The sequence below is a fragment of the Verrucomicrobiia bacterium genome (assembly GCA_036405135.1).
In the GTDB taxonomy this organism is placed as follows: domain Bacteria; phylum Verrucomicrobiota; class Verrucomicrobiia; order Limisphaerales; family JAEYXS01; genus JAEYXS01.
Genome location: DASWYF010000011.1, coordinates 1 through 57,671, shown reverse-complemented (window position 1 = coordinate 57,671; position 57,671 = coordinate 1). Strand labels below are relative to the sequence as shown.

Here is a 57,671-nt window from a genome sequence, read left to right as displayed (position 1 = left end):
ACTCTCAGTGAAGGAGGCGGAGAAGGAGGCGATCTTGCGCGCGTTGAAGGAAGCGGATGGAAATCGCAGCGAGGCGGCGAAGAAATTGGGCATCAGCCGGAGGACGCTGCATCGGAAGCTGAACCAGTATCATTTGGAGGGATACTAAGATGAGGAGAAGATTTTGCGGCGTGAAATCGAGAATGAGGAATGGACACCCCTCATCCTCAATCCTTGTCCCCTCCGAGGGGAGAAGGAAGAGCAAGGCGGTATACCACGGGTTAAAACCCGTGGCTATGATTCTGAGCCTCGATAACGCGAGATATGAATGCAAAAAACTGGGTGAGGTATTTAAATTTTAACATCAGGACTTACTCATGGTCGTAAAATTACAAAACTGGATTCATAGCATGGAAGAAGGTGGTGGCGCGAAGGTGCTCAAGGCGGTGCTGGGTGTGCTGGCGTTCGTGGCGATGATGCTGCTCTACAATGTGCGTGAGTTCCAAAATCTCGGCACGCAAGAGGGCATGGAGCAGGCGCAGCTCGCACGGAATATCGCGCAGGGCAAAGGCTTCGTGACGGATGTAGTGCGACCGCTCGATCTCTTCGTGCTGCAAGAGCATCAGAAAAGCGAGAAGCTCGCGGTCACACTGCCACAACCCGATCTGGCCAATGCCCCGGCGTATCCGTGGCTGCTCGCGCAGTGGATGAAGGTGGGGCGATGGAATTACGAGATCAGCCAGGATGGGGAGTTCAATCGTTTCCAGCCGGACCAACAGATCGCGTATCTGAACCAGATATTGTTATTGGTGCTGTTACTCGTGCTCTTTCGTGTGGCGAAAAGATTGTTCGATGAGCAGGTTGCGTGGTTTTCTGTCTTGGTGCTGGGCGCTACGGATCTCTTGTGGAAGTTTTCACAATCGGGTTTGCCGAACATGCTGGCGGCGTTGCTGGTATTGATCGCGGTGTGGTTTATCACGAAGGCGGAACTGGGAACACGGGAAGGCCAATGGCCGTTGTGGAAAACATTTTTCCTGCTGCTCCTCGGCGGTGCCGTGCTGGGGCTGGCGGGGTTGACACTGTATGGTCTGGTGCTTCTGATATTACCCGCGATGGTGTATGTGTTCCATGCGTTTGAGCAGAGGCGGGCGGTGTTGATGATCGCGTTGTTGATCGGGTTCGCCGGTGTGCTGGCACCTTGGGTGCAGCGAAATATGGCTGTCTGCGGCAAGCCTTTTGGCACGGCGAGCTATGCGGTGTATGCGTCTTCATCATTTTTTCCGGGAGACGAGCTGGAACGCGCCTTGAAACCGGACGACGTGAGTGTGGCGGCTGACTTGGGCAAGTACGGTGTGGAAGCACACTGGGAAAAACTGACTGGTAACGTGGAGAAGGTGATCGTGACCGATCTGCCACGCTTGGGCGGCACCTGGTTGAGCGCGTTCTTCCTTGCAAGTTTGTTGCTGCCTTTCACGCGGCCGGCCTTGGTGAAACTGCGGTTATGGGTGGTTTTGAGTGTGGTCACATTGATTGCAGTGCAGGCCTTGGCTCGTACGAATGCGAGCAGTGTTTCTCCGGAGGTGAATGGAGAGAATTTGCTGATGGTGCTTGTGCCGCTCATCGTGATGTTTGGCGCGGGGATGTTCAATGTGCTGGCGGACCAGTTGAAGCCGGTCTTCGATCCCGGCCGCGGTGTCATCACGGGCGGGTTCATCTTCATCTTTAGTCTGCCGCTGCTGTTGAATCTGCTCACGCCGCGTTACAGCGCATGGGTGTACCCGCCGTTTCATCCGCCGGTGATCCAGCAGGCGTCGGCATGGTTGAAGCAGGATGAATGGATGGTGAGCGACATGCCGGCGGCCGTGGCTTGGTATGGGCAGCGGACGGGTTTGCTGATTCCGCGGGATTTCACTGAAGAGTTCACGGCGATCAATCAAGCTAAGCCCCTGAACGCGCTGTATCTCACGTCTATCTCCCTGGATCGCAAGTTGTTGACGGAGATGTCGGGTAAACAGGCGGAACCTTGGTCGGAGTTTGGCTTGAACACGGTGATAAAGGGGGAGCTGCCGGACGGCTTCCCGCTGAAGCATGCATATGCCGACTGGTTCCCGTATCAGCTTTATTTGTCGGACAAACAGAGGTGGTAATTTTTTTTGCGGGGTAAAAGGTCCGCTTATGCGGGGATTAACCGCTCTGAAATACCGCTGGCAGAATGCGTGGGGACAGGTTACGGTCCTGCCTGCCCAAATTTTTGCGCACACAAAATGGGGCGTTGTAACTAGCGTAAATGAAAAGTCGTAAAGGTTGGAGGCCGATAAACCGCCTCGTCACGTTGCTGTTCACCAGCAGTTTGCTGACCGTTGCCCAAGCAGCGGAGAACTGGCAATTCCGCGAGCCTCGCGAGACCCGTTATGTGAGCGACGCCACACCGATGGGACTGCAAGGGCCGGCCGCGGCTACTTTGGAAGTGTATCCGGAGGATAATCCCGCCTATCGCATTGAAGTGACCAAGGGTGTGGTCCTGCGCGTCCGTCAGGCTGGGAAGATCAACGAAGTCCTGACGAAGAGCTCCTTGGTACGGGTTCGCCAGATAGATGATCGCACTTTAGTGCTGGAAGCTGCGGATGCCTGGACCGCTGCCCGTGAAGCCGCCCGTCTGGCCACTCTGCCGGAGGTGGAGGTAGCAGCACCCGTCTTCCGTCGTCCGATGGCCTTGCATGGCCCTTACGCCGCCCGCTCGAACGATACCTTCATGCCGAATCAATGGCATCTGGAGAATCGCGATGCTGAAGGCGACTCCGGTGGAGCGGATATCAACATCCGTGCTGCCTGGCCACTGGCCAAAGGTGCCGGGGTAACGATATCTGTGGTGGATGAAGGCGTGGAGACGGCACATCCCGATCTGGCCGGGCGCACCTCCGGGGCACCACACCGGAACTTTCATGTGGATACGAATAACGGCGATCCCATGAATCTGAACTTAAATTTTCATGGCACAGCGGTCGCCGGTTTGATCTCAGCGGATACGGATAACAGCCTCGGTGTGGCAGGTGCCGCACCTTTGGCAAAGCTCGCGAGTTGGGTCATCTTCAATGGCAGCGGTGCCATCGCGGACGATGGCCAGCTAGCGGCGATGTTCAACTACGTCCCCGATCAGGTGTATGTCCAGAATCATAGCTGGGGCGGGTTGGCCAACTTGCTGATTGAACCGTCATTTGTTGAAGCCCTGGCCCTTAGTGATGCGACCACCGCCGGGCGTGATGGCAAGGGTGTGGTGATGGTGCGTGCGGCGGGAAATCATCGCCTTTCAAATGGCAACGTGAACGATGATGCCTACGCTTCCTCGCCGGATGCGATCGCCGTGGGAGCGGTCCGTCTTGATGGGCGGGCAGCCAGCTATGGCAGCCGTGGAGCGAGCATTCTGGTGAGTGCTCCCGGTGGAGATACGGACCTGAAGCTGATGACTACCGATCTCACCGGGACCAAAGGGTATAACCAGTTTTCATTCACTGCCGATCAGAACAATTATGCCTTCGGCAGTGCCGGTTTTTCCGGAACTTCTGCCGCCACTCCGCAAGTGAGCGGCATCGTGGCGTTGATGCTTTCCGCCAATCCAGAGCTTAAAGTTCGCGATGTTCAGCACATCCTGGTGCAGTCTGCGCGGCACATCAACTTCGCTGACCCCGCCATTCAGACGAATGGCGCAGGCTTCACCACGAGCGATAATGTAGGCTTTGGCATTGTGGATGCGGGTGTGGCGGTGAAACTTGCCCAATCATGGTCAAACCAGCCGCCACGCACCACCGTGACGCGTCCTCCCTACATCGGTGGAGTGGCCATTCCTGAGACGGCTACGCGGCTGAATATACTGGGGCCAAATGTGCCGGTTGAGATTGCCTCTATACAAGCATATCCCACTGATGATGGTCCCCGGGTGGATAAACCGATGACAGCCTTGCCGATAGTTTATGTCGGTTACGCAACTAATGTTGTCACTGAGGATGTTCAGGGAAAAATCGCATTGATTCAACGTGGTCCTGGCCGCGATTCTGCTAATCCGGCGTTGACCTTTAATAGTAAAATAAACCGTGCTGCTGCGGCTGGTGCGAAATTCGCCGTTATTTTCAGTGATTCAAATGTGGTGGAACAAGTTTACGCAGATGTGGAGTTTACTTCGCCGATACCGGCAGTTTATATCAATCGTGAGCCAGGTTTGGCTTTGACTAACTATCTTTTCAACAATCCGTCAGCGACGGCTTTGTTGCAGGTTGAGCAGGGAACGCTGACCTTCACTGTGCCTGATCAATTGGTCTGCGAACATGTGGCCATCAAACTCATGATGGATGACCTGAACCAAACTGTGCGGTTGCGCCGGTCTGATTTGCGCATCACGCTCACATCCCCTTCTGGCACCATCAGTGTTTTGCAGGCGGTGAACAATTCTTCCAGTATCGGGCCGGTGGAGTGGACATATCGGACAGTGCAGAACTTTTATGAGCCATCCAAGGGGAATTGGACGCTTCAGATCACGGATGAAATCAGTGAAGACACAGGCCTGCTGACCTATGCGGAACTCATCATCAACGGCATTCCCATCACTGACAGTGATGCTGATGGCCTGGATGATGGCTGGGAGATGACGCACTTCGGCAACCTGGCTCAAAGGGCCAAGGATGACACGGATGGCGATGGCTGGCAGAACGCCCGTGAACAGGTTCGCGGAACTGATCCTACCGTGAATGATGAGGCTTTTGCCATCAATGTTTCTCCGTGGAACGCGAACTTGCTGCGCCTGAGCTGGGAAGGTGCGGCCGGCACGACCTACACCGCCAGGAAGTTTACCGGCACGGCGTTCACCCCCACCGTGCTGACGAACATCACGGGAAAATTCCCCGTGACGGAATTGTTCCTGCCTTACGCAAATACGAACAGCGGATTTATCATGCTGGAACGGCCTGCTCCCTGATCAGGCGTTTTCTTAAGTGACCTCCCAGCAGGTTTGTGTCAATTTTTCGCCATGGCAAAACTCACGGCTGACCAGATCAAAGAAGCGCTGGTGAAGGTTCCTTCTTGGCAACGGGATGGTCCCGCCATCCGCAGGACTTTCGCGAACAAGGATTTCAAAGCGTCCATCAAGTTCGTGAATGCCGTGGCCAAGGTGGCTGACGCTGCCGATCACCATCCGGATATCGAAATCCAGTGGGACAAGGTCAGTCTTCGTCTCACCACGCATTCCAGCGGCGGATTGACGGCGAAAGATTTCGAGCTCGCCGCCCGGCTCGACAAGCTCGTCAAATAACGGTGTCGCCATGCGCCGCCCGTTCGATGTCAAAACGGTCTTCAAGCGCGCTTTCGGATACACTCCGCCGCGAGTCATCAATGTCCCTGGCCATGTAGAACTGCTGGGTAACGGAGATGTCTTCAATCGCGGCATGGTCCTTTCCCTTGCGGTGGACCAGTATTGCTCGATCGCCGCATCTCCTCGTACGGACGGCCGTGTAGAGGTTGTTTCCTCCGCTTGTCCAGAGAAGCGTGAGAAATTTTGGATCAGCGATTTCGCTCCTAATCCTGATACGCCTTGGGCTAATCCGTTAAAAGGCGTGCTGGCCCAACTGCGGAAACGCAACGTCCACTTCGGCGGTTTCACAGCGGCTTTTCATGCTGCGTTTCCTCCGGGACTCGACCTCGGTGTGAATGCGGGACTCGCGGTTTCCACTGCGTTGATGGTTCGTGCGCTCTATCCCTATCGTTTGACAGAAGGCGGCAGTGCACGCCCACCGCAACGCGATCGCGCCGGTGAACTCCCGCCGCTCGCTGCCAAAGAACGCCTTTACGCTGCACGCATGTGCCAGGCTGCCGTTGCTACATTTGCACCAGAAGCGGATGATGTGCTGATCGGTGCGTTGACTGCTCTGCAAGGCCGCGAATTTCACGCCATGCAGGTCGATCTCCTGCACGCGACCACCGAGGCATTGCCGTTGATCGGCGAATTCTGCGTTATCCTTTGTGATGCGGGTCCATCCGATGCTAAACGCGGCGATGTGAAGGAACTGCGCGAGTCATGCGAATCCGCTGCCAAGAAACTGCACGCGAAGTCACTTCGTTCCATCGAGCCGCGTTACCTCTCACGAAACAAAGCGCTGCTCACTGAGCGTGAACATGCCTGCGCCTATCATGTGGTGGGTGAGAACACGCGCGTGGCCTTTACCGATCGTGCCTTACGTGAGGATGACCTGGGCCAGCTTGGCTTCTATCTCAATCAGAGCCATGAGAGCGCGCGTGATTTCTACCAAACCACCACGCCCGATCAGAATCTGCTCATGGAACTCGCGCGAGACATTCCTACCTGCATGGGCGCACGTGCAACGGGTGGCCATTGGGGCACCATGACTGTGAACCTTGTCTCCTGGTCACACACAGATGAATTCATGAAAACCATGCGCGCGCGTTTTCAAGAAAAGACCGGCCGTGCCCTGAATGTGGTCCGCTGCAAAGTCGTAGACGGCGCTGAGATGCCCAAACGACGCACAGTGCTGTTCTAGGAGCGCGACTCGCCGAGTCGCAGCAATGCTCAATCAGTCTGAAGTGCTAATTTGATTGAGTGCTCAACCCAACAGCTTCACCAATCGCTCCAATTCCTCATCCGTATTATAAAAATGCGGCGAAACCCGCAGATACTGCTGCCCCTTACGATCCACACGCAGTGACGTCTGCACGCCGCTCTCCATCAGCTTTTGATGCAGTGCCGTTAGGTCGGTTCCAGCTTTTTGGAACGTGACGATGCCGCTGGAGTTCTGCGGAGCCGCGTCCGCATACATCACGGTGAAACCCTTCTCCTGCAACTTCGGCACCAGATACGCACGCTTGCGCAATAACTCGTGCCCGATGTTCTCCACGCCTGTTTCATTGATTAGTTGCAGCGCCGCGTGCAAACCGGCGATGCCCACCAGGTTATTCGTGCCCGCTTCATAACGTCGCGCATCATTACGGAACGCGATCTGTTCCTGTGCCACGAAATTCGGGTTCTTCACATTATGCCAACCGTAGATCGTCGGCATCACACGATCCTGCAATTCCCTCCGCACGTAGAGAATGCCGGCGGAGCAGGGGCCGAGCAGCCACTTATGTGCATCCGCCGCGAGGAAATCGATGTATTCAACAGTGGTTGGAAATGCCCCCAGCGTCTGGATGCCATCCACGCAGAAAAGAATATTCTTGGCGCGAAGCTGTTTGCCCAGCGTCTCCAATTCCACCCGCCAGCCCGTGATGAAATGGCACGAAGCGATCGCTACCATGCGCGTCTGCTCATCGATCTGCCCCATGATATCCGTCACGCGCAGGCGGCCCAATTCACGGATGTTCAAGAAACGAACCTCCACGCCACGATCCGCCAGCGTCATCCACGGATAAACATTCGAAGGATAATCATCGAAATAAACGACCACATTGTCGTGCTTGCGAAAATTCAACCCATTCGCGATGAGGCTTAAGCCTAATGAAGTCGGTCCTACCAGCGCGATCTCCTCCGGCTTGGCATGAAGCAATGTCGCTGCTGCCTCGCGCGTCTTCGTCATCAATCCTTCCGGTTGCGCCATCTCCTGATCGCCCTTGGTGCAGTTCGCCGTGTATTCCTGCATGGCCGTCGCCACGCGCTGAGGCAGCGGACACACCGCTGCATGAGCGAGAAACGCCTTGTCCTTCGTCACCGGAAACTCCCGCTGACGCAGGGCTTCATCATTCAAAACCGTCGTGATATCCATTATGGAAACAGCTTACTCCAGAATGCTTTTCGAAAACAGGGAATAGTAATAATAGTGAGGCAGGCGCCCCTGCCTACCGATGGGTTCATCTCCACTCATGACGCGGATACCGCCGCTGCAACTCTGACTTGATCCGTGGATAATGCTCCTTCCAGAAATTTGGCAAATCCTGCGTGACTTGGATCGGTTTCCGTCCCGGCGTGAGGATGTGGCATGAGAGTGTCACGCGCCCCATTGCGATCTTCGGCGTCTGCCCCACATCATACAGATCTTGGATACGCGCCTCGATATACGGCGGCCCATCCGCCACGTAAGTCACCTTCGGCTTGCGACCGTTCGCGAATTCCAACCGTTCCGGCGCATGCTTCTCCAACATGCTGTTCTGTAAATGGCTGAGCCAGCCCTTCACCTCGCCTTTGACTGCTACCGCCCGGACATCTTTGTAACCGAAACAACCGTAGCAAAGTTGCTCGATGAGATCTTTCCTGTCTGCCTCTGTGATGACCGGCAATTCAAATTCCGGACACCATTCGCTCAATCGCTTCAACCGCAAAATCCACTGATCCACGCTTTCATCCCACTCATCGAACTGCACCCGCCCCGCCATCACATCCGCTGCCAAAAGCCGCGCCGCTTCATCCGCTGGCGGAGGTTCTACGCGCCGTTTCTCCAAGGCGAGCCCACGGAATTGCAACTGCTCTTCCGCTGCGACACGCTTGGAATTGTTATCAAAGTAAACGTGTAGTTTGCCGGTGATATCCTGCGGGAAAAGCTCGCGTAACCACGCCGGATTCACCGCCGTGATCTGCGAAAGAATTGTGCTGATGTTTCCACCTTGGCTGCCCACTTCACTAACTTCGGCCGCCACGATGAGCGGACTGCCTTGCACCAAACTCTCTCGCGCCAGTTCACCCCGTCGACCATGGACCAATTCGCACCGCCGTGAACTGGTATCGAGACGACGCCCTACGCGATCCGAGAAAGCAACGAGCAAACACTTCTGCAACACTTCATCAGTCGCCGCCTTCGTCTGCGTGTTCAAACCTTCGCGTTCGGCGATGCGCAGGAAGTTATCGCGCAGTGGACCCACTTGCCGCCCCGTGGCCATGTGCAGCCCATACTTGCGACAGATCTCCGGCCTGAAATCCTGTTGCGAAGCCTGCTTCCACGCCCGCATCAGCAGGAAGAAATCACTCGCCGGATTATTACCCAATAAATCCTCACGCGCTTCCGCCACCGCTTGCTCTGGATTGCGCAACAACAGATCACGTCCTTGCGTGAGGGCCGCAATCAAAGCCGCTTCCGGCACGCAACCGAAGTCATCAGCCGCCAAGAGCAATCGCGCATAACGCGGATGCATCGGGAAAGCGAGCATGCGCCGCCCTAAGCTCGTGATGCGCGTGAGTATGTTTCCTTCCACTGCTTCCAAGGCGCCAAGGTCCAGTAACAATTCCTCCGCGTGCTCCAATGCCGCATTATCTGGCGGCTCCAGCCAACGGAAGGCGCGTAGGTCATCCACACCCGCTGCTTTCAAAGTCAAAATGACTTCGGCCAGATCGAGCCGTTTGATTTCCGGCAATTCTTGCGGCGCACGATGCTTGTGTTCGTCCTCCGTCCACAGGCGGACACATTCACCCGGTGCTGTGCGGCCCGCGCGACCAGCCCGTTGATCCGCCGCCGCGCGACTGATGCGCTCGATGAGCAGCGTGTTGATGCCCCGATGCGGATCATACTTCGGGATACGTGCCAGCCCGCTATCAATCACCAACCGGATGCCATCGATCGTGAGTGACGTCTCCGCCACATTGGTCGCCACCACCACCTTCGGCTGTCGATGCTTCGCTACCGCGGCGTCCTGTTCACGTGGCGGCAATTCTCCGTGCAAAGGCAAGAGCACCCGACCACGCGCTTCCGGCAATCGTCGTAAGGCCTCGATCGTCTGTGAAATCTCGAACCCACCCGGCATGAAGATGAGCGCATCACCTTCACCACCGCGCCCGGCGAAATCCGCGAACACCTCTGCCGCCTGCTCCCAGATCGGCTGACGATTCGTATAGCTCGGCTTGTCCGTATAGCGGATATCCACCGGATACGTGCGCCCCTCGGAAGTCAGAGCGCTGAAGGTCGGCCCAGTCGGCGCATTCTGCCGCCATTGGCTCAAATACTTTCCGAGCAATTCCACATTCAGTGTAGCAGACATCACCACCACCCGCAGATCAGGCCGCGTCGTCTCCTGTAGATCCAGCGCGCGTGCGAGCGTGATATCCCCATACAGATGCCGCTCATGAAATTCATCGAAGAGAATGACCGAGATGCCCTTGAGCTGCGGATCAGCGATCATCTGCCGCAGCAAAATACCTTCCGTGACAAAGCGGATGCGGGTGGCCGCACTCGTCTGATTCTCAAAACGGATTTGATAACCCACCTCGCGGCCCAGCGGAACATCCAGTTCCTCTGCTACTCGTGCTGCGAGCAATCGTGTTGCTAGCCGACGTGGCTGCAAAACGACTGCCTGCCCGTCCTTCAGCAGATCATGGCGCAAGAGCATCTGGGTCACCTGTGTGGATTTGCCGGAGCCAGTGGGTGCGGATAAAATGATGCGCCGCTGATCCTGCAATCGCGCGATCAGCTCGTGCTCGATGTCATAAATGGGCAGCGCACTCGCCATGAGGGCGCATACGTTAGCGGGTTATGAGATAGACGCCAGCCTGCTGTGCAGGAGCACGGCATTCATGCCGCTTAAATTCTCATAAGCAAAGATGGTAGGATGTTTACCACAGGGAAGAACTTATACATGGATGTCAACATGCAGAGCATCCTATGCCTGATGATATCTGAATATTTAGGCGGGCATGAATGCCGCGCTCCTATTGCCTCTGCAGCGGCTTGCCTGGCACCGGACGCTGGGGTGGTGGCGTAGTGGGCTGTGGCTGCGGACGGTTGCCGAAACTCTTATACTGCAAATGTATATTGATAGCACTGGCGAGAGACCGGCTTGAAGTATCGTGAATGGCCAAACCTTCGTAACGCTTGCCGATCTGCCACACGTTATCTGCATTGATGAACACAAGGCGATCACGCGCACCTTCATCGAAATAAAAAGTCTGCCCGTCTTCGCTTAAGCGCACTGGCACTAGAATCTTGGTGCTGGGACTGCCAAGTTGGACGAATTCGATATCCTTCCGCTGACCGCGCAGAATCTCAAAACGCACCGGCTCATACGCGCGATGCTTGCTGAAATTCACCAAGCCCCCTTCGATTGTCACGGTGACGATATCGCCATAGCGTGCGTGTGCATAAAGAGCTGCCAGCCGCATCTCTTCTACACGGGAGCGTTCGGCGGCTTCCAAGCGTTGCTTCTCTGCGAGTGCTGCCTGTTCTTTACGCCGCTGCTCATTGATGATCGCCTGTTCGCGTCGCCGCTCTTCATCGATCAAACTTTGCTGACGTCGGTATTCTGCCTGTTGTTCCGGCGGCAGTGCTTCCCATTCAACTTTTGAGAGGCCCATCGGATAGCTTTGGCAACCGACAAGGGTGACCAAGACGAGTGCGAGCATCGGGAGTTTCATATCCATGGCTGATTGATGACGTATTTATGGACGATGGAGCGGGGCCGTCCATTCAAAACTGGCAGGTTTGACTGCTAGAGCCATTTCCGAAATTGATTCTGCCAGTCCTTTGCGTATGCTCACGACCAGTTCAACCCAGCAAGATCGAGGCGTCGAAGGAAATCAAATGACGAGCACGATTGCATATATCTCGGATGGGCGCTTGCGTCTCAAGCAAAGTGACGGAGAGCCGCGCACAGTGGAGAGCCGCTACGGCGAGAAGATCAAGGAAGGCGTCTTGAAGGGGCGCGAACGTCACGCGTGGAAGATGAATGCGCAGAGCACGTCCTTCCTGTATGGCGAGGCGCTTTGGGGTGGAAATGCGAGGGATATCAATTCCGTGCCGTTGAACATCACCAGCATCTGCCGCGGACAGGAGCCGGGACAATTTCTCTACTCGCTCCAGAGCGAATCCCTTTGCGGCATCTTGAAAGTGGAGAACCACGGTGAGGAGGAAAAACGTCTTTGGAACAAACATGATCAACGCATCCGTTTCCTCGATGTAGGTGCGGATGGTCGCATCGCGTGCAGCCTGGAGAACAAGCTGGGCACGGCTGATGTTGGCATCATGTCCACAGAAGGTGGTTTGCGTCAGGTGACGGAGGGCGATTCTTTGGATACAGCTCCGCGCTGGGTAGGCGGTTCATCCAGTCGCATTGTTTTCCAATCTGCAGGTATCGGGCGTGATCGCGAGGGGCACATGGCTGGCGTGGGACCGTTCTGCGTGGAATTGCTCGATCTGGAAACGGGTGATATGACCACGCTCGTGCAGCATCAGGATACGGACTACCTCACGCCGCAGATGGATGCAAAACAAACACTTTATTGCATCCGCCGCCCTTACCGCACGGGGCCGGAAGTGAAGCCTCTGCAACTGGCAAAGGATGTCGTGCTATTTCCCGCACGGATGATCTACGCCGTCTTCCAGTTTTTCAACGTGTTCAGCCAGTTCTTCGCCGGGAAGAAACTGACCACGACAACTCCTGGTGGTGCGCGCCAGAAAGAAGTGCCGCGCTCTTACATGGTGGTCTGGGGAAATTACATTGATTCCCAGAAGGCTGATGGGAACAAGGAAGGCGACGATCTGGTGCCGGCTTCATGGGAACTCATCCGCATCAAGTATGGCCACAAACCCGAAGTGCTGGCGGATCATGTGCTGTCCTTCGATCTCAGCCCGGACGGAACTGTGGTTTATACGAATGGCTCCTCCATTTTCCAAATCTCGCCGGATGGTAAGAAGGAGACGCTGGTGAAAGATAAGATGATCGAGCAGGTAGTTTTTCTTACGAAGTTGGGTGCTTAAGTTGCTGGATGTCGATGCACACTAGTTTGCTGGATGGCAGCTGATTGGAGTTATATTACTCTACAGTCAATGGAAACCAATCCCTATTACCGATTGCGTAAATGGAGTGTTCGAGTAACGGCTGTTTTCATTGGGCTGATGCTTCTCGCCATCATCACGGGAACCGCGCTTCGATCAAGACAACCGGACTTGCCCTCTGATTGGCGACAGCTTTATGCAGGTATGTCCCGTGTGCAGATTGAGGCGACTATTCCTGATTCACTTCACGATTGGAGAGATATGAAAGGATTTGACGCAGCCAGCAGGACGATGTCCGGCAATTATGTCTGGAACATCAACATTTATTACGATTCTCAAGGGCGAGCATCTGGAGCAGATATCCGCCTTGTTCATCTGCAATATGGTTTTTTGGGCCGTGGAATAGAGAAGCTATTTTAAGGTGCTGATGATTCAATGTGCAAATGAAACACAGCTTGGTTCCAAAAGCTGTCGGAAGCGATGGGTTATAGCGTTTATCACTGTTGCTTTGATGATGCTGTTTATCTGGGCTCTGATTGCTCCAAAGAATTATAGCGTGACGGATGTCACCAAGCCGCAGACGATCATGTTACACGCCACACCGGGTGCTTCTAATATTCAAGCTATCACTATCAGACTGGTGGGGAAAATTGATGGAAATGCAATGATGACAGCGGGGTCTCTCCCGTTGGAGGTCGCAGGTGATTTTGATGTCCACCTTGGCTCGTTGGACTGCTACTCCACAAACTACTTCATAGAGTATTTGCCCGATGGAGTAACGAAAGGGAAAGTATTTATTCGTTACAAGTTCCTCGATACATCCATCTTGGGGGAAATAGAGCGCGAGATATCGAAAGAATACCGGACCCGCTGATTCGGTCACTTCACCTTAGCCACGCCCGGCTTGCAGCCCGGTGACGCGATGAAGCGTTGCAGGATTTTCTTATCCTCGAAGTTCCACAAGATCACTTCGCCATCATGGCCGCCACTGGCGAGGGTCTTACCATCCGGGCTGAGCGCGAGGGCTTGGACCCAGTCATTGTGCCCATTGAACGTGCGATCCCATTTGAACGGTTGCGCGATGTAGACGCGGATTTCTTTGCTCTTATCTGCTGTGATGAGATTGGTGCCGCTTCCGAGCAAGCGCCAGATCTCGCCACCGAACCCGCCGAGTGGGCGCGAATCTTTCACCACCTTGCCGTCCTCAGCTTTCCATAAATGCAACTTGCGATCGCGTCCTACGGAGGCGATGTGGTTGGTGCCATCTGCAAAAGTCACACCGAACACAGGTTCTTCATGGCTCATGTAGGCGGAGTGCATCTCGCCTGTAGTGGCATCGTATGCGCGCGTCGTCTTATCACGACTAGCGGAGGCAAGGCCCTTACCATCCGGGCTCCACGCGATGGCCATCACCCAATTCGCATGCTGCTCGATCTTCCGCACCTCTTTGCCGGTGGCGACATCGAAGATGCGGATGGCATTGTCTGAACCGCCAGAGGCAAGGAGCTTGCCGTCCGGGCTAAACTTCACGTCCAGCACTACATCCGGCAAGGTGACCAATACCTTCGGCTCCGGCTTATCGAGCGGGATCAATAGCACTTCGCCTAACTTACCGGATTGACCGGTGGCCGCCGCGAGCAAAGTGCCATCAGGTGAAAGCGAAAGTGCCGAAACTTCTGCCGCCACATTGCGGATGCGCTTCACTGGCTTCAGCGTGGCGATGTCCCACACGATGATCTCGTGGTAACCGCTGGTGATGAGCTGCTGCCCATTCGTGCTGAAGGCGAGCGCGGTCACTGGCAAAGGCTGCGGATAAATCTCAGGCGGAGCGGGATGCTGCTTGCGTGGCATGAGGCTCACGAGGTCCAGCTTTGGATCGGCTCCATCGAACTTCGCGCCATTCTTGATCCAGCGTTCCACGAGGGCGATCTGGGCAGCGGGCAGGGGGTCATCCTTCTGCGGCATGCGGCTGTCCGGATCTTTCTCCACTAACAGACTATAGAACGTGCTCTTCTTGGGATCGCCGGGCGTGATGGCCGCTTCTCCGCTAGAACCGGGCTTCACCAGCCATTCAAAGTTATGCAGTCGATACTTGCCCTTGGCTTTCTCCGCGCCGTGACACGTCTGGCACTTGGCCACTAGGATCGGCGCGATGTCGCGCGAGAAGCTGACCTCGCCCGACTTTTGCGCCTGAGCAGGCACCGAAGCCGCGAACCAAGCCAGCAAACTGGCCAAAACCGTTAAGCGAAAAGACCGCATGGATTGTCAGACGAACGGTAAGGAGGGTTTGTTCGGGAAACAAGGGTGTAAAAGCTCCAAATCACAAACACCAAGCTCCAGGGGAATTCCAAACTTCTATCAGCAGCCCGCGTTCACTTGGAGCTTGAGTCTTGGTGCTTCACTGGTGCTTGGAGCTTTGGATTTGAGATTTTCCCTTTGTCCCTTTTCCGGCTGGGCGTATATTGCTCCCTATCGTTATGCCATTGAACCGACAACAGGTGTTGGACCTCTATTTCATGGACGCGCGCGCGAAGCTCATCGACATCGCCGCCTTCCTTGACCGCGTGGACCGAGCGGAAGGTGAAGCTGATTTTCGTTTGGCGGCTTTTCGACAGGCTTTGAAAGAACTCGATAGTGGTAATGCTGAACGGGCCAAAAACGTGTTGCTTTCCTTGAGCGATCCTTCAATCGAGCCGCTTGAAAAGGCTTCGGTGAAAGGTGCCATAGGGGCATTCGCAGGCAACGTGAAGAGCTGATCATTTGTAACAATTTACCTGCCCACTTTATTCATGCGTTACATCGAACCACACGGCCACATGGTCAGCCGCACGACGGATGATTATCAGGCGATGGTCACCGCCGGTTGCGAAGCGGTTTGCGAGCCAGCTTTCTGGGCGGGGTATGATCGCAAATCCGCGGATGGTTTTTACGATTACTTCTGCCAGCTCACCGAGCATGAGCCGAAACGTGCTGCAAAGTTCGGCCTCGCCCACTTCTGCTGGCTCTGCATCAACCCCAAGGAATCGGAAGATGTCGGGTTGGCGAAGGATGTCATCGACCTCATCCCGCAGTTCATCGATAAGCCGGGTGTGCTGGGTATTGGCGAGATCGGGTTGAACAAGAATTCACGCAATGAACTGAAAGTGCTGGAGATGCACGTGGAAGTGGCGGCGAAGTATGACCAGCTCATCCTCGTCCACACGCCGCACTTGGAAGACAAGCTCAAGGGCACGAAGCTCATCCTCGATGTGTTGAAGAGTGACAAACGCATCAAGCCCGAGCGCGTCATCATCGATCATGTGGAAGAACACACAATCAAGCTCGTGAAAGATTCCGGCATGTGGGCTGGCATGACGCTCTACCCGGAGAGCAAATGCACGCCCGCCCGCGCCATCGATATGCTCGAGGTTTACGGCACAGACCGCATCTGGATGAATAGCGCGTGCGATTGGGGCATCAGCGTCCCTCTTGCCGTCCCGCGCACCATGCTGGAGATGAAGAAGCGCGGTCACACGATGGATGTCGTGGACAAAGTGGCGTATCAGAACCCCATCCAGTTCATGAGCCAATCACCGAAGTTTAAGCTGCCGAGCTGATGAGGTATGGCCGCAAAAAGGCACAAAAAGCACAAAACTGAGTCTGAATGCGGCCAGCAACAGAACGGCTGGGAGCAAGACAGCCCTGAATTGAGAGAGTTTTTATTGGAAGCCGTTGAGGGGAATCATACCCCTTTCAAATTCGGGGAATTGGAGAAGATGGGGATGCGTATCATGTCCGAACGTAAGAAGTAGTGGTCTCTAGGTTTGATTATCGAAACCATCTTCGCATGTAATGAGAATGCTCAAACCAGTCTTCGTCTAAATGACAATCAAAGCATAGTGTCACTAGGTTGGTTGAGAAATTTTTCCCGCGTTTCGAACGAGCTTTGACATGGTGGACTTCTAGTTCTTCTGCGGGAAAGACTTTGCCGCAGCACTGACATTGGTAGCCGTCGCGTTCTAGTATTTGAGTGCGGTATGCGCCAGTGATTTGTTTGCCTTTCGTGCCGCCACCAATGAGTTTTATCCGCTCACTAGCAAAATCACTTGCAGGGTACTCTGGGTATGCAGGTTGTGGGTTTTGGCGAACCCATTCGTCTTTCTTCCATTTGATATAGTATAGCTTGGCGATTTGGCCGATGACGAAGCCTAGAAATAACGCTGCTAGATAATCACTGTCTTTCTTGCAATTATCAGAAAAGAAAAAAAGAGTGCCTATCGTGACGCACAAGACCACTATGTTTTGAGATTCTTTGTCTGGTTTTGCTGCCTCAAAATTCTTATGCCACTCATCGTAACATGCACGTTTGGCTTCGTAAGCCCTTAGTTTTGGCTCAAGCTCAATCTTTTTACGAGCATCGATATTCCCGACTGTTTGTTTGGCGCATCTGTAGCAGAAAACATAACCGTCAAGCTCGATCTTTGGATGACGATCAAGCGGCTTTTGGCATGTGCGGCAAAAATATTTCGCCATTACCCTGTTGATTATGGTGGAATCGTATTGCTTGTCACCACTTAGATTATCGGACAGCAGAAAAAGCGGCTTACTAATGAGTAAGCCGCTTTGATTTTTGTAGTGATTAAGCCAGATCAAAGAGCAACAGGTGCCCTTTATCCGACGTGCTGAACGAGAGCTGTTGCTCATCGCTCACGGCGGCGCCATCGCCGGATTCCAGCGTCACACCGTTCAGCGTGACGGGGCCTTCCACCACTTGCACCCACGCATGGCGACCGGTGGCGAGCGTGTAGCTCAGGCTCTTATCCGGCGTGAGCTTGCCCGCGCTGAGCGTGACATCTTGATGGATCTTCAAGGTGCCTTCGCCCGGTTCTTTCGCCGCGACGGTGGACCAGGTGCCCGGTTGCACGCCGAGGATGGACTTCTGTTCGTAGCCAGGGCGCAGGCCCTTTTTCTCCGGCAGCAGCCAGATCTGCAGCAGATGCACGGGCTCGATGGGCGAGTAATTGAATTCGCTGTGTTGGATGCCCGCACCGGCGGTCATGCGCTGCACATCACCGGCCTTGATGACCTCGCTGTTACCGAGGCTGTCGCGATGTTGGAGTGCGCCGCTTAACACGTAAGTGACGATCTCCATATCGCGGTGCGGATGCGTATCGAATCCGCCGCCACCGGCCACGCGATCCTCATTGATCACGCGCAACGAGCGGAAGCTCATGTGCTGAGGATCATAATAGTTCGCAAAGGAGAACGTGTGATAAGAATCCAACCAGCCGAAGTTGGCATGTCCACGTTCATTGGATGGGCGTTTCACGATCATACGTTTAGCTTTCTCTTTATTTCAGGTTTCGCAACAAATCTGTTTTTTGGTTCAATTCTTTGATTCCAGTTTCTTCGCCACCAGCGCGTCCAGCGACCACTTGCCTGCGCCTTGGATCACGACGGCGAGTGCGAGCACGGCCATCAGGATGTGATACTCGTAACCTTCACCGGCCTGCTTGCCGCTCCAGTTCATGAAGAAGCCATTGGCCGTGTGCGCCATGAGCGCGGCGACGGTGATGGTCGCACCGATGCCGAATGCCGCGAGGCGCGAGCCGAGTCCTAGCACCAGTCCGATCGGCCCAAGGAACTCCGCGAGTATGGCCAACACAGCGACCGGCGCAGGGATGTTCATGTTCTCGGTGAAGAACTTCATCGTCCCTTCAAATCCGTAACCACCGAACCAGCCGAGCACCTTCTGCGCACCGTGCGGAAACATTACGACCGCGAGGCCGACACGCATGATCACGGGAGCGAAGTCTTCACGCGTTTGGAAAAAGAGTTTCAGGGCTTTCATAAATCAGTTCTTAGTTATGTGTTCTGGTTGAGTGTCAGAACTGGTGGGCCAAAGCCACGGCTTCGGTAGTTCCTGCGGTCACGGCTTTTTCTTTGCCGTCCGCACCGTTGAGCGTGCCGTTCACATACACGGACTTCACATCCGTGAAGCCGATGAAGCCGAGCACGAGTTCCAGATATTTGCTCTGGAGATCGTAGTTCTCCCACGGCGTGCCTTTCGGGTATTGGCCGCCTTGGGCGTAGATCACGAGCGCGGGCTTGCCTGTCACCAGGCCTTTGTAGCCTTCACTCGGCGTGAAGCTGAACGTGAGGCCGGGTTGCAGCAGCACGTCGATGTAGTGTTTCAGGATATATGGCACGCCGAAATTCCACATCGGGAGCGAGATCACATATTTGTCCGCCGACTTGAACTGCGCCGCGATTCGTTCCACCGCTTCCCAAGCCGCCTTCTGCTCCGCCGTGTGCGGCTGTCCATGCATGATGGCATACTTGGCATCGATGGTGGATTGATCGAACCGCGGCAACTCCGTGGCCCAGAGGTCAAGTGTTTCCACTGTATCTTGTGGGTTTGCCGCGCGGTAAGCGTTCAGGAAGTTCTGAGCCACCTCGATGGAGGCGGAACGTTCCTTGCGGGGCGAGGCTTCGATGTAAAGTACTTTGGCCATAGGTCAGTGTGTGTTCAGGTTTTCAGTTCAGTTTCGATTTCGTTTCAATCTGCTGAGACACCTATTGCTCGAAGCGTGCCAAGTAAGTTTGTTTTTAATTTTAAGTCTTAAGTTGTTAACTATAAGTTAATTATGATTTTTTAGTTGAGTGATTCGAGGGTGTTTGGCTGGAGTGAAATTTAAGTTAAAACACGAATATTCGTGTTTTAACTTAAAATTAATCAATTAAGCGGTGGAGGGAGGAATTACTGCAATTTGAACGGCAACCGTTGCAAAGGCGGTGCCTGTTCAGCACTAGAAGAATCAGGAGCAGGTTTGGTAGCAGGAGTTTTGTTTGTGGGAATACCCAGCCACGGCACCAAGGCTAAGACGGCACCCACGAGAATCAGAACAGCCGCCAAAATGATTGAGCCGAGAGACATAGGGCGAGGGGCGAGCAGCCAGACGGCTAGAGCGCCGACCAGCAAAACGCCGTCTGCCACCCAAAACGGCCAGCGAGGCATGGCGCCAAAACCATTGCCGACCGGCAGCGATTGTGCACGTTTACGGTAGATTGAAGGGCCTTTAGCTTCGGTAGTGCCAGCAGCGGTAGAGCGAGTCTCGGTTGTTCTGGGCGCTGATTGGCTCATAGTCGCTGACGTCACCGTTACTGCTTCAGTGCGCGAACCCGCTTTCTGATCAGCCGACAAATTGGGAATGCCGGTGACCACCTGTGCTTCTTCCATCAAGGGTTTAAGCCCGCGACCTAATACAGAACGTGCCACAACCCAAACTTGGTTCAGGGCTGCTCAGGGTGCAATGCGAAATTGTTCACAAATTTTTTGAACACTTGACATATAGACTTTGTATTACAAAGTATCAGTATGAACTCCGATTGGGCCAGCGAGAACCTGCAAGTGATACGAACGCTCATGGAGCGCTCGGTCATGTATCGCCGGGCGCTGGCGCCGATGACCATTCTGGCGGGGGCGTTGGGATTGGTGGCGGCGGCGGTCGGATGGTTTGCCAAAATAGACCAAGCCGCGATGTTCATCGCGCATTGGGTGTCAGCGGCAGTGATCATCAATGCGGGGGCTTTGATCTTGGTGCGGAAACAGGCAGTGAATGATAAGGAGGCATTCTGGTCTGCTCCCACGCGCCGGATCACGTTGGCTTCGATTCCTGGATTTGCGTCGGCTGCGATGCTGACACTCGCTATCGTGCTACGCTGGGCTACCTCTGCGGAAGTCATTCCGTGGCTAATTGTCATTTGGATGCTATTTTATGGGTGTGCCTTGTGCGCGGCGGGTTTTTTCATGCCACGTGGCATCAAACTCTTCGGGTGGCTTTATCTGCTGCTGGCAGTGGTGATGTTATTCGTGCTCTGGCCGCAGTGGCTCAAACTTTCCGTGCAGGAAAACCATCTGGTAATGGGAGCCGTATTCGGCGGCGTCCACCTGGCCTATGGGATATACCTGCACTTTACGGAAAAACGTGGAAATGCACCGTGAATCCAGAACCTTTTTTACAGCTGGACCGTGTCATCCACGAGAAGGGACGCATGGCGATCATGTCCCTGCTCGCGGCGCGGGACGAGCTGTCGTTCACGGAACTGCGCAATGCGCTCAATATGACGGATGGCAACATCACGACGCACATCCGTACGCTGCAACAGGCTGGATACATCGCCGTGACGAAGAGCGTTCACGAAAAACGTCCGCTAACGACCTGCTCGCTTACGCCAGCGGGACGCAAAGCATTCCAAGATTACATCGATTTGCTCGAGCGGATCGTAAAACAGACCAAAGGTTGACCCGATAACCCGTTATGAAACTCGTATCTTCATCAAGTCGCTGCTGCACAGTAACTTTGCGATACAAAGTAGTATTTTGCCCACCTATACAAAGAGCGAAAGCAGGCGCATCTGGGAGGTGGGAAAAGGTCGTAGCCCGCAATGCCCGCCATTGTCCCAAATGGCTGGGCTGCGGAGCTATTTCTTTTGCCGCTACGGGCGCAGGGCGTCCGCGAACGAAACACTTAAATCATCTGAACTTACAGGAACTCCTATGAAAATTCTCCGCGCAGAACATCTCGGCATGTGCTTCGGCGTTCGTGATGCCATTGCCCTTGCGAAAGCCCACGCCGCCCAGCAACCCGTGACCATCTTGGGTCAACTCGTCCACAACGAAACCGTCCTCAACGATCTCAAACAACACGGCGTGAGAATGGCTGAACAGGTCAATGATGTGACCACGCCGAGTGTACTCATCACCGCCCATGGCACGTCTCAGCGCCACCTCGCCCATATTCGCGATCAGGGATTGGAAGTGTTCGAGGCCACATGCCCTTTGGTTCACCACGCGCATAACTCCGTGTTAAAGCTCGTGCGTGCGGGTTATCACCCGATCATCATCGGCCAGCGCAATCATGTGGAGGTGCGCGGTTTGACGGGTGATTTGGATGCCTGTGATGTCGTGCTGACTGAGCAGGACATCGAGGCGCTATCCCCGCATGAAAGGTTTGGTGTCGTTTCACAAACCACCCAGCCGATTGCTCGCGTGCGTGAACTGGTCGCGCAATTGAAAGAGCGTTTCCCACACAGCGAGGTGAAGTTTGTCGATACAGTTTGCCAGCCCACGAAGCAACGTCAGCAAGCCGCAGAAGAACTCGCGCAGCAGAGTGATGTGGTCATCGTCATCGGTGGTGCGAACAGCAACAACACGAAGGAACTCGTGAACACCTGCTGGCGTCAATGCCCCTATGTGCATCACGTGCAATCGCCGGCAGATTTGAAGGCCGAGTGGTTCACGTATGCAGAAGTCGTCGGCCTCACGGCAGGCACTTCTACGCCGGATTCAATCATTGATGCCGTGGAAGCGCGGCTGAAGGAGATTGCTGCTCAATTTCAACCAAACACACCAATACCAAGGGAGGAGAAAACACATGAACTGGCGACGTTACTTTGAATGGAACCGTGATCGTTCGGAAGAGATGCTGTGGGATCGTGAGATACAAATCGAGCCGCATCTGCGGCAGCCGCTGATCGAATCGTTGCGGCATTTTCAACTGGGAGAGAGCGGGGAGGGGCATCATATCAAGCAGTCTGCGCTGAAGACGGGGGATGCCATGTACGCGGGGAATGTGGCGCTGTTCATTGCCGAGGAGCAGAGGCATTCACGCTGGATGGGGAAGATTCTGCAAAATCTCCAGGTGCCGTTGATGCAGCAGCATTGGAGCAACGACGTGTTCATCCAATTGCGGCGTTTGCTGGGGCTGAAGCATGAGTTGCTCATTCTGTTGGTCGCCGAGATGATCGCTAAACGGTATTTCCGCGCATTGCGAGATGGCACGCAAGACCCGACATTGCGATCAGTATTCAGCCGTATCTTGAGTGATGAAGAGGGGCATCTGGCATTTCACATCGATTATCTGCAACGCGAGTTCGCGCAATCGTCTTTGTTGCGGCGTGGACTGATCCGTATCGTATGGCGCGTCATTTTCCGGGCGACGTGTGCCGTGGTGATTTTAGGCCACGGAAAAGTGCTGCGAGCATGTGGAGTATCGGCGTCGCAGTTCTGGTGGGATAGCGGATTGATTTTTGATGAGGTTGCGGCCGCGATCTTGAGCTGTGCGGTCTGGAGCAAGCCTCTGGAAGTGCCAGATGGTGACACCGTAAAGACCGTCGCTGTTTAACAAGCAGCGGATATAGATAACAGGTAGGAGGATAATCTCTATGGAGACATTGCACTCTCGTGCCGGTGTGTATACCGGCGATTCGAATCGAAACGCATTCATGCCGGTGTCAGCGATGTGGCGCATCGGTTTAGCACTCATCACAGCGACGTTCTTATGCGGAGTGTTGTGGAGTGGACGGGTATTTGTGACGAAGCAGTTTCATTTTGGCTACCTCATCTGGAATCTTTTTCTGGCGTGGTTGCCGCTCGTCTTTGCGATTGTCACCCGCCAGTCATTTCGTTGGTGGGGATGGTGTCCAAGGACATTGATCGTAGGAGTGATGTGGTTGTTGTTCTTGCCGAATGCGTCCTACATCGTCACAGATCTCATTCATCTGCGGCATCACACGCCGGTGCCGACGTGGTTTGATGCGGCCTTGTTCGCTGCGTTTGCGTTCACGGGTGTGGCGCTGGGATTTGTTTCACTGCGGTTGATCCACGATGTGGTGGCGGAACGGCGTGGATGGATGCAAGGCTGGCTGTTCGTGTTCGGTGTGCTGGCGTTATGCGGGTTCGGCATCTATCTCGGGCGCATCGAGCGGTGGAACAGTTGGTCGGTGCTCACGGAGCCACACGTTTTGATCGCAGACGTGCGGATGATGTTCGGCTCCATGGAGAGTTTTCGTTACACGCTGCGTTTCACCGGCGTCTTCTTTGTCTTTTTGACCCTTTGTTATGTCCTGCTTTCCGGCCTGTCGTCCTGGCCGGTGCCTGCCACGTCCCACACCCAGAATGAGCGCCGATAGTTCATCGGCAAACTGAAGGAAACATATGAAATCGATACCCGAAACATTGCACTCTCTCGCTGATGCTTCATCGGCGAAGGCCATGGAGGATGGAAAGGGAAGAGCGCCGCAAGGATTGCACTGGTGGCTGCTCGGCATGCTGAGTGTGGGCGTGGTGGGCGATTCCCTGCTGCGCGTGACACCATTCGGATTGAACATCTCCGCCTGGATTCTGTTCATAGGGGTGTCAGTGCTGTTGTTGTTCGGCCAAGAACGCAGATGCATGAGCCGAGCGCAAGGTTTCTGGTTTGGTGTTTCGCTTGTGTTCAGCGTGCTCTTTGGCTGGCGAGATGCGGAAGGACTGCAGTTTCTGAACTTGATGTCCATGCTGGGCACAGCGGGGCTCGCGTTTTGGCTGGCAGGAAAAGGACGGGTGAACTTGGGGGGCGTTATCCTGACAGGGGTGCGGATGGCGGGCGGAATCGTTCTGCCGTTGATTGGTGCGTTTCAGGTGATCGGCAGCTGGCTGATGAAGAGTTCGCTGGCAGGTCGCTTGGGTGAGACGGGTTTCTGGACAAAGGGTTTGCGGTACTTTGTGGGACTAATCATCACCGTCCCGATTTTTATAGTGTTCGCTGCTTTGTTCGCTTCGGCGGATACGATCTTCCGCGATTTCGTCCGTTCCCTGTTTGATTTCAATATCAATGACATTGTCGCACATGCGTTTTTTATCGCGGTCTTCACTTGGTTGGGCGCGGGTATTTTTTACTGGTTGTGGCCGCGTGAAGTGAAGGACAGTTCGGATGAGCCAGTTTCGCCGGAGTTGCTGGGGGGTATCGAAGTGGGCGTGCTGCTGACGGCACTGAACGGGCTCTTCCTCGTCTTCATCATCTTTCAGGTGCAATACCTCTTTGGCGGGAACGCGCTGGTGCAACGCACGGCGAATCTTTCTTACGCGGAATATTTTCGGAATGGCTTCTTTGAATTGATCGCAGTGTCTGCGCTCGTGCTGCCTTTGTTGCTGGTCTGCGATTGGTTATGGAAGGGGAGTGAAAGCAAAACCCGATTCCGCAGATTGGCGGTGTGCTTGTTGATTCAGCTAGGGGTGGTGATGGCTTCGGCTTTCAAACGACTTGCGATGTATCTCGAGGCATACGGACTGACGGAGCAAAGGCTGTATGCGGCGGCGGTCTTGTGCTGGCTGGGGTTCGCGGCGCTTTGGCTGGCGCTGACGGTATTGCGCGATAAACGCCCTTACTTTGCACCGGGCATTGTGATGGCGGCATTCGTGATGGTCTTTGCGTTGAACATCTACAATCCTGATGCCCGTATCGCCGAGCATCAGTTGAGCCGTAAAGAGGCGGGGAAAAATTGGGATCTTGATTATCTGCTGCTCTTAAGCGCGGATGCAGTGCCGGTGATGGTGAGGTGCTTGGATAAGTTGGATGCAACGGAGAAACAACGGGTGATGGAGCGACTGGTTGGGCGATGGACGCATGGGACGGATGATTGGCGCACGAGCAATTGGTCCCGCTGGCAGGCGGCGAAGTGGAGGGAGGATAATCAGGTGTTGCTGAAGGATGTTCCTCTGCCACGAGAGAAGAGCAGCAGGACTAGTGGCGATTCGTATCGGTAAAGGCGCTCCCGACTACAGAAAAGTGATATGGGTGAAATCATCAATTTCTGTGCGATGGGTGCATTTCTGGCTCTCGCCGTCTTGCCTTGGATCAGTGCATTGTTGGGGATTGTGTGGTTGTTGGCTGCACTTCAAAGCAAGGAAGCAGAACGAGCCTTCAGGCCCGTGATTCTGTGCCTTGCCGGGGTGGTGCTTCCTTTCCTGGTCTTCATGGCCAGTTATTTTCTTGTGCCTGAGTGGAAAGGGGCGTGTCGGTTTGGTTGGTTGGACTGTTTTCATGCGGGAAAGCTGGCGTTAACACCACTGGTGTTATGGGCATGTGCGGCCTTTGTGAAGTATAACAGATGCAAGCCGGAGGAACCGATTCCAGCATGGGTGGTGTTGGGATTGTTCATGGGTGCTGTGGTCAGCAGCGTATGTGTAGTGGTGGAGTTTTTAGTGGCAGGCTTTCGAAGCTGGGTGTGGCTTGTGCCCTGTTACGTTTCGGTTTGGTATGCGAAGTTGGCTCTGGAAGCCAGATGGTCCGCTGGTCTTCCTCTTAGATATCACCTTCTTACTTTGTTGAGTTCTGTCCCGTTATGGATGTGGGGTATTATTTGGAGCAAAGCGACCTATCAGGGTTTATCCAATGCTGCACCCGAGGGTTGTTTCATAGTCACAGCGGCTTCGAGAGGGCATGAAAGCCTGGTGGGCCCCTTCTCCAGCATTGAAAGACGAGGCAGCATGCGTGTGGTAAACCGACAGTTGCTGATCTTCTGGCAGTTCGAAGCATTGTGGCAGAAAAGCTCGCCCAGAACTCACCATGGCTTTCGGCGCATCTATAATCGATTTGGCCCGCTGGTAGCAAACGGTGTCAGATCCAAGTTCATGGCTGATGCGGTGTATCTGTTACTTAAACCATTTGAAATGATTGCGGAGGTCATAGTAGCGAGAGGAAGGAAATGAATATTCTGTCAGTGCTAGTATTATAAATGATCGCCGAACGAGCTAGAGCCTCCTCACGTCGGCTGCTACGAATTGAATTTATGACAACATTACAACGTATCCGCATCTGTGTGGCGGTGATGATCGTGGGGCTCGTGTTCAGCGGGTTGACGGCGATTCCGCTGGAGACGGAGTTGAAGCTGATGGCGGGTTGGTTGAATGTGGATCTGAACGGACCCGCACCAGAAGCGGGTTTGGGGCATTGGATTTATCGGGTGGCGCAAGGGTTGGCGGAGATGAATGCGAAGCATCCGTTTCTGGCGTATGGGTTTGACTGGCTGGCGTTCGCGCATGTGGTGATCGCCATCGCGTTCATCGGGGCATGGCGTGATCCGGTGCGGAATGTGTGGCTCTTTGAGTTCGGGAAGATCGCGTGTGTGCTGGTGATTCCTTGGGCGTTGGTGTTTGGGGAGGTGCGTGGGATACCGTTTTATTGGCGATTGATTGATTGTTCGTTTGGGGTGATCGGGTATGTACCGATGTGGTTGTGCACGAAATGGGTGGGAGAACTGTTAAGGGATGAGGGGAAATAGTTGAGAGCGGTTTTCTTCGTAATTGATAACCACAATGTATTTCATCTGCTGCGGCTGATTCTGCTGGCGCAGAGTACAGCCGCGGTCCAAAGACAGAGTGCTTGGTATCCGCTTTTGCTTATGGGTATTGCTGCGACTCGGAGAGTCGCGCTCCGTTAAGGAACGACGATGCGCAAGGCACGTGGCTGGACGGTGATGGTGGCGGGGAGGGAGCCGATGGTGTCGCCTTCGAGTTCGAGCGGGGTTTCACTTGAGGCGCTGAGTTCGAGGCGGTCGGTGCGGAAGCATTGCACACCGGCTTTCTGGATATGGGCGCCGGTGAGTTGCACACTACCAAGGCGGGCGAGCATGGGGATATCCACTTTCGGAAAGACGGAGACATCGATGAGGCCGTCATCGGGCGAGGCGTCGGGGAACACGGGAAAGGTGCCGCCGTAGTATTTGCCGTTGCCGATGAGCACGAGGCGGCCTGACGCACTGTTCACACAATTCTTCGCGATGATCTGATGCGGCTTCTCGGCAAGGGCTTGAAAGCCGGCGACCACGTAGGCGATGGGGCCCACGAGTTTCTTCATCTGCCAGTTCACGAGCTGGATGGCGCGGGCATCGAGTCCAGCCCCGGCGAGCTGCGCGAAGCAGCGGCGCTCGCGTTTATCCGGTGCGCCATGTTCCACCCAAGGGAGATCGATGTTGCGCTCATGGCCGCGCTGAATGATGGCCCAGGCTTTGGTGACGTTTGTGGGGATGCGGTATTCTTTGGCGAAGACGTTGACGGTGCCTAAAGGGATCACAGCGAGGCGGGAGCGTTTCAATCCTTCGGGAACGCTGGCGATGCCGTTGAGGACTTCATTCACCGTGCCATCTCCACCAGCGGCGACGATTGTTTCAAAACCGTCACAAACGGCTTCAGCCGCGAGGATTTTGGCTGTGCCTGCGGCCCAAGTGAGCTTCAAGGCGCATTGCGAACCGATTTCATCCAGGTGACGGCGGAGGCGTTTGGCCTTCTCGCCTTTCGCCACCGGGTTGAAGATGACGCACGTACGCATACGGTGAGGGGAATGTCGGGGGGAACATGCTAAGTGTCCAGTTTTATTGGGTGATTTGCTAAATGACCAATGACGAAATCCGAATGACGAAGGAATGAGCAATGACTAATGGCGGACAAATAGCGCATATATGAATATATTGAGCATTCGACATTAGGCATTCCTTGGTCATTCGGATTTGGGCATTCGTCATTCATCGTATTGGCTATCAGAGTGAAGATAGATTAAGCTCCTGCCTATGTTCATTGCCGGACTGGGCACGGCGGTTCCTGCGCATCGCTACACTCAAGAAGAGTGCTGGCAGGCTTTTCAATCGGCGGAGCCTTTTGCGCGGCTGCCGGATCGTTCACGGGCGATTTTGCGGAAGGTGCTTTCGGGTTCGAACGGAATTGCGACGCGTCATTTTTCAGTTTCTCCGTTAAGCAGTGCGTTTGAGATAACGCCGGATGTGTTGCATCAACGCTTTGCCACGGCGGCTCCGGCGTTGTGCACAGAGGCGGCATTGAAAGCTTCGGAGGATGCGCGGGTGACGGTGGAGGAGATCGATGCGGTAGTGATCAGTACGTGCACGGGTTATCTGTGTCCAGGGCTGACGAGTTATGTTTCTGAACGGTTAGGATTGCGCGCAAATGTATTGGCGTTGGATTTGGTGGGGCAGGGTTGTGGCGCGGCGATTCCGAATTTACGGACATGCGAGACGTTACTGGCATCAGGTCGCGCGAAACAGGTGCTTTCGATCTGTGTGGAGGTGTGCAGTGCGGCGCTGTATGTGGATGATGATCCGGGTGTGCTGATCAGTAATTGCCTTTTTGGGGATGGGGCAGGGGCAGCAGTGGTTTCAGCCGAGGCACCAGCGCATCAACGGTGTGTGGAATGGCTGGATGCGGATACGGTGCTGAGTGCAGCGGACCGGGATTACCTACGCTTTGAGCAACGTCACGGATTGTTGCGAAATATTCTGGCGCGTCAGGTGCCGGGCATCGCGGCGAAGTTTGTGGAGGAAGTGCTGACGACGGTGCTGGCGCGGAATAAGATTTCTAAGGAACAGATCGCGGCGTGGATATTGCATCCGGGCGGACGCGACATCTTACGCGCGTTGCAGGAGCGGTTAGTGTTGCGGGAAGAGGATTTGAAATGGAGTGCCTCGGTTCTCCATGATTACGGGAACATCAGCAGTGCCTCGCTTTATTTCGTGATGCAGCGGGCGTTGAGTGGAAATGAGCATGGTGGGTGGTGGTGGTTGAGTTCATTTGGTGCGGGGTTTAGTTGTCATGGAGCGCTTGTAAAGGTTGAGGGGTGAAGGGCGAGGTGGATACGGAATGACCAATTTCCAAGCCCGAATGACGAAGGAATGAGCAATGACGAATGAGGAAGATGGATTGGGTGAGGTTCTTTGTTACGGCGGTGATTGAAAGCCTCAAAGTCCAGTTTGGGACGAGGATTGATACATATGAGCTTAGCAGGGAGAAAACTTAGGCCGGAGTTGCTGGATGAATTGCCAGCGAGTGCGCCGGAGGCGGTGCATTCGCGGGGGGATTTACGTCGATTGAATGCGTTGATGGGCAATGCGGGACTTTTGAACGGCATGGCACGGGAGTTGAAGTTATCGCCGCCGAAAACGTTGGTGGAGCTGGCGACGGGGGATGGGACTTTACTGATTCAATTGCTGGAGCGCACAGGTTGGCGGCCCGAGCGAGTGGTGTTGCTGGATCGTCAACCTGTGGTGAGCGTGGAGACGCTGGCGAGGCTACGCGAGCGTGCGAAGCAGGTGGAGGTGGTGACAGCGGATGTTTTCGAGTGGTTAGGCGCCATACAGACACCACGCTGTGATCTCATCACGACGAATCTGTTTCTGCATCATTTCGAGGATGAGCAGTTGCGTAGGATGTTATCGCTGATTGCAGCGAAGACGGAAGCGTTCATCGCATGCGAGCCGAGGCGTTCGAAGTTTGCGCTATTGAATTCGCAATTGCTGGGCTTGATCGGCTGCAATCATGTGACGCGGCATGATGCGCCGGTGAGTGTGAAGGCGGGTTTTGTGGGGGAAGAACTTTCACAGCTTTGGCTGAAGGGGTTCACTTGGGTGAAGAAAGAGCAGGCGAAAGGTTTGTTCAGTCATTGTTTCGGAGCGCGCAAAATATCTTCTGAAGTATAAAGTTTGCCATGAGATGTAGAATGGGAATCGAAATGATTTGGGTGGAGCGAGCGCTGCTTTTGCTTTGGCGAGTCGCTTTCCCCATCACCCCGGCCCTCTCGCCGAAGCTCGGCCTGCCCATTGGGGAGAGGGAGATAACATTTGCCGCGTATATGGCTTGGGTAAGTGAGTTGGGTTATCGGTTGTCATCCTTCGAAGTCCGCTCGTGACAGAACATGAAACCCATTACCATCATCGGCGGTGGGTTGGCGGGATTGACGCTGGGTATCGCGTTACGGAAGGAGGGTGTGCCGGTGACAATATATGAAGCGGGGCAATACCCTCGGCATCGGGTGTGCGGGGAGTTTCTGAGCGGTGAGGGGTTGGAGATTCTGAGGGGTTGGGGGATTGGTGATGCGGCGATGAGGGAGGGAGCGAGGGAGGCGAAGACGGTGAAATGGTATGCTGAGGATACTGTGACGGAGGTGATGTCTCTGCCAAAGCCGGCGCTCTGTATTTCACGTTACCGGCTGGATGGGATTTTGGCGGAAATGTTTGTGAAGATGGGCGGGCATCTGCTTACAGGGAGTCGATATACGGGTGACTATGGACAGGGGGTGGTACGAGCTACGGGAAGGCAGGTACAGACTGAGGCGGAAGGGTGGCGTTGGATCGGGATCAAGGCGCATGCAACGGGGGTGACGTTAGAGGCGGATTTGGAGATGCATTTGCGCGCCGATGCCTATGTGGGGATGTGTCAGGTGGAGAATGACCGGACCAATATCTGTGGTTTGTTCCGGACCAAGGAGCCGATAGGAGAGTTGAAAACTCGGTGGGAAGGTTTGCTTCTAGGTGGTAAAAATTATACGTTAACGAAAAAGTTAAAAAATGTCACTTTTGATAAAGAGTCGTTAAGTTTTGTGGCTGGATTGCCGATAAAATCTTTCCAAAATGATGACATAGGTGTTTTGAGTGTGGGGGATTCTAGCGCGATGATTCCTCCCGTTACCGGTAACGGGATGTCACTGGCGGTGGAATCGGGTCGATTGGCGTCGGAAGCGATTTTAGGTTATAGTATGGCGGAGCGGGATTGGGGAGCTACACAAGCACTTGTACACCAGAGCTATGTCCGCAGATATGGCGGGCGTTTGCGCTGGGCAGGGTGGTTGCAGGAGGGAGTGTTCCATCCTTTGACACGTAAAATTTTGGTGCGAAGTGTAGCGAAGATACCGGGGTTATTCCGGTGGGGCTTTGGGGTCACTCGCGAGTGAAAGTGTCACAAAATGTCGCTATGGTGATACACATTCCCGGAAAATTGCCTGAGAATGGCCCGGCGGTTGCTAGTTAGTGAAACGGCCGGGATTGGTTGAATCGCCAAAACTAGGGTAAACACGCGTGAAAAATAAAATTATAGTGGTGGATGACGAATATGTCATCGGGGAAACATTGAAGGCGTATCTGGAGACACAGAATTTCGAGGTGTCGATACTCACTGACGCCATCGGGCTGGTTGAAAAATTGGACGGTGATGTCTGTGATCTGGTCATTCTGGATTTGGCGCTGGCCGAGGCCGACGGCTTGGAGGTGCTGGAGATGCTGAAACAAATTCGACCCGGGCTTCCAGTGCTCATCCTTACGGGCATGGGATACGATAATGAATTGATGAGGGAAGCGATGAGGCTGAAGGCTGATGGTTATATGAGCAAGACGGTGGCTTTGCCGCATCTGGCTACTGAAGTCCGGAGGATATTGCGAGGGGCGAACTACGGTACAAAAGCCGTAGCTGAAAAATGACAAGTGGAAAGCAAGATTGTAACGGGAACATGGAAAAATTTGCTGGCGGAGACCCCGTGCCGGTGTGTAAGTCCTAGAGCACCGGTAAGTTAAAGATTGTGGGGAATCTGTCATGCCGCGCTGCCGCAGGGGTGGCTGAACGAATAATGTGAATGACATTGGCATAGACCTGTATTTTTCGCGGGAGTATCTGAAGCCCGCCATCATCATCTCGCTCTTGAGCGTGTGGGTGCTGGTGGGGCTCTTTTACTATCTGAACAGGTATACCAAGCGGCGCTATTTCACGACGTGGACGGTGGCGTGGATGTTTTACGCCATCTGGCTGACGCTCAGCCTGAGTCTTCAAAATGCGCCGGATCGACCGATGCTGGTGATGTTCAAGCATTGGTGCATATGCATCTCTGCGGTCTTTCTCTTATGGGGGAGTGCGCGCTTCCTAAACCAGACGGTGAGGCAGGTCGAGGTGGCGCTCTTTATGGGGTTCCTGCTGGTGTGGAGTTTTGTCACGTCCTTCTACTTGGATGATTCGTTACAGGCGCAGTTGCCCATTTTCGGCCTGATCAGTTTGACGAGCCTGATCACGGCGTTCTGTTTCCTGCAGTTCCGATTACGGCAACCCTACATCGGGTCCGGCCTGTTAAGTGTAGGTTTTTTCATCTGGGCGGTCTACATGGCGGCGTATCCGTTCCTGCAGGCTTCCGAATATCTGATCACGGCGGGATATTTCATCTCGGCAGTGATCCAGTTGTTCATCGCAGTAAGCATGATCGTGCTGGTGCTGGAAGAGGCGCGGACGCGTAACGAGCTGGCATTGCAACAGATGCGGGCGCACAAGAGCGAAACGGAAGTGCTGCAATCGCGCATCGCCTCGACGGAAGAGCGGTATCGCAGCCTGTTCGACCAGGCGAGTGAAGGCATTGTTATAGCAGGCACGGAAGATATGCGGGTGCTGGAACTGAACCAGACGGCGCGGCGGTTGTTGGGGGTGGCACGGATGGACAGTGTGCCGCAACCGTTGTCCACGTTTCTTGATCTGGCGGATGGCAAGCCCAAGCCGGGTAATGGTCCCGAATGGTTTTCGGCATTGCGTCAAGCGCGCCAGGTAAAGATTACCCGCCGCGATGGCAGCAGTTCTCCGGCGGAAGTGGATGGTGCGGTGATCAAATTCGATGGCCGCCCTGCTTACCAATTTTTCATCCGGGAACTGACCGAGCGCACCCGTTTGGAACAACAGCTCCGACAGGCGGAAAAGTTGTCCGCGCTTGGTCAATTGATCTCCGGCGTGGCGCATGAGTTGAACAACCCGCTGGCGGTCATCAAGGGTTATCTGGAACTGGTGCTGGCGCGGCATGACATCAACAACCAGACGCGCACGGATTTGGAGAAGGTAGCTTCAGAAGCGAATCGCGCCGCCAAGCTGGTGAATAACTTCCTATCGTTTGCTCGTGAACAGCCTGCGCAGCAGCGGATGACGAATCTGAACGAGCTGATCCAGCGCGTGGCGGAGTTGCGCCGGTTCGACCTGCGCGTGGCGAGTGTGGATCTGATCTTTGAACTGGATCCGGATTTGCCGAACACTTTGGTGGATGCGGACCAGTTGCAGCAGGTGATGGTGAATCTGGTGACGAATGCGATCCATGCCTTGGTGGAAGTGCCGATGCCGCGCCGTCTGATCATCAGCAGCAGTTTGCAGAACGGGAACATCATCCTCACGGTGCAGGATAATGGTCCGGGTGTTCCTGCGGAATACATCGCACGTATCTTTGAGCCATTTTTCACGACGAAGGAAGTGGGCACGGGAACTGGCTTGGGCCTGTCCATCGCACACAGCATCCTCGCGGATCATCAGGGGAGAATTTATTACGAGGAAGCGACGGGAGGCGGCGCGCGTTTCGTGATGGAGATGCCATTGCGTCAGGGGCCGGAGGAGCCGGTTGTGGAGCCGGTGAAGGAAGAGAAACCGAAGCTTTCCGTGAAGAATGCAGAGAATGTCCGAATCCTGATCCTGGACGACGAACGTGCTATCGCGGAATTGCTGGGCGAGATGCTCGGCTTGCTTGGTTATCAGGCCGAACTGTGCCACAACGGACCGCAGGCGTTGAACGTGATCGAACACGAAGATTTTGATGTGGTGCTGTCCGACTTCCGTATGCCGATCATGGATGGTCAGGAATTCTACAAGCGGGCAGTGAAGATCAAGCCTGCCCTGACCCGTCGCTTTGTATTCCTGACGGGTGATGTGGTGAGCGAGGACACGCGTGACTTTTTGTCCTCCACGGGCAATCCGCATATCGCCAAGCCGTTCCAGTTGAATCGCGTGGAAGAGGCGGTCATCAAAGTCTTGCGGGAGCAGGCAGTTGCAAATTAGTCCGGTTTGCTGCTTTAATAGAAGGGCGGTTTTCCGCAACTTTGGTCCAGTGCAGAAATACTTTTGAGGCGAATGTTGTCTGGGTGCTGAGAGGTATATCAGACTGGCACCCTAGGGTATGTCCAAACCGGTGCACCATCACAAAATACGCCTCCATCTGAAGGAGTTGAGCCAGCTTTTCAACTCGATGGACCCTTCGCCGTTTCAGGAGAAGGATCTGGATCAAGATGCAGAAGAGTTCATCCTGAGTTGGGCCCAGGAGTTTCCGAGCAAGGAACCGATCGAGCTGGTGATCCATCTGGACAAGGCTCCGGAGATGCCAGAAGCGACCAAACACACGATGGATTCCATACACCACTACTTTGCCTATCGGGCAAAGCTGAACTGGATGGAGTTCAAGCGGTTGATGAAAACGGGGCGGATCAGTCTCATCATCGGACTTCTATTTCTTGGCGTGTGCCTGATGATCGTGGAGGTGCTTGCCCAATATGAGACGGGACCGGCGCTGACGTTTATCCGCGAAAGTCTGATGATAGCGGGTTGGGTGGCGATGTGGCGGCCGATGGAGATTTATCTCTATGAATGGTGGCCTATCCGGCGCAAGGGGAAGGTGTTTGAAAAGCTGGCCCACATGCCGGTGCACATCGTGGTGGGGAAGGGGACGGAGGGGGAGGTGAAACCCGGCATCCAAGGTTCAATGACGGCGGCTTAGGGGACGAGGCGCAGGCGGTAGAACCGGTTGGTAAGGTCGAGATTCGGGTCCAGGACTTCGATAAGACTATTAGTGGCCACATTGGTCGTCACTGGTTGCCAGTTGGTGAGGTTGGTGCTGACTTCTACGACGTAGACCAGGCCGGTGTTTGCGTTGAAGCGGATGACGAGGTTATCCACGCCTGAGATATTCGTGATGGCGGGGAGCGAGTTGGTGAAAGGGGTGTAGAGGCTGAGGTTTATGCGCGGTGAATTGGCGAAGACCTCGAGATTATCATACGCGCGGGCTTGCAGAAGGTAACGGCCCGGTACGGCATTGCTCCATGTGAAGTTGAAGACGGTGTTGTTCGTGTTCACGCTGTTGGTGAAGGTGCCGATGAGGTTGGTAAGGCTGGCTACGTTGGTGCCCGTACCATAGTAGAACTGCACACGTCGGATGCTGCCGTTCGCGTCACCATCTTCAGCGTTGACGCGCAAGGCAATATTAGTAGCACCGCTGGAGTTTGTGACAGCGATGGCGGCATGGTTGGTGGGGATGGTGACGCTGACGGAAGGAGCGGCGTTAACGGGTTGCACCACGGTAACAGTAAGTGTCGAGCCAAAGCGCGTATCCGAGTAGGTGAAAGTGCCGTCCGATGTGAATGTCTGCAGAATCTCATCTCCTGAGAACTGTGGTCTGCCCAGCAAAAGTGTCCCATCCTTGTAGATGGTATGGTAGTTGTCCTTGATCTTGATGAACACAGAGTCGCCAACTAACAAGTTAGGCAAAGAAGATGGTGTGAATTGCGCACCGTTCACATCGACTGTGTAAGTCGTTTGGGCAAGGGCATGGGCAACAGCGAATAAATTCGCCAGCAACATCACCCAGAGGGCAAACCAGACCTTGTTACGACGTATCATCAAAATAGTTCGGTAGCCCGTATGTAAGGCGAAACCTCTTCCTTAAACAAGCCTCATGGCAAGTGGTTGCGGAAAAAGTTGAACCATCTACTCACATGCAAAAAGCCCGTTCCCAGGGGGAAACGGGCTTTGCCAAGCGTGATGATCGATAAATTAAGGTGCCAACGCCTTCACGAAGGGTTTGCCGATAGCAGCAGCCGGTTGCTCCACGTGCAAGGCGGCGGCCAAGGTCGGAGCGATGTCTGTGATATAAAACTCATCCGCATACCTGCCCGGTTTGAAAGCGCTGCCGTAGAAGCAGACGGGCACATGCGTATCGTAGGAATAAGGTGTTCCATGGCTGGTGCCGCTGGGATAGCCGCTCATGAGGAGAAAGGGCTTCGTGACCATCACTACATCCCCGCTGCGCTCGGCATTGTAGCCGTTGAAGACCATCTGGCCGAGCTGGCCCGGTGTGCGGCCATCCAGTAACTGTTCACGGCTGTAAACGGCTTGGAATTTTCCGGTATCCAGCGCCCATTCGCGGATGAAGTTGCAGAGTTCGGTCGGTGAAAGTTTCTTCTCGTTCAACACTTCATGGTTGAAGTAAAGGTTGCCCTCCACCGGTTTCGGGGTGAGGAAGTATTTGCCTGGGCCGAACTTCTGGTCGAGCTTGCCCAGCAGATCCACCATCAGCTCGGTGTCCTTCACGCGGGCGGCGTCATAGCCGTTTTGCGCGGCCTGCTCGGGGATGGGTGCTACGCCGTGATCGGCCGTCAACACCATCGTCACGTTTTTCATGCCGATCTTCTGGTCCAGATAGGTGAAGAGTTCGCTCAACTGCCGGTCCAGGCGCAACGTGATATCCATGACTTCCTGTGAATTGGGTCCGAACAGGTGGCCACAGTAGTCGATGGATGAGAACGACACGCAGAGCACATCCGGCTGCGCACCTTGACCGAGCTTCTCGCCCTCGATGGCAGCCTTGGCCAGCTCCAGCAGCAATTGATTGCCGTAAGGCGTGGGCATGATGGTCTCCGCGCCTTCACCCTTCGATTCATTTATGGTGTGCGGGAACGTGCTGGTCTTTTCCCCGCTCAACTTGCCCTCGCTGATCCCGTCATCTTTCATCGTGTAATGCTTCGAATCGATCAAGTGGGTCCACGTCTTGCCGATGTAGGAGGAGGGGATCTTGCGGGCATTGAATTCCTGCATCCAAGCCGGCAGCTCGTTCATGTAGTACGTGCTGCTGACGAACTGGGCGCTGGCGGATTCAAACCAATACGCTCCCGCTGGTTTCTTGCCGGCGGGCAAGACGGCACCGCGATCTTTCATCGAGATACCTACGACCTTGGAGCCGTAATGCGTCCGCATCTCATCCGAAAAGGTCGTGCCCATGAAATTGCGCGGCGACATCTGGCCCTTGGCCGTCTTGGTCCCCACGCCTTGCACGGATTTGTCCTCCACGCAATACATCGAGCGGCGAGTTTTCTTGTCGAACCAGTCATTCTCAATGATGCCATGCACGGCCGGGCCCGAGCCGCTCAGGAACGTGGCATGGCCGGGCGCGGTTTTCGTGGGGTAATAGGGATACCGCGCGAACGTCATGAACGCGCCGTCCTTGGTGAAGGTGCGGAAACCGTTCGTGGTGAAGTGCTGGTCGAAGCGCTCGAGATAATCATAACGGAGCTGGTCCACGAGGATGGCGACGACTAGTTTGGGCTTATCAGCCGCATAAGTTTGCGGGCCGAAAACAACGGCTGCGGTCGCCGCGAAAAGGAACAAGATTTTCTTCAGCTTCATAAAGTAAGTCAAAAGAACGGACGGCAAAAGTTGCCTCAAGATTCAGATTATCCGAACACAGAAACAGACCTGCTCCCGTCCTTCAACGGAATTCTCCATCCCCCTAAATTCGTGGTCTGTGTACCACAGCGCTTATGTCACTAAAGCTGCCTCGTGCAGCTTCCGTTATTTGACGCATCTCGCCTCACACACTAAGCTCCTCTCGTCGCGCCAAGCTGTTGCGAAACAATCCATGCCCGTCACCCACGCCCACCCCGCTGCTGTGCTGCCGCTCATCGTTTACGGGCGTCGCATCTTCAGCGCGTCAGCACTGGTGATCGGCAGCATGGCGCCCGATCTGCCGTATTTCTTCTTCCTCGATCTGTCGCGCAAAGAAACTCACAATCTCTCGGGCATTTTCCTCTGGTGCCTTCCCCTAGGTCTTTGTGTTTATGCTCTCTATCACTGGTTTTTGCGCCCTGCCTTGCTCGATCACTTCAGCCCGCACGATTGGCAAGCCAACCCGGCATTCAGTGAGCCGCGTGGCTTCACGTTTTCCTCGCTGATCGTCATCGTAATCAGCCTCATCATCGGCGCTGCCACACATAATTTTTGGGATTCGCTGACACATGGCACTGGCTGGTTTCCCGAACGCTACAGCATCTTCCATGAACACTTCTGGCCTGTCCGCTCCTATCCGCTGTATCGCGTGTTGCAATACCTGAGCGGCATCTTTGGGACTATCATTGTCGTTTGGTTCTTTCTTCGCACACTTGCCAGTCATCAACTCATTCTTTGGCAGGACCGAGCATGGCGAAAATCTTTCCTCATTCGCACTCTGAGATTGCTGGCGATAGCCGCCGCTGCCGGGGCCATCGCCAGCCTGATTTATGTGCAAGCGCGCGGACACATCTCCAGCTCATCCCGCTCCATGCAACTGCTCCGCTTCTGGATCATTTGCAGCACAGATTTCGTCGTACTGCTCGGACTCTTTCATGGTCTGAGATTGCGCTTGCGGAAAGAAGATTCCAGGAACGGCCTTACGCCGGTTTCGTGAACATCTTCAGCCCGATCACTCCCGCGACGATCAACCCCAGGCACAATATCCGCCCCAGTTCTTTCGACTCACCAAGGAAAAGCATCCCGATGATCGCCGTGCCCGCTGCACCGATGCCCGTCCACACTGCATAACCAGTCCCCACGGGAATCGTCTTTAATGCGACAGATAACAGTCCGAAGCTGAATAGCATACCCACGATCGTCGCTACGCTCGGCCACAGCCGCGTGAAACCATCCGTGTATTTCAGACCGATCGCCCAGCCGATTTCCAGGAGTCCCGCCATGATCAGATATACCCACGCCATATTTTTGCCACCAGTCAGCACCAAACCCGGACTGGAAACGGGCGGTTAACAAACGAGGCAGACGGCAGAAATAGAAAATGCCACCTGCGTGATGGCATCTACGGATGAGAACACCCGCCATCGATGCCTTCGGTGGCTGAAATGAAGATACACGCCTCCAAGCTAAGCGCAAGCGTCCCTAAACTCGTAGCAGCCGACGTGAGGAGGCTCTAACTGATGTGAAGGAGCTGAAAAGGTGTCAGAGCCTCGTCACCTCGGCTGCTACGAATCAGCGCCCAAACAACGCGTTGAATTTAAAATTGAAGATCAGATGGAGTCCCGTGAGGAACGTGAAGAGGTAGACGAGCCGCATGAACACCTTCTCCGACACCTTGCGGTTCAGCCACACACCCAGCCACACACCGACGGGCAAGATCGGCAATAGAATCGCACTCTTGATCAGCGTCTCCTTGTTGATCAACGCATGCGACGCCAAGACCGGCACATCGATCATGCTGCGGTCCAGAATGAAAAACGGCATCTTGATCCAGTTCACACAGGTGAAGATGAGGATGTTCGTCGCTACGAAGACTTCCTTGGCCAGTTTCTGTGGCACGAGATAAAGTGCCGCCACCGGCCCGGCTCCGTGCGCAAACGTGGACGTGATGCCGATACCGACCCCAAACGGCAGCGCGATCTTATGATCCGGCTTGAACGTGCTCTCCGCTGCGAAGATGCGTTCTTTTGTCAGTTGGAAAATCACGAACACAATCGCAAGGATGCCGATGACGATATTGAACTGACGTGCAGAAAAGTGCCCGATCAATTGCACACCCACCAGCACACCCAGAAGTACTCCGGGCAGGAGCAAGATCACGTTCCGCTTCTCCCATTTGCCCCAGTAATGATACAGGGTGAAAGCATCGCCTGCACACAAGAGCGGCAGCAAAATCCCCACGGCATCTTTCGAGCCAAAGGCCATCACGCACAAAGGCGTCGTGAGCATGCCAAGCCCGCCACCAAAGCCTGCCTTCGACAGGCCGATGAACAGCACTGCCGCATACGCGATCACCCAACTGGAAAGACTGGCATCCGCCACGCCCCTTCGTGTAGGGGGCAGAAGCACCAGTGTCGAGCGCGAACCGCGTTGGAGCGCGGCTTTTAAGCCGCTTCAATATTCGCGAATCGAAAGATTTTCAAAACGCTTTTAGAAGGCAAATACCTCATGGTGTTCACATCCTATTGGCTGTTGGTAATTGAAGCGGCTTAAAAGCCGCACTCCATTTGCCGCATCAAAGCTTCGATTGGCAAAGCCTTACCCTTTGCTAAACTCCTTCTCAATAATTTGCCCAGACACATGAAAACCTTCGCCATCCTGTTGGTCGTTGCCGTGAGTTTCATGACCACTTCCCTGTTTGCTGCGCCTTCGGCCACAGAAGTGAAAGCTGCCCTGAACAAATCCACGAAGTTCATGCAATCGATCTCCACGGAAGGTGGTTATCTTTGGCGCTATTCGGATGATTTAAAATTTCGCGCTGGCGAAGAGAATGCGACGGCCACTCAAATCTGGATACAGCCACCAGGGACGCCTGCTATGGGTGAAACGTTCCTGAAAGCCTATGCCGCTTCCGGCGATAAAATACACCTCGATGCTGCCCGCGGATGTGCTCTTGCTCTGGCCAAAGGCCAGCTCGAATCTGGTGGTTGGGACTACTCCATTGATTTTGATCCCGCCAAATTCCCCCTCGCTTACCGTCGCACGGATGCTGGCAAGCTAACAGCAACAGAGCTTGCCAAGCGCAAGAACATCTCCACCTACGATGACAACAACACCCAAGACGCTCTGCGTTTCCTGATGGAATACGTGGCTGTCACGAAGACTTCGACGAGCGCGGAAGACAAAGAGATTCGCACCGCCTTGGATTATGGGTTGAAGAAAATGTTGGAGGCTCAATATCCCATCGGTGCCTGGCCCCAACGCTACGACGGCAAACCCAAGAGTACTTCTGAGTATCCTATAAAAAAAGCCAGCATCCCCAAGGCTTATCCGCGCGAGCATCCCAAGACAGACTACAAAGGCTACTATACGTTGAATGACGGCACTCTCTCCGATTGCATCGACATCATGCTCACCGCCCACAAACAGTTCGGTGATCCGAAATATCTCGCTGCCGCGAAACGTGCCGGTGATTTCCTCCTGCTTGCCCAATTGCCCGAGCCACAACCAGCCTGGGCCCAGCAATACAATCCCAACATGGAACCCGCCTGGGCACGCGCCTTCGAGCCCCCCGCCATCACTGGTGGTGAAAGCGGCGGTGCCATCCGCGCCTTGATCCGTCTGCATCTGGAAACTGGCGATGCCAAATACATCGAGCCAATCCCCCGCGCCCTCGCTTGGTATAAGCGCTCCGAGATCGCCCCGAACAAATGGGCGCGCTACTACGAGCTTACCAGCAACAAACCGATCTATGGTGATCGCGATGGCAAGATCTACTATCGCCTGCAAGACATCAGCAAGGAACGCCAGACCGGATACGGCTGGGAGAGTGACTTCAACATGCGTCGCACGTTCCTTCAATGGGATGAACTGCAAAAAGACGGCCGCGAGAAAACCGCCGCCAAACGCGTCCCCAAACCGATGTCTGACAAGACTCGCGCCGAAGTACAATCCAAGCTCGCTCCCAAAGTGGAAAAAGCCATCAAAGATCTCGACACCCAGGGCCGCTGGGTCACTGATGGCAAAACTGCCCAAGAAGCCAAAGACCTGAAATCCAGTCGCCGTATCGAGACCAGCGTGTTTATCGAAAACATGCGAAGCCTGAGCGATTATTTGGAAGCTTTCGAAGGCAAACCAGCAACGAAATAGCATCACGACTACAGATGTCTCTTCTTTCCCCTCAAAATGGGAGGGGTGAGAGCGTCCATTGCGACCGATTTCCACCAAGGCATCAACCTTGTCCCCTCGCTGGATTTCACCTACCCTATTTCTATGCGATGCATCTTCTTCGATTACCAAGCGGGCACACCCGTGCGCCCTGAGGTCTTCGATGCTATGCGCCCGTGGTTCACTGAAAACTTCGGTTCCACCTCGTCTTTCCATCAGCAGGGATTGCGCGCCCGTCAGGCTCTCGATGAATCCCGCGAGCAAGTCGCCCAGTTCATTAACGCCGAAACGCCCGATTCCATCCTTTTCACCAGTGGCGGCACGGAATCAGTGAACCTTGCGATCAAAGGCGCAGCTCTCGCGGGCAAACGTCTCGGCAACCACATCATCTATTCTGCGGCCGAGCATCCCGCCGTGAGCGGCTCCATCGCCTGGTTGGAAACTCAAGGATTCAAGGCCACGAAAGTTGGTGTTGCCGCAGACGGCTCCATCGCTCCTGAATCCATCCGTGAAGCGATCACCGATGAAACGATTCTGATTTGCCTCCATCACTCCAATCACGACATCGGCACCATACAGCCGGTGAAAGAGATCGCCGCCGTTGCCACGGAACGAGGCATCCCTGTTTTCGTCGATGCCAACTTCAACGCAGGCTGGCTGCCCATCGATGTGCAATCTCTCGGCGTGCAACTCCTAGCCCTCAGTCCCTCCCGCTTTTACGGGCCGAAGGGTGTCGGCATGCTCTACCGCAACCGCCGCACACCGCTGCAGAACATACTCCACGGCGGCGTGCAAGAAGACGGACGTCGTCCCGGTTCGGAAAATATTCCTGCCATCGTAGGTGCTGGTGTCGCTTGCACATTGGCAAAAACCTCTCTCTCCAAACATGCCGCTCAGGTGCATGCCTTGCAGCAGAAGCTGTGGAACGGCTTGGAAAGATCCGTGCACGATCTTACTTTCAATGGTCCTGTCCCCGGCCCGCATCGTCACCCGGCGAACATCCATATCAGTCTCGCAGGTCTTGAAGGCGAAGCCGTCGTGCTGCGCTGTGACCTCAAAGGCATCGCTCTTCACAGTGGTACCGCATGCGTGACGAAAGCCCTGAAAACTTCTCCTGTGCTCGCTGCCATCGGCCAAAGCCCCTCGCTTGCCAAAGGTGCCATTTTGCTGACCCTGGGATTGGAGAATACGGACGAGGAAGTGGTGCGTTTCCTGGAGATATTTCCCGGCCTCGTCGCTGAATTGCGAGCGATGATGCCTTGAAGTTCATTATCCGCTTCCCCGGTTTCATGAGATGCCGTTTAATCCCCGCCGTGCTTTGGCCCGATACATCGGAATTTGTCTTAACCAAGACACCTCGTGTCGTTGCCAGGCCTGCTGGGAAGAGCCGCTCGCTTGCCAGGGAACTCGCCGCCTTCCGCCAGTTCGGCACTAAGACCCGTCGTCTGGCCACGCGTGTCACAGGTCAGAAGAAGCTCACTGTGCCCACTTTTGTGAACGAGTTCTGGACCGCGCAACAACGGCAGGCCAGCAATCTTCACGAGATCTCCTATCGCGCCTGCTTCAAGCCCCAGCTTCCGCGCTTTTTCATCGAGCGTCTTACGCTGCCAGGCGAAGTGGTTTACGATCCTTTCATGGGGCGGGGGACTACGCCAATTGAGGCCGCCTTGCTCGGACGCGTGCCCTTCGGCAATGACGTGAACCCCTTGAGCCAGGTGCTCACCCGTGCCCGCCTTGCGCCGCCTAGCCTCAAAGAAATTTCAGGAAGACTCAGCACCATTGATCTGAAAACTGGCGGACGCCTACCCAAAGACCTCTTGGTTTTCTACCACCGCGATACCTTGCGCGAGATCTGCGCCCTCAGAAAATACCTCATGGCCCGTCGTGAAAAAGGTGTGCTCGATAGCATAGACGAATGGATCGCCATGGTCGCGCTAAACCGCCTCACGGGCCATTCACCGGGATTCTTCTCTGTTTACACCCTGCCACCGAATCAGGCTGTGTCCGTGAAATCCCAGCGCAAGATCAATGAGCGACGGAATCAAGTGCCGCCTTATCGCGACGTCGTGAAGATCATTCTGAAAAAATCCAATCAGTTGCTGAAGGAGATGAAGCGGCAGGATTTTGCGCGATTGGCCAGTGTCACTGACAAGGCCCGCTTTACTACTGCTCCAGCCGATGCCACGCACGAGCTACCCACCGGGAGCGTCTCCCTCGTGGTCACTTCACCGCCGTTTCTTGATGTCGTGGATTACGCCACGGATAACTGGTTGCGTTGCTGGTTCCTTGGCATTGATTCCTCGAAGGTGAAGATCACCATTCCGAAGAAACTGGAAGTGTGGCAGGAAGTCATGACCAGCGTCTTCCGCGAGCTTCACCGGTTGCTCAAGGTTGGTGGTCACATCGCCTTTGAAGTGGGTGAAGTGAATCGCGGCAAGGTGAAGCTGGAGGAAGCCGTGATTACCTGTGGTCTTGCTGCCGGACTGGAGCCGTTGCTGGTGATGATCAATGATCAGGAGTTCACCAAGACTGCGAATTGCTGGGGGGTGGATAATAATGCGAAGGGGACGAATACGAATCGGATTGTGGTGTTTAGGAAAGGGACTTAACCGCAGACCGGTAGTACCGGTGGCAAACACAGATCAACACGGATGCAGACCAAGGCGTTATTTGATGGAGCGCGGCATTTAAGCCGCTTAAACTCTTGCCGGTGTGTAATGCAGCGGACACAGTTTAGGTCCAAGAGGGGCAAAGGCTCCTAATACAATGCGATATCGGGGGGTATAGAACACTTCGCGTCTTGCGGAGATTGCTCGGAGCCGAACGATGGGCTAGGGTCTAAGCGTGACTTGCAAGTTATGTTTGCAGAAAGCTGATTTGTGCCGCTCGCATATTATCCCGGAATTCCTTTATTCGACGCTTTATGACGATAAGCATCATTTTATCGCACTTGAAGATGTTGAGAGTGGGGAGATAAGGAAAGGCCAGAAAGGGCATAGAGAGCGTCTATTATGCAGCGGATGTGAATCGTTGATAAATAAGTTTGAGAAGCATTCGAGACGATTGTTTGTTGATCCATTGCCTGCGTTCGTCATGGGATCAGTTCGAATCAGGGAACACCCAAGGTTAGATTACAATCTTCTTAAACTATTTTTCTTGTCGATTTTATGGAGAGCTTCTGTGAGTAGTCTGCCATTGTTTGAGCATGTATATTTGGGGCCGCATGAAGAGCTTATCAGAAAAATGCTCGTTAGCGGCCAATCTGGGGCATCTACCCATTACCCAATCGCCATATTTGCGTTGAACTATGATGGCGATCACTTTCGTGACTTACTTGTCCAGCCCACATATGCGCGTGTGGAAGGTAGAAGATGTTACCGGTTTGTCATGATGGGTTTTGTCGTGTTTATTTTTGTGGCCAGCATGCCGGCACCTTCACCATTCCCTTTGATTGCCTTGAATCCAGAAAAACCCGTGAGGTCGTTCAGTGCGGAGTTCAATGAGTTTGGATTCCTTAAGGAGGTTTGGAGGAGAGCTGGTGAGTCCACAAAAGACCATGGTGATTGAATATCTGGACTTTTTATTTGAGGAACAACGGAATTCATCTTTGGATAGATGCTCAATGAGTTGAGAAATCTCATTTACAGCCGTTGACTTGCCCCCGCCACGCCTTACATTCCGCCCACCATGTCGAAGGCGACGTCCCAGCCGGTCATCCGCTTGCGCGGGGTCCGGCATAACAACCTCAAAAATTTCGATCTCGACCTGCCCACAGGCAAGCTCGTCGTCATCACCGGCCTCAGCGGGTCGGGCAAGAGCTCGCTCGCGTTCGATACCCTCTTCGCCGAAGGCCAGCGCCGCTACATCGAAACCTTTTCCCCTTACGCGCGCCAGTTCTTCGACCGAATGGACAAGCCGCAGGTGGACAGCATCGAGGGTATCCCACCCGCCATCGCCATCGAGCAGCGGAACTCCGTGAAGAGCACCCGCTCGACGGTGGGCACCATGACCGAGATCTGCGACCACATGAAAGTGCTGTGGCCGCATCTCGCCCAACTTCACTGCCGCCAGTGCGATCAACTTGTCCGTAAAGACGCCGCGCAAGACGTCTGGGAAGGGGCGAGGGGTGAAGTGGGAGGTGCGAAAGAGGATGTGGAGAAGGTGGAAGTGCTGGTGACTTTCAATGTGGCATTGTCTGAGAAGCTGCCGCTGGAGGAGTCGCTTAAATTGATCGCGAAGCAGGGCTATCAACGGCTGGTGGTGGGTGATAAAGTCGTGCGCTTGGAAGATCTGCTGAAGGAATCTTCGCCTACACCGCATCCCTCACATCTCATCGTCATCCAAGATCGCGTCAAACTGGCGAAGGCGAATCGCTCGCGTTTTGTGGAGGCGTGTGAGCAGGCGTATCATTTCGGGAAAGGGAAGCTGGCATTGTATCGTATAGAAGATTTGAGCAAGCCATGGGGGCGTTACTCCAAGCATCTGCATTGTGCCACCTGCGATATCGAATACCGTGATCCCTCTCCGGCCTTATTCAGCTTTAACAACCCCGTCGGCGCTTGCCCTGCCTGCCGTGGCTTCGGTCGCGTCATCTCCATCGACTACGACCTCGCCATCCCCGATCGCTCCAAGTCTTTGAATGATGGTGCCGTGAAACCCTGGCAAGGCGGCGTCTCCGCCGATTGCCAGACGGACCTGGTGAAAGCCTGCCGCAAACGCAAAGTCCCCATGGACGTTCCTTTTGAGGAGCTTTCGCCGGAGCATCAGAGCTTCGTCGTCGATGGCGAGCCCGGTTACGGCAGCGATGAAGCCCATGAATGGCCGCATCTCTGGTATGGCGTGAAGGGCTACTTTCGCTGGTTAGAATCCAAGTCCTACAAGATGCACGTGCGCGTGCTCCTCTCCCGCTACCGCGCCTATACGAAGTGCCGGACGTGCGATGGTAAACGATTTCAGCCCGAAGCACTACTCTACAGATTTACGAAAAGCGAGAGTCACAAAGGACTGACTCTCTCCGATTTCTACCTGCTCCCCATCCGCGATGCTTTGGCTCTGATCGATGGCTTCGCTGCCAGCCGCAAAGTCGCCGTGAACGATCCCATCCAAGTCGTCCTGAACGAAGTCCGCGCGCGCTTGGGTTACTTGAATGAAGTCGGCCTCGGCTACCTCACGCTGGACCGCCCCACACGTTCTCTTTCCGGTGGTGAAACTGAACGCGTGAATCTAACTACCTGCCTTGGCACCCGCTTGGTGAATACGCTCTTCGTCCTGGATGAACCCAGCGTAGGACTGCATCCGCGCGACACTGAGCGCCTCGTGAAAATCCTCGAACGTCTGCGCGATACCGGTAACACCGTCGTCGTTGTGGAGCATGAATCTGGTGTTATGCGTGCTGCCGATCAGATCATCGATATCGGCCCCGGCCACGGCGAAAGTGGCGGCGAGATCGTTTTCCAAGGCCCTTTTGCCGATGTGTTGAAGAGCGAACGCTCACTGACCGGCCAATATCTCAGTGGTCGTAAGAAAATCGAATTGCCCACGCGTCGCCCGGTCGGCCTGATGCAAGCCGCCGAGATCGCGCTGAACGATCAAGTGGTGGAGTATAAAGTAGGGAAGGGGACCGTTGCCTCAGTGGAAACGCGCGATCTTCGCATATCATCAATCCCTCAACTCGAAGTTGGAAGCACTTTGTCCCTGACCGGTGCCAACCTCCACAACCTGCAAAACCTTTCCGTAGATATCCCTCTCAACCGCCTGGTCTGCGTCACCGGCGTTAGCGGCTCCGGTAAGTCCACCTTGATGCGTGATGTGCTCCTACCCGCACTGACCCAGAAGTTCGCTGGCGCAGTAAAAGTAAAGAGCGAGGATGAAGACGATGACGAGAGCGAAGAAGAAGGTGGTTTCGTCGCTGCCAAGGTCACCGGCTGGGAAGGTCTCGGCGGTGTCGTGCTCGTGGATCAGGGCACGTTAGGCAAAACACCTCGCTCAAATCCCGCCGTATACATTGGTGCCTTCGATGATATCCGCGAAGTTTTCGCCCAGGCACCCTTGGCCAAGCAGCGCGGACTCGGCTCCAGCGCGTTCAGTTTCAATTCCGCCCAAGGCCAGTGCGAACGTTGCCGCGGTGCTGGCTTTGAGAAGATCGAGATGCAATTCCTCAGCGATGTCTTCATCCGCTGCCCAGATTGCCATGGCCGCCGCTATCGCCCGCACATCCTCGAAGTGAAATTGCAGAGCGCCCGCCGTGCCGCACCGGATTCGAACGAACTCATCGTCACTGAATGGTCCATCGGCGATTTCCTCGAAGCCACCATTGATGACGCCGTGGCCTTCCTCGCCGAGCTCACGGACTTCCGCCCCGCCCAACGCGCCTGCACGAGCCTCCGCCTCCTGCAAGACGTCGGCCTCGGCTACCTGCGCGTTGGCCAGCCCATCAACACGCTCTCCGGCGGCGAAAGCCAGCGCCTCAAGCTCGTGCGTCACCTCGCGGAGTGGACCACGAACGTGCAATCTCCCGGCGGCAAGCTGGACGTGAAACCCACGCTCTTCCTCTTCGATGAGCCGACGACGGGTTTGCACTTCGAGGATGTGCGTGTGTTACTCGCCGTATTCCAGCGCATGGTGGATCAAGGCCACTCCGTCTTCGTCATCGAGCACAATCTCGACGTCATCAAATGCGCCGACTGGGTCATCGACCTCGGCCCGGATGCTGGCGATCAAGGGGGCCAGATCATCGCCATGGGCACGCCCGAAGACGTTGCCCTAGTGGAAGCAAGCCACACCGGCAGAGCCTTGCGGCCTCTATTGGGAAACGCCCAGCATCCAACTCTCTACCTCGAACGTCCAAAGAAACGCGGAAAATGATTGAATGTCTTTGGCTCCGTTAGGCCGGGAGCTACCTCCGCACCGTTTCAACAATCGTCTGGTAAACATCCGTGGAGCGCAGGTCTTGTGATCCGACTAATGCGTCTCCTCCTATAAGCACCGGCCAATCCATCTTCGATTTCGGGCGGCAGCCGTGGGAGCCTTTCACCAGAGAAGCATCCAGCGGTATGACATCCATCAACATGCGGAAGCCGAGTTTTTTTTGCAGCAGGCGCCAGATGATCTTCAACTTCACAGCGGGGATTTGCGGATCGAGGAACAGTTCCACCGGATCATAACCGGGCTTGCGATGAATATCTACAGTGCGGGCGAAGTCCGGTGCATTCGCATCGTCTTGCCAGTAGTAATAAGTGAACCACGCATCTTCTTGCGAAACAGCGATGAGATCCCCGGCCCGCGTGTGAGCGATGCCGTGTTCGCGCTTGCCCGCGTCATCCAGCACGTGCGGGATGCCATCTTGTTTCTCCAAAAGTGAACGCACGGTATTCAGCAGTGAACGGTCGTTCACGTAGATATGCGCGATTTGATGATCGGCTACGGCGAAGACTTTGCTCGCACCGGCATCGAGCAACTCCAAACCCAGTTCCTCTTTCACCGTGAGCCAGCCTTGCTGACGGAACAGGCGGTTCAGATGGATCGCCTTGGTCACTTGCGTGATGCCGTATTCGGAAACGATCAAAGGCTTGATGCTGCGTGATTCATAGAAGGTGATGAGGTCGCCGACGATATTATCGATCTCAGTCAGGTCACGTGCGATGCGTGGATCAGAGGGGCCGATGCGCTGCAGGTTGTAATCCAAGTGTGGCAAGTAAACGAGGCTGAGCGTGGGCTGATACTTCTTCTCCGTCCACTTGGCGGATTCGGCAATCCAGCGGGAGACGCAATCGGCCTTGCCTTGCGGTGAGTCCAATCCGGCAGCAGGTCCCCAGAAACCGGCGAAAGGAAATTCGCCAAGTTCCTGTTTGATCTCCGGGCGGATGGAGTAAGGCCACGTGTAGATGTCGAAAAATTTGCGGCCATCTGCAGGATACATGGGGCGCGGTGTGATGGACCAATCCGCTGTGGCATACATGTTATACCACCAGAATAATTTCGCACAGGTGAAGCCCGGAACTTCTTTACGAAGCTGATCCCACACCTTCGGTGCTTGCACCACGTGGTTGGATTGCTTCCAGAACTGCACCTCGGACAGCTCGCGATTGAACCAACCATTCGCCACGATGCCGTGTTCACTGGCGGTCTGGCCCGTCACATAATCCGTCTGCGCCGTGCAGGTGACCGCAGGGAATGCCGGAGTGACATGACGCAACGCCGTCTTCTGGCGGAAGGCGTTCAGCTTGGGCGTGTGCTGGCCCAAGAGACCTTCCGTAAGCCCGACGACATTGATGACGGCAGTGCGTGTCATGTAAATGACGTCAGGGTGAGGGAATCGGGAGCGGAAGGCGAGGCTGAAACAGGATTTACGATTTTTGATTTACGATTTACGAGCCGCTCAAAGGTTTCGAGTTTCTCGTTTCTGGTTTCGCGCCAGGAGCTAAGAACGCTCAACTATATCCGTGGCGTTATATTACCGATGGCTCGTAAACCTTACTTCCAAGGTCGTAATTCGCCTTATGCTTTCGCAGCATCCTTGATGCTTTGGAGCAATGACTTATCTCCCTCAGCGTCCTGGCCAACTTCCCAAACGAAAACACCACCTAGACCCATGCGCTTGGCCAAGGCTACTTTGGCTGAGACAGTTTTCGGGCCGTTGTAGTAGAGACCATCCCACTCATCCGTGCCCTCTTTGAAATTGGGTCGTGTGAGCAGATCCGCATAAGCCATGGTGCGCTCACGTGAAGTCACACCGCGACCATAGAGCGGAATGCCCAGGCAAATTTTATCCGCAGGCACACCGCGTTTCAGCCAAGAGTTAACGGCATTCTCTGCACCTTGGACGGTGGAATGCTGCTGGGGCATGTCATAGGCCATGACGTGGACGCGGTCGAGATAACGTGCTGAATCTTCAAACCAGTCCTGATGTGTCGCGACAGCGGCCGTCACAATACGCTTCGAGCCTATACTTGCTTTTAGCTGCTCCATGAAGATCGAGTAATTGCGTGCCTCGCCATTGGTGTCAGGATGTTCCCAATCGAGATCGATGCCATCCAGTTGTTCGCGTTCACACAGGCTCGTGACGGCTTGAACGAGCTTGTCCCGGGAAAGAGAAGAATCGAGGAGATTGCGGAAATGTTCTGAGCGTTCACCGCCACCGACACAGATGAGGATACGGCAACCGTGATCCGTGCGCGCCTGACGGAGCTGCTTCATGGCATCAGCATTCCATGAGCGGAGTTCGAGTTCGCCGGTCTCGCGAGGTTCGGCGGAGAAGGCGATGAGGTCGGTAAGACCTTTCGCCCGGGCGAGATTTTTCGGAGAGAGGCGGTAATCAGGGAGATATCCAGCCACGACGAAGCCGGATTTCCTGTCCGCTGCCACCGCCGTTCCTGTTAGCAATCCCCCGGTCAACGTTGCCGTGACCCCAATAAAACGGCGGCGGTTCATTTTCATCTGCTTTCCTGTTTTCGTCGCGTGAGCGGCACGATGCGTTGCTCGCGCAGATTTTGTCGTTCCTGCAATTCTTCGATGGCGGCCACAATATTGGCCTGTACCATCTCATGTGTCTCAAACCCCTGGCCGATGCCGCGCAGCAGGGTGATGGTCAATTGACCGCCCAAGTGCTCGCGAAATTCTTCCAGTCCGTTCAGCAAAACCAAGTTGCCTGTGGCGTCTGCCAGCAAGAGTTCGTTGGCAAACAATTCAAAGCCCAGTTTCTCCAGCAGCACCAGCACGCGCTCACATGATTGCGCATCGAGGTAACCCATGCGCCGCGCATACACTGTATCCAGCGCGATGCCAACTGCCACTGCCTCGCCATGGCGGATGCGGTAGTCGGAAACCTGCTCCAGCTTATGAGCTGCCCAGTGCCCGAAATCCAGCGGCCGGGCGGATCCGAACTCGAACGCATCACCGCTTGTGGCGATGTGGTTCAAATGTAGTTCAGCACTGCGGAAAATCAAATGGCGCATGGCCGTTTCCTCGAAGCGGGCGAGGGCTGGAGCGTCCTGTTCGATGCGTTCAAAAAACTCGCGATCACGAATAAGCGCCACCTTCACGGCTTCCACATAACCATTGCGTTTATCACGCTCAGGCAAGGAAGAGAGCAATTGGAAATCATTGATGACGGCGTAAGGCGGACAGAACGTGCCGATGAAATTTTTCTTACCGAACGCGTTGATGCCGTTCTTCACACCCACGCCGGAATCATCCTGCGCCAGAGTGGTGGTCGGAATACGGATGTGACGAACACCACGATGCGCCGTAGCGGCAGCAAGGCCCACGACATCCAGAATAGCTCCGCCGCCGATGGCGATGAGGTACGAGTGACGATCAATGTGATGACGCTCCAAGTGCGATTGGATCTCCGAGACGTGGAAATAAGAGTTTTTCACGCGCTCGCCGCCTTCGAGGATCATCGGCGTGCCCATCAGCTTGAGGCGATCGGAGTTCGCGCGGAAATAGGCTTCTATGCGACCGACAAAGTCCGGTTGTGCCTTGGCGAGCGATTCATCAACCACTACGAACGCTTTGTGAACTTTCTGCGGTTCTGCTTCCGCCATGGCATCGCGCAAGGTCTTGTTACCCAAGTCAAAAGCATGCTGCGTGAAATGCACGCGGCAACGCCAGCTCACCGTGACTGTACGTTCAATGATGGACATGTTTTTCAAGCTTACCTTACTGACGCACTCAGGCCAGAATTTATTGAAGCCAATGTTTGGGCAGTATTGAGGGGAGAAATGTTCAATCCAGGGGATTTACGATTTTGGAATTACGATTTACGAGCGGCAGGAAGGTTTCGAGTTTCTGGTTTTTGGTTTCGAGCGGGGTGGCTTAGGACGTTAAATTTCGTCTTCTACGTGAATTGACGGTTGGCTCGTAAATCGTACTTCTTAAATCGTAAATCAAACTGGCGCTTGCCTTTGGCTATGGGCACCCGTATTTAAAACTCGCGTGAAATCAACCCCCCGATGCGGTCATTGGCTCGCCTTCCTGGCATCTGTCCTCTTTTCCACGGCAGCCATGGCAGCGGCGTATCTGCCTTCGGATATCAAACCGCCAGCGATTGAGCGGGAGTTTCGTGGCGTTTGGATCGCATCGGTATCCAACATTGACTGGCCTTCCAAGAAGGGTTTGACCACTGCGGAACAACAAAAGGAATTGCGCGATCTGCTGGATCTGGCGGTGAAGCTGAACTTGAACGCCGTCATCCTGCAGGTGCGTCCCATGTGTGATGCGTTCTACGCCTCCAAGCTGGAGCCGTGGTCCGAGTATCTGACCGGTGAGATGGGCAAAGCGCCGGATCCTTATTACGACCCGCTCGAATTCGCGGTGGAAGAAGCGCATAAACGTGGGCTGGAATTGCACGCGTGGTTCAACCCTTATCGGGTGCGCAATACGGCTTCGCCCGGTGTGGTCGCCAGCAATCATATCAGCAAGACGCGCCCGGAACTGGTGAAGAAATACGGCACCTATCTGTGGATGGACCCCTCGGAACCGGCGGTGCAGGAGTATTCGCTGAAAGTCATCCGTGATGTGGTGAAGCGCTATGACATCGATGGTGCGCATATCGATGATTATTTTTACCCCTACAAGGTCAGAGATGCCAAAGGGGCATTGGTGGAGTTTCCCGATGACGTGAGCTGGGCGCGTTATCAAAAGAGCGGCGGCAAGCTGTCGCGCGATGACTGGCGGCGTGAGAGCGTGAACATATTCGTGGAGAAGCTGTACAAGATGGTCAAAGAGGAAAAGCCCTGGGTGAAGTTCGGCATCAGCCCGTTTGGCATCTGGCGTCCGGGTTATCCGAAAGAGATCAAAGGTTTGGATGCGTATGATCAGCTTTATGCGGATTCGCGCAAGTGGTTGGAGGAAGGCTGGTGCGATTATTATGTGCCGCAACTTTACTGGGGTGTGAGCGAAACGGCGCAGAGCTATCCGCTGTTGCTCGACTGGTGGGTGAGTGTGAACAAGCACAAGCGTCACGTCTGGCCGGGGAACAATCTGGACAAGATCGATACCAAGTGGCCCATCACAGATATGCGCGAGCAACTGGAGATCACGCGCAAGCAGAAGGGTTCCACGGGCAATGTGTTCTGGCACAGCAAACCGCTCGCGGCGAACAAGGGAAAGATTCAGGAACTGCTGACGGACCGCTTTTACACGGATAATGCACTGGTGCCGGCATCACCGTGGCTTGGTCAAAGCGTGCCATCAAAACCAAAATTGCTGGTGCAGAGCAGTGGGGGCAATGGCGATATCGAGATACAGTGGAGCATTGAACCGGGGAATGTGATCCAGAACTGGGTCTTGCAGGTGAAGCGCGGAGGCAACTGGGAAACACATGTCTACGGCAGCGAGATGACGCGTGCGAAAGTGAAGGCGGTTGGCGGCAAGGGAGCGGATGCGATCGCGCTCACGGCGGTGAACCGCACGGGGCAGGCGAGTCCGGCGATGGTGTTTGCGAAATAAAGGGCGACGTTTGCACGCCGTGACGGTTGTGCCAATTTTTGTCAGGGGTTTCGGCATTTACGGTTGGCGAAATAGTCAGATTCGAGCTAGTTTCGCCGCTAGTGTTTGATGATGCAGCCAAGTTGACTGGTGAAGCCGCCGAAGTATTGGGCGATCCCAATCCTTTGCTGGATCAGGTCAGCACGCCGGAGGGTTTTCTCGCCTTGGGAAAAGCAGCTTCGGCGTGGCGTTTACCGAAGGTGCAGGATGCGGCCACACTGCGACTGTTTCTCTCCCACTATCGTCAGCACATACTCGAAGCGGTGGAGCTTCCCGCGATCTTGAAAGCGCATCAATTCGCGCAGCAAGGGTTCGCGCGCGATCTCATCGAGCTGGATCGGCAGATGGAGGTGGTGCTGGTGGAGAAGGATTTATCGGCGGCGAGCCGTCGTGTAGGGCGGAGCAAGCTGAAGCGGCTGCGGCCATTGCGTGATCAGCGGGTGGTGATGCGCTATCTGCAGGCGGTGGAGGAGAACAAGGCGCATGGGTGGCATGTGCTGGTGTATGGGCTCGCACTGCAGCAGTTCTCGCTGCCGTTGCGACAGGGGCTGATCAGCTACGCACGGCAGAGTCTGGGCGGGTTTGTGCAATCAGCGGCGAAGTCTTTGCCGATCGGGGAAGAGGATGTGCGCGAGATTTTCGAGGAGGCGGTGGAGGGGCTGGAGGAGCGCTTGAATGCGCTGATTGATGCCCGGCAGCCGAAGTTGATCCAGTTGGTTTAGAGGATAAACGCAGGGAAAGTCCGGCACCCCTGACCCTATTGAGGCTAGGAACAGGGAGGGTTGGGTTTTACGAAGGCCGGTTCCATTTGAGGATACGACGGTGAAGGCCAAAGTTAGGGCAAAGCGGCAGCTTTGCCCCACCTTAATAAGGAAGTTCCCGCTGGCTGGACGCTGGTGATCACTTATGGGTAATGATCAACCCTCCGAGGGGCGAGGGGGATAATATCTCAGTGCTTTTTCTCAGCAAATTACAAACCGGGCTTCAACGTCCGCTTGACGGAACCACTCCGCAGAGCGACTTTCAGGCATCCACTCAAAAGGACTGGCGACATGCGCGCAAGAATTCTGCCTGCATTGCTTTGGCTTTGGACCGGCGTTTGTTTTTTCACCGGGACCAATAGTGCTCGCGCTGAACTGACGTATGAGAGCGCGGAGTTCATCGATTCCAGCTTCTTCGTGATGACGGTGCAGTATGCTTATGAGGGAGATGAGATCAAATTCGCCGTGTTTCACCGGCATTACGGTGAGCCGGGGTTGAAGTGTCAGGTGGTCCGCAGGGTGCGGGATGGAAAGTCTTCGCCGCTGAGTGCGACGATCACGTTGAATGACACCAAGCAGAAGGATCTGCTGAAGGAGGGGGGGGGCTATCGGGTGGATTGCGGGGTGGTGAAGCAGGTGGAGTTGAAATTCAAGCCGAATGAACTGCAGGAGTTTTTAAAGTCAGAGAATTGCAATCTGACGATAGATGAATTTCTGGCGCATTTGAACCGGAAGAATGTGTGAGCGGGTGAACGTCTCGCTCTCCAGACATCCTTTACACCGCTTGCTGAGGGATGTTTAGGCGGACTAAAGTCCTCGCTTCTGTCTTGATAGCAGGCCTCAGCCGTATTGGCGTCACTTACTTTTTGCTCATCACCAACACGACACCGGCGACACACATGGCGGCTCCGCCGCCGATCATCAGCATGGACTTGTCAGTAGGTGAACCTTTCACCAGTTCGTTCACCTTGGATTCCAATGAGTCTTTGGCTTTGAAGCCATAGAACAACATGAATGCTCCGCCGACTGCCAGTGCCAATCCCAGTGCTTTTTTCATTTTCGATGCTCTTTCTTGGTTCTGTAATTAGCGGATTCCGTGCCGTTCAACAAGTGGTGTTACGTCATCATGCATTTATTTTTGAATTCTGTGTTATGTTGGCACGTGGCATGAACACATCGATCGCGCTGGATTCTTCCCGTCATCTTAGTGAGGACCGTGGAGATATCATCCACCTGCCTGATGGCGTTTGCATCGCCATCGCCGATGGCGCGGGCGGCATATCTGGTGGAGCGGAAGCGGCGGATCAGGTGCTGCAGACGGTTTCTTCAGTCATCAAATCTGTCTCCAGTGATCTGGGGTGTGCGAGCACATTGACCAGTCTGGATACTGTGATCTGGGATGATCCGCGTGCGGGAGAGACGACGGCCATCATAGTGGTGGTAAAGCCAGGCAGTCTCTTTGGCGCAAGTGTGGGTGATTCTGCGGCCTGGCTTTTCACTGGCGAGTCCAAGCAAGAACTTACCCGCGGGCAAAGGCGAAAACCATTCCTGGGGACAGGAGGTGTGATGCCATTCACATTCTCAGTGGAAGCGCCACAAGGAACCTTGGTGGTGGCCACGGATGGTTTGTGGAAATACACGAGCATCGAAGCGATCCATGCCGTAGTGAAGGAACATGAATCTACTGGGCTGGCGCATAAACTCGTGGACTTGGTGCGGCTGAAATCGGGTGCTTTGCCGGATGACATTTGTGTCATCACCTGTTCGTTCCCATAACGGTGAGGCCATCCTAAGGTTCAGTTAAGGGGCGGAGCTGCTTTTTCCAAGTGGTCAGGACGGTTTCATCGATCTTGTCCACGCAACGTCCGATGATTTGAAATTGAGTGAGGTTTGTGTAGTGCTTGATCTCTTTGTGGAGATTGTAGCGGGAGATGGAGTTTTTGACCGTGCCATCTTGAATGGAGACGGTCACTTGGTTGGCATGCGTCTCCATGGAATAGGTGCTGGTTGCACCGATCACTTCCACCGAAACTACGCCGGATATTTCATTCGTTACGAGTTGCAAGTCTATGGATGTAATGGGGTAGGATGCTTTTTCTAGTGATTCATTGGAAATTGAGAAAAAACCTTGTTCCTTGCTGAATGAAACCAAGCCAGTCACTTCTTCGGGAGGCAGTTTTAAGGTGAATTCATCGCCTTCTGATGAGCGCAGTGAGCATTTGCCATCGGCAAAGATGTCATACCCGGGGATGATGCGTTTGCCACTTTTCTTCGAGATGGCAAGCATGTAGGTCGATTCATTAGCTACTGAGATGATGGGTGCTGTGGTGTTGCTTCTGGATGTGCAACCGGAGAAGGAAAACAAGAGGGCCCATAGACAGAGCAGTGCGAGGTGTCTTGAGGGCTGCTTTTGCTTATGCACGATGCTTTCCCCCTCACCCCGGCCCTCTCGCCGAAGCTCGGCCTGCCCATTGGGGAGAGGGAGGTAACATTTGGCGCGTTGTGTGGATGTTGTGGCTGGTTGCTCTGATAGGCTGTCAAAGTGGGAGCACCCCTCATCCTCAATCCTTCTGCCCTCCGAGGGGATGTAAAGACTGGAGAGATGGTGGACAGGTGTGCGGGGACATGGTGGACACATTTTGAGTTGGCCAGTGCATCAGGTTTTAGGAACTGGTTGGGTTTGATTTTCACGCAGGTCCAGTTCCTTGATGACCTGCATTTGGAAGA

Annotated in this window: 53 protein-coding genes (1 of these 53 running past the window's edge); 34 read left to right on the top strand and 19 right to left on the bottom strand. The window is 54.7% G+C overall.

Annotated features, from left to right (window positions below):
• The 5 genes from VGH19_05290 to VGH19_05270 form a co-directional block, all read left to right on the top strand.
• Positions 1–148, top strand: the 3' portion of a protein-coding gene (locus tag VGH19_05290; GenBank protein HEY1170766.1) for a sigma-54 dependent transcriptional regulator. Its footprint begins 1,217 nt before the window's first position; only the last 148 of its 1,365 coding nucleotides appear in the window; its start codon lies off the left edge, out of view; it ends in the stop codon at positions 146–148.
• 208 nt (positions 149–356) lie between these two features.
• Positions 357–2,126 carry a glycosyltransferase family 39 protein gene (locus VGH19_05285; GenBank protein HEY1170765.1) on the top strand — a complete coding sequence of 590 codons (1,770 nt, stop codon included), beginning with the start codon at positions 357–359 and terminating at the stop codon, positions 2,124–2,126.
• A gap of 140 nt (positions 2,127–2,266) precedes the next feature.
• On the top strand, positions 2,267–4,945 hold the full coding sequence (locus tag VGH19_05280; protein ID HEY1170764.1) for a S8 family serine peptidase: 2,679 nt from the start codon (positions 2,267–2,269) through the stop codon (positions 4,943–4,945).
• 51 nt (positions 4,946–4,996) lie between these two features.
• On the top strand, positions 4,997–5,278 hold the full coding sequence (locus VGH19_05275) for a 4a-hydroxytetrahydrobiopterin dehydratase (protein ID HEY1170763.1): 282 nt from the start codon (positions 4,997–4,999) through the stop codon (positions 5,276–5,278).
• 10 nt (positions 5,279–5,288) lie between these two features.
• Positions 5,289–6,521: a galactokinase family protein gene (locus tag VGH19_05270; GenBank protein ID HEY1170762.1), complete on the top strand. Its 1,233-nt coding sequence runs from the start codon at positions 5,289–5,291 to the stop codon at positions 6,519–6,521.
• 63 nt (positions 6,522–6,584) lie between these two features.
• On the opposite strand, the gene VGH19_05265 is transcribed toward VGH19_05270, so the two are convergent.
• The 3 genes from VGH19_05265 to VGH19_05255 all read right to left on the bottom strand — a co-directional run bounded on the left by VGH19_05265 (position 6,585) and on the right by VGH19_05255 (position 11,314).
• Positions 6,585–7,739, bottom strand: coding sequence for an aminotransferase class V-fold PLP-dependent enzyme (locus VGH19_05265; GenBank protein ID HEY1170761.1), 1,155 nt, complete (start codon positions 7,737–7,739; stop codon positions 6,585–6,587).
• Between the two features lie 85 nt (positions 7,740–7,824).
• Entirely contained in the window at positions 7,825–10,407 is a 2,583-nt protein-coding gene (gene hrpB / locus VGH19_05260; GenBank protein ID HEY1170760.1) for an ATP-dependent helicase HrpB, read from the bottom strand.
• 199 nt (positions 10,408–10,606) lie between these two features.
• Positions 10,607–11,314 (bottom strand): hypothetical protein, encoded by a 708-nt coding sequence (locus VGH19_05255; GenBank protein ID HEY1170759.1) that lies wholly within the window; start codon positions 11,312–11,314, stop codon positions 10,607–10,609.
• A gap of 160 nt (positions 11,315–11,474) precedes the next feature.
• Here VGH19_05255 and VGH19_05250 point away from each other — a divergent pair, with 160 nt between their 5' ends.
• The 3 genes from VGH19_05250 (at position 11,475) to VGH19_05240 (ending at position 13,542) form a co-directional block, all read left to right on the top strand.
• Positions 11,475–12,650 (top strand): hypothetical protein, encoded by a 1,176-nt coding sequence (locus tag VGH19_05250; GenBank protein HEY1170758.1) that lies wholly within the window; start codon positions 11,475–11,477, stop codon positions 12,648–12,650.
• A gap of 69 nt (positions 12,651–12,719) precedes the next feature.
• Positions 12,720–13,088, top strand: coding sequence for a hypothetical protein (locus tag VGH19_05245; GenBank protein HEY1170757.1), 369 nt, complete (start codon positions 12,720–12,722; stop codon positions 13,086–13,088).
• Between the two features lies 1 nt (position 13,089).
• Positions 13,090–13,542, top strand: a complete 453-nt coding sequence (locus VGH19_05240; protein HEY1170756.1) for a hypothetical protein — start codon at positions 13,090–13,092, stop codon at positions 13,540–13,542.
• Between the two features lie 5 nt (positions 13,543–13,547).
• On the opposite strand, the gene VGH19_05235 is transcribed toward VGH19_05240, so the two are convergent.
• Positions 13,548–14,927: a c-type cytochrome domain-containing protein gene (locus tag VGH19_05235; GenBank protein ID HEY1170755.1), complete on the bottom strand. Its 1,380-nt coding sequence runs from the start codon at positions 14,925–14,927 to the stop codon at positions 13,548–13,550.
• Positions 14,928–15,145: 218 nt separating this feature from the next.
• On the opposite strand from VGH19_05235, the gene VGH19_05230 reads away from it, so the two are divergent.
• Positions 15,146–15,424: a hypothetical protein gene (locus VGH19_05230; protein ID HEY1170754.1), complete on the top strand. Its 279-nt coding sequence runs from the start codon at positions 15,146–15,148 to the stop codon at positions 15,422–15,424.
• 33 nt (positions 15,425–15,457) lie between these two features.
• Positions 15,458–16,264: a TatD family hydrolase gene (locus VGH19_05225; protein HEY1170753.1), complete on the top strand. Its 807-nt coding sequence runs from the start codon at positions 15,458–15,460 to the stop codon at positions 16,262–16,264.
• 211 nt (positions 16,265–16,475) lie between these two features.
• Here VGH19_05225 and VGH19_05220 read toward each other — a convergent pair whose 3' ends face one another.
• From VGH19_05220 to VGH19_05200, 5 genes are all read right to left on the bottom strand, one after another.
• Entirely contained in the window at positions 16,476–17,300 is an 825-nt protein-coding gene (locus VGH19_05220; GenBank protein ID HEY1170752.1) for an HNH endonuclease, read from the bottom strand.
• Complete coding sequence (locus VGH19_05215) at positions 17,287–17,982, bottom strand: pirin family protein (GenBank protein ID HEY1170751.1); 696 nt, start codon at positions 17,980–17,982, stop codon at positions 17,287–17,289. Before VGH19_05215 ends, VGH19_05220 begins: the two co-directional genes overlap by 14 nt.
• Positions 17,983–18,033: 51 nt before the next feature.
• Positions 18,034–18,498 (bottom strand): DoxX family protein, encoded by a 465-nt coding sequence (locus VGH19_05210; GenBank protein ID HEY1170750.1) that lies wholly within the window; start codon positions 18,496–18,498, stop codon positions 18,034–18,036.
• 34 nt (positions 18,499–18,532) lie between these two features.
• On the bottom strand, positions 18,533–19,162 hold the full coding sequence (locus VGH19_05205; GenBank protein HEY1170749.1) for an NAD(P)H-dependent oxidoreductase: 630 nt from the start codon (positions 19,160–19,162) through the stop codon (positions 18,533–18,535).
• Between the two features lie 245 nt (positions 19,163–19,407).
• Positions 19,408–19,926 carry a hypothetical protein gene (locus VGH19_05200; protein ID HEY1170748.1) on the bottom strand — a complete coding sequence of 173 codons (519 nt, stop codon included), beginning with the start codon at positions 19,924–19,926 and terminating at the stop codon, positions 19,408–19,410.
• 99 nt (positions 19,927–20,025) lie between these two features.
• Between VGH19_05200 and VGH19_05195 the strand changes: the two genes are divergently transcribed.
• From VGH19_05195 to VGH19_05160, 8 genes are all read left to right on the top strand, one after another.
• The gene (locus VGH19_05195; protein HEY1170747.1) at positions 20,026–20,652 is read left to right on the top strand and encodes a hypothetical protein; all 627 of its coding nucleotides are present in this window, start codon (positions 20,026–20,028) and stop codon (positions 20,650–20,652) included.
• Positions 20,649–20,954 (top strand): transcriptional regulator, encoded by a 306-nt coding sequence (locus tag VGH19_05190; GenBank protein HEY1170746.1) that lies wholly within the window; start codon positions 20,649–20,651, stop codon positions 20,952–20,954. The genes VGH19_05195 and VGH19_05190 overlap by 4 nt, the downstream gene beginning before the upstream one ends.
• A gap of 253 nt (positions 20,955–21,207) precedes the next feature.
• Positions 21,208–22,107: a 4-hydroxy-3-methylbut-2-enyl diphosphate reductase gene (ispH, locus tag VGH19_05185; protein HEY1170745.1), complete on the top strand. Its 900-nt coding sequence runs from the start codon at positions 21,208–21,210 to the stop codon at positions 22,105–22,107.
• Positions 22,085–22,834 (top strand): ferritin-like domain-containing protein, encoded by a 750-nt coding sequence (locus VGH19_05180; protein ID HEY1170744.1) that lies wholly within the window; start codon positions 22,085–22,087, stop codon positions 22,832–22,834. Before ispH ends, VGH19_05180 begins: the two co-directional genes overlap by 23 nt.
• Before the next feature lie 40 nt (positions 22,835–22,874).
• Positions 22,875–23,621 (top strand): DUF1361 domain-containing protein, encoded by a 747-nt coding sequence (locus tag VGH19_05175; GenBank protein ID HEY1170743.1) that lies wholly within the window; start codon positions 22,875–22,877, stop codon positions 23,619–23,621.
• Between the two features lie 25 nt (positions 23,622–23,646).
• Positions 23,647–25,236, top strand: a complete 1,590-nt coding sequence (locus VGH19_05170) for a DUF4173 domain-containing protein (protein ID HEY1170742.1) — start codon at positions 23,647–23,649, stop codon at positions 25,234–25,236.
• Positions 25,237–25,263: 27 nt separating this feature from the next.
• A complete protein-coding gene (locus VGH19_05165) occupies positions 25,264–26,181 on the top strand; it encodes a DUF6688 family protein (GenBank protein ID HEY1170741.1) in 918 nt (305 codons plus the stop codon).
• 80 nt (positions 26,182–26,261) lie between these two features.
• Positions 26,262–26,753, top strand: coding sequence for a hypothetical protein (locus VGH19_05160; protein ID HEY1170740.1), 492 nt, complete (start codon positions 26,262–26,264; stop codon positions 26,751–26,753).
• 155 nt (positions 26,754–26,908) lie between these two features.
• On the opposite strand, the gene VGH19_05155 is transcribed toward VGH19_05160, so the two are convergent.
• The gene (locus VGH19_05155; protein HEY1170739.1) at positions 26,909–27,799 is read right to left on the bottom strand and encodes a diacylglycerol kinase family protein; all 891 of its coding nucleotides are present in this window, start codon (positions 27,797–27,799) and stop codon (positions 26,909–26,911) included.
• 238 nt (positions 27,800–28,037) lie between these two features.
• Between VGH19_05155 and VGH19_05150 the strand changes: the two genes are divergently transcribed.
• The 6 genes from VGH19_05150 to VGH19_05125 all read left to right on the top strand — a co-directional run bounded on the left by VGH19_05150 (position 28,038) and on the right by VGH19_05125 (position 34,807).
• Positions 28,038–29,099 carry a 3-oxoacyl-[acyl-carrier-protein] synthase III C-terminal domain-containing protein gene (locus VGH19_05150; protein HEY1170738.1) on the top strand — a complete coding sequence of 354 codons (1,062 nt, stop codon included), beginning with the start codon at positions 28,038–28,040 and terminating at the stop codon, positions 29,097–29,099.
• Positions 29,100–29,249: 150 nt separating this feature from the next.
• Entirely contained in the window at positions 29,250–29,954 is a 705-nt protein-coding gene (locus VGH19_05145; GenBank protein ID HEY1170737.1) for a methyltransferase domain-containing protein, read from the top strand.
• A gap of 215 nt (positions 29,955–30,169) precedes the next feature.
• Positions 30,170–31,204, top strand: a complete 1,035-nt coding sequence (locus VGH19_05140; GenBank protein HEY1170736.1) for an FAD-dependent monooxygenase — start codon at positions 30,170–30,172, stop codon at positions 31,202–31,204.
• A 124-nt stretch (positions 31,205–31,328) separates the two neighbouring features.
• Positions 31,329–31,727: a response regulator gene (locus tag VGH19_05135; protein HEY1170735.1), complete on the top strand. Its 399-nt coding sequence runs from the start codon at positions 31,329–31,331 to the stop codon at positions 31,725–31,727.
• A 148-nt stretch (positions 31,728–31,875) separates the two neighbouring features.
• Positions 31,876–34,095, top strand: coding sequence for an ATP-binding protein (locus tag VGH19_05130; GenBank protein HEY1170734.1), 2,220 nt, complete (start codon positions 31,876–31,878; stop codon positions 34,093–34,095).
• A gap of 118 nt (positions 34,096–34,213) precedes the next feature.
• A complete protein-coding gene (locus tag VGH19_05125) occupies positions 34,214–34,807 on the top strand; it encodes a hypothetical protein (GenBank protein HEY1170733.1) in 594 nt (197 codons plus the stop codon).
• On the opposite strand, the gene VGH19_05120 is transcribed toward VGH19_05125, so the two are convergent.
• The gene (locus tag VGH19_05120; protein HEY1170732.1) at positions 34,804–35,706 is read right to left on the bottom strand and encodes a hypothetical protein; all 903 of its coding nucleotides are present in this window, start codon (positions 35,704–35,706) and stop codon (positions 34,804–34,806) included. The genes VGH19_05125 and VGH19_05120 overlap by 4 nt on opposite strands.
• A 153-nt stretch (positions 35,707–35,859) precedes the next feature.
• A complete protein-coding gene (locus VGH19_05115; GenBank protein HEY1170731.1) occupies positions 35,860–37,488 on the bottom strand; it encodes an alkaline phosphatase family protein in 1,629 nt (542 codons plus the stop codon).
• 232 nt (positions 37,489–37,720) lie between these two features.
• Between VGH19_05115 and VGH19_05110 the strand changes: the two genes are divergently transcribed.
• On the top strand, positions 37,721–38,524 hold the full coding sequence (locus tag VGH19_05110) for a DUF4184 family protein (GenBank protein HEY1170730.1): 804 nt from the start codon (positions 37,721–37,723) through the stop codon (positions 38,522–38,524).
• Here VGH19_05110 and sugE read toward each other — a convergent pair.
• Both sugE and VGH19_05100 read right to left on the bottom strand, forming a co-directional pair.
• Entirely contained in the window at positions 38,508–38,831 is a 324-nt protein-coding gene (sugE, locus tag VGH19_05105) for a quaternary ammonium compound efflux SMR transporter SugE (GenBank protein ID HEY1170729.1), read from the bottom strand. The genes VGH19_05110 and sugE overlap by 17 nt on opposite strands.
• 268 nt (positions 38,832–39,099) lie before the next feature.
• Positions 39,100–39,909: a sulfite exporter TauE/SafE family protein gene (locus VGH19_05100; GenBank protein ID HEY1170728.1), complete on the bottom strand. Its 810-nt coding sequence runs from the start codon at positions 39,907–39,909 to the stop codon at positions 39,100–39,102.
• A 258-nt stretch (positions 39,910–40,167) separates the two neighbouring features.
• Here VGH19_05100 and VGH19_05095 point away from each other — a divergent pair, with 258 nt between their 5' ends.
• From VGH19_05095 to VGH19_05075, 5 genes are all read left to right on the top strand, one after another.
• Positions 40,168–41,676: a pectate lyase gene (locus tag VGH19_05095; protein HEY1170727.1), complete on the top strand. Its 1,509-nt coding sequence runs from the start codon at positions 40,168–40,170 to the stop codon at positions 41,674–41,676.
• 123 nt (positions 41,677–41,799) lie between these two features.
• Positions 41,800–42,957: a cysteine desulfurase family protein gene (locus VGH19_05090; protein ID HEY1170726.1), complete on the top strand. Its 1,158-nt coding sequence runs from the start codon at positions 41,800–41,802 to the stop codon at positions 42,955–42,957.
• A 26-nt stretch (positions 42,958–42,983) separates the two neighbouring features.
• Positions 42,984–44,303, top strand: coding sequence for a DNA methyltransferase (locus VGH19_05085; GenBank protein HEY1170725.1), 1,320 nt, complete (start codon positions 42,984–42,986; stop codon positions 44,301–44,303).
• Positions 44,304–44,556: 253 nt separating this feature from the next.
• Complete coding sequence (locus tag VGH19_05080) at positions 44,557–45,261, top strand: hypothetical protein (protein ID HEY1170724.1); 705 nt, start codon at positions 44,557–44,559, stop codon at positions 45,259–45,261.
• A gap of 120 nt (positions 45,262–45,381) precedes the next feature.
• Positions 45,382–48,558 carry an excinuclease ABC subunit UvrA gene (locus tag VGH19_05075; GenBank protein ID HEY1170723.1) on the top strand — a complete coding sequence of 1,059 codons (3,177 nt, stop codon included), beginning with the start codon at positions 45,382–45,384 and terminating at the stop codon, positions 48,556–48,558.
• Between the two features lie 31 nt (positions 48,559–48,589).
• On the opposite strand, the gene VGH19_05070 is transcribed toward VGH19_05075, so the two are convergent.
• The 3 genes from VGH19_05070 to VGH19_05060 form a co-directional block, all read right to left on the bottom strand.
• On the bottom strand, positions 48,590–49,984 hold the full coding sequence (locus tag VGH19_05070) for a nucleotide pyrophosphatase/phosphodiesterase family protein (GenBank protein HEY1170722.1): 1,395 nt from the start codon (positions 49,982–49,984) through the stop codon (positions 48,590–48,592).
• 206 nt (positions 49,985–50,190) lie between these two features.
• A complete protein-coding gene (locus VGH19_05065) occupies positions 50,191–51,129 on the bottom strand; it encodes a glycoside hydrolase family 18 protein (GenBank protein ID HEY1170721.1) in 939 nt (312 codons plus the stop codon).
• Entirely contained in the window at positions 51,126–52,337 is a 1,212-nt protein-coding gene (locus VGH19_05060; GenBank protein HEY1170720.1) for a 3-dehydroquinate synthase, read from the bottom strand. Before VGH19_05060 ends, VGH19_05065 begins: the two co-directional genes overlap by 4 nt.
• Positions 52,338–52,629: 292 nt before the next feature.
• On the opposite strand from VGH19_05060, the gene VGH19_05055 reads away from it, so the two are divergent.
• The 3 genes from VGH19_05055 (at position 52,630) to VGH19_05045 (ending at position 55,688) form a co-directional block, all read left to right on the top strand.
• Positions 52,630–54,144 (top strand): family 10 glycosylhydrolase, encoded by a 1,515-nt coding sequence (locus tag VGH19_05055; protein ID HEY1170719.1) that lies wholly within the window; start codon positions 52,630–52,632, stop codon positions 54,142–54,144.
• Between the two features lie 101 nt (positions 54,145–54,245).
• Positions 54,246–54,905 (top strand): urease accessory UreF family protein, encoded by a 660-nt coding sequence (locus VGH19_05050; GenBank protein HEY1170718.1) that lies wholly within the window; start codon positions 54,246–54,248, stop codon positions 54,903–54,905.
• A gap of 330 nt (positions 54,906–55,235) precedes the next feature.
• Positions 55,236–55,688 carry a hypothetical protein gene (locus tag VGH19_05045; protein HEY1170717.1) on the top strand — a complete coding sequence of 151 codons (453 nt, stop codon included), beginning with the start codon at positions 55,236–55,238 and terminating at the stop codon, positions 55,686–55,688.
• A gap of 115 nt (positions 55,689–55,803) precedes the next feature.
• Here VGH19_05045 and VGH19_05040 read toward each other — a convergent pair whose 3' ends face one another.
• Positions 55,804–56,001 (bottom strand): DUF3185 family protein, encoded by a 198-nt coding sequence (locus VGH19_05040; GenBank protein HEY1170716.1) that lies wholly within the window; start codon positions 55,999–56,001, stop codon positions 55,804–55,806.
• 110 nt (positions 56,002–56,111) lie between these two features.
• Between VGH19_05040 and VGH19_05035 the strand changes: the two genes are divergently transcribed.
• On the top strand, positions 56,112–56,720 hold the full coding sequence (locus tag VGH19_05035) for a protein phosphatase 2C domain-containing protein (protein ID HEY1170715.1): 609 nt from the start codon (positions 56,112–56,114) through the stop codon (positions 56,718–56,720).
• Between the two features lie 13 nt (positions 56,721–56,733).
• Here the strand turns inward: VGH19_05035 and VGH19_05030 are convergent, their stop codons facing one another.
• Positions 56,734–57,366 carry a hypothetical protein gene (locus VGH19_05030; GenBank protein ID HEY1170714.1) on the bottom strand — a complete coding sequence of 211 codons (633 nt, stop codon included), beginning with the start codon at positions 57,364–57,366 and terminating at the stop codon, positions 56,734–56,736.
• Between the last annotated feature and the right edge of the window lie 305 nt (positions 57,367–57,671).

Coding starts and splice junctions, on each gene's coding strand:
- VGH19_05280 (HEY1170764.1), top strand. CDS start 2,267: ATGAAAAGTCGTAAAGGTTGGAGGCCGATAAACCGCCTCGTCACGTTG.
- VGH19_05065 (HEY1170721.1), bottom strand. CDS start 51,129: ATGAAAATGAACCGCCGCCGTTTTATTGGGGTCACGGCAACGTTGACC.
- VGH19_05275 (HEY1170763.1), top strand. CDS start 4,997: ATGGCAAAACTCACGGCTGACCAGATCAAAGAAGCGCTGGTGAAGGTT.
- VGH19_05250 (HEY1170758.1), top strand. CDS start 11,475: ATGACGAGCACGATTGCATATATCTCGGATGGGCGCTTGCGTCTCAAG.
- VGH19_05230 (HEY1170754.1), top strand. CDS start 15,146: ATGCCATTGAACCGACAACAGGTGTTGGACCTCTATTTCATGGACGCG.
- VGH19_05095 (HEY1170727.1), top strand. CDS start 40,168: ATGAAAACCTTCGCCATCCTGTTGGTCGTTGCCGTGAGTTTCATGACC.
- VGH19_05165 (HEY1170741.1), top strand. CDS start 25,264: ATGGGTGAAATCATCAATTTCTGTGCGATGGGTGCATTTCTGGCTCTC.
- VGH19_05120 (HEY1170732.1), bottom strand. CDS start 35,706: ATGATACGTCGTAACAAGGTCTGGTTTGCCCTCTGGGTGATGTTGCTG.
- VGH19_05160 (HEY1170740.1), top strand. CDS start 26,262: ATGACAACATTACAACGTATCCGCATCTGTGTGGCGGTGATGATCGTG.
- VGH19_05180 (HEY1170744.1), top strand. CDS start 22,085: ATGAACTGGCGACGTTACTTTGAATGGAACCGTGATCGTTCGGAAGAG.
- VGH19_05070 (HEY1170722.1), bottom strand. CDS start 49,984: ATGACACGCACTGCCGTCATCAATGTCGTCGGGCTTACGGAAGGTCTC.
- VGH19_05125 (HEY1170733.1), top strand. CDS start 34,214: ATGTCCAAACCGGTGCACCATCACAAAATACGCCTCCATCTGAAGGAG.
- VGH19_05235 (HEY1170755.1), bottom strand. CDS start 14,927: ATGCGGTCTTTTCGCTTAACGGTTTTGGCCAGTTTGCTGGCTTGGTTC.
- VGH19_05140 (HEY1170736.1), top strand. CDS start 30,170: ATGAAACCCATTACCATCATCGGCGGTGGGTTGGCGGGATTGACGCTG.
- VGH19_05090 (HEY1170726.1), top strand. CDS start 41,800: ATGCGATGCATCTTCTTCGATTACCAAGCGGGCACACCCGTGCGCCCT.
- VGH19_05145 (HEY1170737.1), top strand. CDS start 29,250: ATGAGCTTAGCAGGGAGAAAACTTAGGCCGGAGTTGCTGGATGAATTG.
- VGH19_05060 (HEY1170720.1), bottom strand. CDS start 52,337: ATGTCCATCATTGAACGTACAGTCACGGTGAGCTGGCGTTGCCGCGTG.
- hrpB (HEY1170760.1), bottom strand. CDS start 10,407: ATGGCGAGTGCGCTGCCCATTTATGACATCGAGCACGAGCTGATCGCG.
- VGH19_05155 (HEY1170739.1), bottom strand. CDS start 27,799: ATGCGTACGTGCGTCATCTTCAACCCGGTGGCGAAAGGCGAGAAGGCC.
- VGH19_05150 (HEY1170738.1), top strand. CDS start 28,038: ATGTTCATTGCCGGACTGGGCACGGCGGTTCCTGCGCATCGCTACACT.
- VGH19_05285 (HEY1170765.1), top strand. CDS start 357: ATGGTCGTAAAATTACAAAACTGGATTCATAGCATGGAAGAAGGTGGT.
- VGH19_05215 (HEY1170751.1), bottom strand. CDS start 17,982: ATGATCGTGAAACGCCCATCCAATGAACGTGGACATGCCAACTTCGGC.
- VGH19_05040 (HEY1170716.1), bottom strand. CDS start 56,001: ATGAAAAAAGCACTGGGATTGGCACTGGCAGTCGGCGGAGCATTCATG.
- VGH19_05270 (HEY1170762.1), top strand. CDS start 5,289: ATGCGCCGCCCGTTCGATGTCAAAACGGTCTTCAAGCGCGCTTTCGGA.
- VGH19_05205 (HEY1170749.1), bottom strand. CDS start 19,162: ATGGCCAAAGTACTTTACATCGAAGCCTCGCCCCGCAAGGAACGTTCC.
- VGH19_05170 (HEY1170742.1), top strand. CDS start 23,647: ATGAAATCGATACCCGAAACATTGCACTCTCTCGCTGATGCTTCATCG.
- VGH19_05110 (HEY1170730.1), top strand. CDS start 37,721: ATGCCCGTCACCCACGCCCACCCCGCTGCTGTGCTGCCGCTCATCGTT.
- ispH (HEY1170745.1), top strand. CDS start 21,208: ATGAAAATTCTCCGCGCAGAACATCTCGGCATGTGCTTCGGCGTTCGT.
- VGH19_05245 (HEY1170757.1), top strand. CDS start 12,720: ATGGAAACCAATCCCTATTACCGATTGCGTAAATGGAGTGTTCGAGTA.
- VGH19_05175 (HEY1170743.1), top strand. CDS start 22,875: ATGGAGACATTGCACTCTCGTGCCGGTGTGTATACCGGCGATTCGAAT.
- VGH19_05225 (HEY1170753.1), top strand. CDS start 15,458: ATGCGTTACATCGAACCACACGGCCACATGGTCAGCCGCACGACGGAT.
- VGH19_05255 (HEY1170759.1), bottom strand. CDS start 11,314: ATGGATATGAAACTCCCGATGCTCGCACTCGTCTTGGTCACCCTTGTC.
- VGH19_05085 (HEY1170725.1), top strand. CDS start 42,984: ATGAGATGCCGTTTAATCCCCGCCGTGCTTTGGCCCGATACATCGGAA.
- VGH19_05075 (HEY1170723.1), top strand. CDS start 45,382: ATGTCGAAGGCGACGTCCCAGCCGGTCATCCGCTTGCGCGGGGTCCGG.
- VGH19_05210 (HEY1170750.1), bottom strand. CDS start 18,498: ATGAAAGCCCTGAAACTCTTTTTCCAAACGCGTGAAGACTTCGCTCCC.
- VGH19_05115 (HEY1170731.1), bottom strand. CDS start 37,488: ATGAAGCTGAAGAAAATCTTGTTCCTTTTCGCGGCGACCGCAGCCGTT.
- VGH19_05265 (HEY1170761.1), bottom strand. CDS start 7,739: ATGGATATCACGACGGTTTTGAATGATGAAGCCCTGCGTCAGCGGGAG.
- VGH19_05195 (HEY1170747.1), top strand. CDS start 20,026: ATGAACTCCGATTGGGCCAGCGAGAACCTGCAAGTGATACGAACGCTC.
- VGH19_05035 (HEY1170715.1), top strand. CDS start 56,112: ATGAACACATCGATCGCGCTGGATTCTTCCCGTCATCTTAGTGAGGAC.
- sugE (HEY1170729.1), bottom strand. CDS start 38,831: ATGGCGTGGGTATATCTGATCATGGCGGGACTCCTGGAAATCGGCTGG.
- VGH19_05045 (HEY1170717.1), top strand. CDS start 55,236: ATGCGCGCAAGAATTCTGCCTGCATTGCTTTGGCTTTGGACCGGCGTT.